Below are 57,671 nucleotides of genomic sequence, written 5' to 3'. Positions count from 1 at the left end.
AATATCTTTATGAAGACTCAGGGAATTTACGATGAATGGGATATAGATCAAGTCACAGGAATGCCCATGAAGGCGAATGTTTTGAAAAACTGCATCACTAGATCCTTCCAGTTGTTCTTTTATTGTTTCAATAATTCCAGACATCTGCAGACTACCTCCAAAATTGTGACTTGTTAATCTGGCTTAGTTTGCCAACGTGATGGAAGGTTTATACTTAAAACAAACCAAATAGGCACAAATCCGGTATAGTACCGGACTCATGCCCATCAAAATATCGAATAAAATGACCTATCTAATCCTACAGAGTCAATTAAATAAGGAGCTCATACCCCTAGCTTTCAAATCACGGAAAAGTTGCACCAATATTAGTTCCGCTAGGTGTTCCAGTTCCGATTAGATCGCTACCCCCAGTTAATTTGAGGAAACTGCCCAGACTAAAAGAACCATCTGCATTTCGCACCACTGAAGGTGTAAGACTTACAAAATCAGCGGCACTGGCCACCAAACCCTTGGCATTGGTACTTGCATTACTTTTCCACCACACATTAGTACTTAGAATATCGGTTCCACTTGTTTTGTCACTCGATCCTCCAGCAAAAGACAAGTTGTTCGTAAATTGGTGAGTACCGGCATCAAAAGCAAAGTTACTCTGTCCGTTACTCCAAGAAGTATTATTTGTTAACTGAATGGAACCTGGATTACTATTGTAAGTGAATCCGTGTTTTTTATTTTGAAACGCTATGCTATTCAGCACAATGTGGTTTACTGCAATTTTTTCACCACCTAGTTTGAATCCATTCCCATCACTGTTTGCCGTTGAATTTCCATCTGAGGTCTGTCCGTTCTTATAGGAGATACTATTCTTGATCGTCACCACTCCGATGGGGCCTGTTTCTGATTTACTGTAAAGATCCCAGCCGTCATCTGTATTCCATGCAGCTATACATTTATCGAATACGTTACCAGGACCTATGGTCAGCTTAGCAGCAAAACCATCAGCGTCTTCCCCGTTATCCGGATCATAATTATCATGAGAATACACTCCAATGATCTGATTATAGCTCGGCCATTGACTCATGCTGGTCAGTGATGAAGCATAACGGCTGATTTGCAGTCCCGAATCCCGATTATGGTGGGTTTCAACATTCTCAATAATGTTATAGTTCCCGCCAATAAAGATCCCATTGTCTCCTGAGCCTCTTATCTCTAATCCTTTTACCTTCCAGTAGTTACCGTATATCTGCAAACCACGTTGAGCTGGGTCAAATGGCTGAGCGTAAAAATCCAATATAGGCTTCTCAGTCCCATATGCAGTGATGTTCTTTCGTAAGTTAGAGCTTCCGCTATTATCTTGTCCAACAATTATTGTTGAAGAATACGTGTAAACCCCTCCACGCATATAGATGGTTTCCCCGGGGGCTACCTTCGTAATCGCTGAGGCCAGTGTGGTTGGACTACCAATTGTTCCTGCGTTGCTGTCCAGACCATTTGGAGCTACATAAATAGAGCCTGCAACTGGTGTTGCTGTTGGTGTGACGGTTGGAGCTACTGTCGCAGTGGGGGTTGCGCTTGCTGTTGGAGTAGCCGTAGGAGCTACCGTTGGTGCAATTGTTGGAGCTATAGTAGGCGTTGGTGTCGGAGTGCCCGTGGTGATATCGGAGACATTGATATTGTCGAACTTCGCTGCTGTCTTATAAGCTACAAGTCCTATACCTCCTGCTGTCAAAATGTTATCGTGTGCATTTAGCTGTAAAACATCATTAACATACATTTTAAGCGAATCTCCACTAAGCTCTAGCCTAACTGTATAGGCAGTCCCTGTAGTTATAGGAAAATCAGTTTTACTAGCCAGTGTTGAACTTGAACCATTCACTTTTTTTCGTATTTCAAGCGTCCCACCATTACTGTTAGACAGAGATGCAGCATAATAGTTATTTCCGTCAACATAGCGCCCGCACACATAAGTTCGATTAGTCCCATTGAAATCATCAATCTTCACATCAGCTTGAACGCTGTAATCTGTCCACGTGTTGCTACCGGAGAACGAACGTCCTTCGTTTTGACTGGATTGGTAATACACATGATTGCCACCTTCTTCAACTACAGACCAAGTTCCTGTTGTACTCATCCAATTGTCGGCACTTCCATTCTCAAAATCATTACTGAAGATATTTGCTGCCTGAGCGGTAGGGTTACTCCATGCCAAATTACCTAGAACCAGCGAAGTTGTAAGCGCAACCATAATTCCGAATGAAAATCTTCCTTTTAGTTTCACGTGAACATCTTCCTCCTTGTTTTCTGATGTAAATAAAAAGCGAAGGCATTCCTCCAATCTTGTGTCATCTATAACTCCAGCCTAATCTCAACTATAATTAATATTTCGAAGTTGTACAGCTACTTTATGCCCATATTATTACATTTATTTAAATTAATATAAAAAACACCCTCGATCTTACTCGAGAGTGCCTTTATCTTTACCCTTAGCTTTGAATTAACGGTTTCAAAACCTTCAGTGAAGCCTGCAATTGCTCCGAACATTGTTCATACATTTTTTTAGCTTTTTCGTTATCTGTTGATAAACTGAACATCTCTAAATCAGCTTCACACTTTTTCAGCAAAGCATATAATTGAGGCTTATCCTGCGGCTGTGGGACTTTAAAGTTATCTGCATACAAATCGACAGTCAGCTCACCATAAGAATCAACTTGTCCAAGAAAAACATTCTCAACCGTAAAACCCATTTTCTCAAGGGCTCCATCCAGCCAGCTTCGCGTCAGGTTTAGGGTGTCTAATGGTTTGTCGAGCACTTTACCATCCATAATGACAACTTGCGACTCTTTCTCCGGGGCAACCTTTATACCCAATTGCTTAGGGGTTACCGGCTGATATTCACTCTTGAGTAAAACATTTATGGCTCCATCAGATTCCATAATCGCAAATTCCACTTCCGATATATTGAAAACGTCTTTTTTGCGTAATTCCTCCAGCAGTTCATCTGTGGTTAAACGTTCTTTTTTCATATGATCTTCGAGTATTTTTCCGTCCTTAATTAGTACGGTGGACTTGAAATCAATAAAGTCTCTTGCTTTTTTACTCTTCATCTGAAGGTATTCGATCCCTAAAGAACAAGCCACCCATACAATCAGTGCAATGAGCCCTAAATGCCATAACTTATCCGTATCCAAAGAAATGTAAGCGGCTAAGCTGCCGACGGTTATCCCCGTAATATACTCGAAGAACGAGAGCTGCGATACTTGTCTCTTTCCCAGTAATTTTGTTAAAAAGAAAAGTACAACCACAGCAAAGAGCGTTCGAACTACAACCTCTAACCACTCCGGCATTACAATTACCCTCCTTTTGAATCAAAACTTGTTTACTAACACTCATTATTTGTCAATAAAGGCGCATTCAATCCGGAATTTCACTACTTATTTATGGAAAATCATCTATTACTAGAAGTATGAATTTTTTTCCTGCATAACGCTAGAAGCATTTGAGGACAATAGCATTCGTCATGCTAATAATCCAACACAGAGGAGAGAAACTCAATGACAGTAGCCTCACAAGTTAAAACATGTTTATCTTCTTTAAAAGGTGCTCAAGCCAGTCTTGAACAATTTGCACTAGAAACACAAAACGAGAGTGCAAAAACCTTGTTCACGAACGCAGCCGAGCAAACACAACAAATCGTAACTCAAGTAGAGAACCGGGTAACCGAATTGGAGTCCGAAGAGCCTCAATATAAAGGATTCTAATTAAAATTAAAGGGGTCTTAGGCTAGAAAAACTAGCTTTAAGACCCCTTTTCATCATGTACAACATTCGAACGAATGCCACGCTTGCCCTTATTAGCAGGAATTAGTATCTGAACAGAAGTGCCAATTCCAACACGGCTAAAAATGGTTACGCCGTACTCTGATCCATATTGCAGTTTAATCCGCTGATCCACATTACGGACCCCATAACCTGTATTCGTGTGGCCCTTTGGATCAAAAATTTGATCAATACGTTCCTGTCTCATGCCGATTCCATCGTCAATGATGCGGAATAGAATATCATTGCCCTCTTTACGCCCAACAATGCGTAAATGAATGTGATCACCACACCAGGCGTGCTTCAGCACGTTCTCGATAAAGGGTTGTAGAATCAGTTTTATAGTCTCATAAGGCCAGATTTCTGTATCAAAATCAAACATAACTTCCAGACGATCACCGTATTTAATTTTCTGAATTTCTAAATAAGCGTTTGCCTGCTCAATTTCAGTGGGGACCGGAATCATGGTACGCCCTTCATTAAGCGTCAGGCGATAAAACTTCGCTAATTCCAGCACCATCTGCTGCAGCTTCTCATTTTGACCAAACTTGGCTAATTGAATAATAGATGACAACGTATTATATAGAAAATGAGGATTGATTTGTGATTGCAGAATTTCAAGCTCTGCTTCCTTCTTCTGGAGCTGCGTCAAATATACCTCTTTAATCAACATATCGATATTTTCGCCCATATCATTTAATGCGGTTGCAATCTGAGAGAATTCATCCTTGCCTCGATAGGAAATACGCTTGTGAAGATCACCTTCCCGATAGGCATTCAGCACGTACACGAACTTATTAATCCGAATTGAAAAATATCGGGATATAAATATGCCGACAAAACTAAAAACTACACAACAGATGAGACACATCAAAATAATAAACAGTCGTACCTTCACTGCATCCTGTTCAAGAATCGTAATTGGAACTAGCGCGTTTAATTGCCAAGCTTGGTTAGAAACTGTAACTGTTTCACTAATCGTCAGGTAATCCTTATTAAGTTCGGCTTCGTTGGAATAGTGCTCTGGTAGTTCTCCCGATTGGTACATCGTTCTTCCGAACTCGTTTTTTAAAATTAGAATACTTCCTTTTCCTATCTTCGTATAATTCACACTATTGAACAGATCTGGAATGCCTACATTAATCCGCAGGAAGCCAATCTCCTTAGGTACAAGAGGATCATATGTATCTATTAATCTACGTAGCAACGAGATACGATTATTTTCTACATCGCGCTCAATCTGCCACCATTTCATAGTCTCCGCATATTTCTCGGTTGGAAAATCATAATACCAGGATTTCCCTTCAATCCGGTTCATATGGTAAAGATGATAGAAGCTACTATTATCCAGATAGCCCTCTAGTGAATTCGAATAGATCTCAGGAATGGATTCATTCTTTAAAAATAGCGACATCCCAATCCTCATACCCGTTGATTGAATAGCTACGTCCAGCTTTGGAAGTACCTTCATAGACATCCGGTCATAATTCTCCCAGCCTTCTTCATAGCTTCGCAGATTCCGATAGAAATCATAATCACTATATAATTGCGTGGATATCCGGGTAACTTCCCCCATTTTATAATCAATATTATCGCGAATTTGCAACAACGTACCTTTAATATTCGAACTTGTATGCTCGCGTAATGAATCATTGTACATAGAGTGAGAGACAAAACCTATCACAGATACTGGGATAATAATGAAAAAAATATACGTCAGCATTAATTTATACCCTATCGGCACATACTTATGTTTACTTCTTGGTTGTTTCATGCAACATCATCCCCCATCACTTCTCCCGCTTACGATATTCCATAGGTGTCATACCATAGGCTTCTTTGAATTGTCTGCTGAAGTAAGGAAGATAACGGTAACCTACCTGGCTCGCGATTTCATAGATTTTACACTTCGGATCTTTCAAAAGCTTGCCGGCTTGTTCCATTCGCAGCTGAATGAGTACTTCGCTGAACGTTTTCCCAGTCTCCTCCTTAAATAGATATCCCAAATAGTTGGGTGAGAAAGAGAACTGCTGTGCAATATCCTTTAACGTAAAATTCTCGCTCATCTTATCCTTCATCATTTGCATAATTTCTCTAATCAGTTTATTGTTCACTGACTCTGTTTTACTGCGTAGATACTCGGATATTTCAAACGTTTTGAGTACAAGCCAAGAGCGTATATCACTGATCGTATCGAATTGAAGCAAAATATCTAAACTATGTAACTCCATACCTAAGATTTCAAATAAATCCTCACTAACCTCTTTCAACTGCTGATCCAGCTTCCATATAATATACATGGCTAGATTATGAATCGTGAATTTAGATCTTAAACTACTCACGGATTTAAACAGCTTATCGATCTCGTCATAAATAAGGACTAACTCATATTCTTTCATCGCTTTAAAAAGTGTATCCATACGGGCATCCAACGTACGGGCATCAATCATTCCAGGTTCGCTGCTAACCGTTTCATACATAATTAGTTTGCCCTTGCCGAGAAACATCTTTCCGTCAACGGCTTCCATAGCTTGCCGATAGGAGGTGTGGACCTGGTCCATAGCAAATGTAGGCTTCCCTACCCCTACGGTCATAGTGACAGGAAATTTTGTGCGAATTGACTCATAAATTTCTTCAATAAACTTCTCCATCTCCTGTTCGTTAATCAACAACGCGATTCGATAAGAAGATACCTTATAGCAATGTGGCATACCGTGCTTCTGAGCAATAGTATTCACTTCATACAGAAAGTCCTTGGACATTAGATGTTTAGTTAGATTATCCTGTTCTTGCAACCAGTTGAAATAATCCAGCTCCAAAACCGCCACACGTATAGGCCATTCCAGCTTATCCAGACCGTAGGACTTCATAAGCTTTAACATTCCAGCTTGAGTGTCCCCCTCCCATTCCCCTTCAAATAAGCGGATCAACAAATCATTTTTGGCCATAGGAATCATATGCTGATAAGCTTCTTCAACGTCACGCCGTTTACTTTCATCATCTAAATCCTGCTTTACTTTCTGTAGTGCAGCAATAAGTTCCTTGTCATCCATTGGCTTAAGGACATAGCTATATGCTTTTAGTGAAAGCGCCTGTTTCACATAGCTGAAATCCTGGTAACCGCTTACAAAAATCACACGTATATCGTTTTTTTTCTCTATGGCAATCCGAGCCAGCTCTAGACCCGACATATTCGGCATATTCACATCACTAACAATAATATCAATAACATGCTGTTCTAAAATATCGCATGCCGTAAACGCGTTATTCGCTGCCTCCACGACCTGCATACCCAGTTCATTCCAAGGAATGAATTGTCTCATGCCTTCAAGATCAAGCATCTCATCGTCTACTAATAATACGTTGTACATCAACACAATCCCCCTTTGAAATGTTTTAATCCAACCAGCTGAATTCTACTAACCAATCTTTTTCAGTATACCATTCATTCTCTTCCCTAACAGCTGATAAAACAATGAGTACAAGAAATGGGACGTAAAAACGAAGGCTTGCTAAATAGCAAACCTTCGTATTACAAATTATTATTTACCTAAAGCTTTCTTATTTTCTGTCCATACTTTTGTTACATAATCAAGGAATTTCTCATAGCCAACCTTGATAGAATCTTCATGTGCTTTATCAAGAATTGCTAATGCTTCTGCATCAGTCTTCGCATACATCGATTTTGCTCTTGCTGTTAACCAGATATCTCTGACACTTTGTCTGATAATCCCTTCTTCACTGTCTGGAGCCGGATCCCAATTCAGGAACTCCGTAAAGTCACCTTGCGAAGCCCAAGTTACTTCCATCTGCCAACGGTTACTAAAGTCAATCTTGTCAGCTGGAAGGGTTTGCAACATCATTTTCTTTGTATTATCCAAGAAAACAGTATTACCTACCCATACCAAGTCACCGGCTTTTCCGTTAATTTCGGACAGAGCTTCTGGCTCATTCAGATATTTATCTTTATTAAATTTAGGAGTAAGTCCATCTGCTTCAAATCCATCCCAATACCCTTCTGGTCCTGGAGGACCCCAGTTAAGAACCATAGAACCTTCTGGTCCTGTCATCCAGTCAAGCATAGCGAATACAGCCTCTGGATTTTTAGCGTTTTTAGTGATTGTAGCAACGTTCCAACCTAACTGATTATACGTTCCTGGAGTAATCTTACTTTGATCCAAACCAGCTTTGTAAATCGGTTTAATAAACATATATCCAGCTTCCGGATCCGTCTTCTTCATCTCTTCATCAGCAGTGGCGAGCAATTTCATTGGATCAAAAGTCGCAATAACAGCAAACTTGCCATTCATCGCTTTCTCTCTAATTTGATCTTCTGTTTGAGTATTCGCATCCTGCGTCATTAGCTTCTCACGCATTAATTTAGCAGCAAATACAACTGACTCACGGAATCCTTCATCCTTGTATATCGAACCCATTTTATCGCCATCAGGTACGGCGTATATTCTAGTATACGACAGATTACTCTCTTTAAAAGAGGAGAATAACTGGTCAATTCCGTTACCATCTCTCGCTAAACCCGTCTCGAACGGAATAACGTCAGGGAACTTTGCCTTAACAGCATTTAAATAAGCATACAAATCATCTGTCGTTTCTAGCTTAGGAGAACCAAGCTCTTTGTAAATCTTTTTATTAATAGCATAACCGGCGTTTCCGTTTGGTTGAGTTGTATAATAATTCGGCAGCTGATAGATCTTCCCATCAGGGGAACGAAGCAATTCCAAATGTCCAGCTGTTAAGTATTTCTTAAAGTTTGGATATTTATCAATATATTCATCCAAAGGAACTAGCATATCCGCTTGGCGAAGACGTTCTACGTCAGCACCTTTCTCGGTCCACACAATATCCGGCAGCTCGTTACCAACGATCATCGTTTGCAGCTTTTGAGCGTTATTACCACCAGAGCTAATTCCTGTGACATTGATCTTCAGATTATCTAAAATCCATTTAGAAGCAGCATCTTTGCCCCATTTCGGCATTTGATACCAGCCGTAATTTCCGTAGAATGAGACTTCAAGCGGTTCTTTCCCTAATTCATACAAATCAGCCGCAGGAGCTTCAGTTGCTGTGTTGACCGCTGTTCCTCCTTCTTTCTCTGGTTCAGCAGTTGCCGCCGGAGCGCTTGAATTGTTGCCACCACAACCCGCAACCAAAGTCGTTAATAGCAAGGTAGACATCATACCGAGAAGCATCTTTCTCTTAGTCTTCAATGTATTTTCCCCTTTCAATTTGTAATCTATGTTCAAAGCAATACGCTCTAAACCCATTCTCATTCTATCATCCTACTCTTTCAATGATCCGACCAAGACCCCTTTAACGAAGAATCTTTGTAGGAATGGATACACACATACAATCGGAATGGTTGCAACCATGATCGTAGCCATCGTTAATGACTTCGAGGTTATTTTCTTTGCCGAGTTAATATGAGCAATGGAGCTTGCATCTACATTAGACAGCTGTTCTGAAGCAATATTAGAGAACAATATCTGTCTTAAGATGGTCTGAATCGGCATTAACTCCTCTTTCGTAATGTAAATACTCGCTACGAACCACTCATTCCAGTGATTTACTGCTGTGAACAAAGATAATGTTGCTATAACTGGTCCCGACAAAGGAAGTACGATGCGGACAAAAGTCCCCCAATATCCGCAACCGTCAATCTTTGCTGACTCCTCTAAACCTTGTGGAAGACCTTGAAAGAAGGTCCGGAATATGATCATATTCCATACGCTGACCAGTGCAGGAATTATAAACACCCAAAATGAGTTGAAGAGACCTAAACTTCTGATAAGCATGTAAGACGGAATGAGTCCTCCACCGAAATACATAGTAATGATACACATAATCATGTAGTATTTGCGACCCATCAGTTCACGCTTCGACATTCCATAAGCGAATATCGAAGTGGCCAGTATCGCTGTTACTGTACCGATTACTGTCCGCAATGTAGCAATGACGAATCCACCCATTAGACGAGAATCTTCAAAAACGATCTTATAATTCTCAAGCGTGAACTCACGGACCCAGAAAGTAACTCCACCTTTCGAAGTATCCATCCCCTCATTAAAGGAAATAACAAGTGAGTTCCAAAATGGATAAAAAGCGGAAAATGCCAGTAAGGTCAAAAATACATATATGAATCCTATAAATATTCGATCTCCTATATTAATACGTTTCATAGTTTGGTCCCCCTATATTGAGTAATTCATTACCACAAGCTGTTCCCTGCTCTTCTGGCAATGAAGTTGGCAAAGGTAAGTAATGTCACGCTGATCACGGCCTTGAACAATCCGATAGCAGTCGCATAGGAGTACCTGAAATTGTCTATACCGACACGTACAACATATACATCAACTGAATCTGACACTTCTCGCAGAGCTGGATTGGAAGCTAGGATCAAAATGTCTTCGAATCCTGCATTCACCAGATTACCGATTGCCAAAATCATAAAGATGATTACAACTGGCATAATTGAAGGCAACGTTATCAAATATATCTGTTTAAACCGACTTGCACCATCCATCGAAGCCGCTTCGTATAAATGCGGGTCAATACCAGCAATGGCAGCTAAGTACACGATTGAAGCAAATCCAATTTCTTTCCATACATTGGTTGTAACTAAAATGCCCCAGAAATATTCTGTCATGGAAAGGAAGTTGATCGGTTCATCAATGAATTTCAATTTCTCAAGCAGCATATTTATACTGCCGTTATCTACGGATAACATCGAGGTAACCATTGAGCCGATAACTACCCAAGATAAGAAGTGAGGCAAGTAAGTAACGGTCTGAATCACCCGTTTAAAGAACATCTTACGGACTTCGTTCAGCATTAACGCCAAAATAATCGGTGCAGGAAATCCAAAACAAAACTTCAGTAAGCTGATGATGATTGTATTTTTCATAACCACTTCAAATTCAGGAGCATTAAAGAAGTAAATAAAGTGCTTTAAGCCAACCCAGTCACTGCTAATAAAGCTATTCCCTAACTTGTAATCCTGGAATGCAATTAGAATCCCGTACATGGGGATATAGGCAAAAATAAAAACTAGAACAAGTGCTGGCAATACCATAAGCTGTAGATCTATTTGCTTAAAAAAGCGTCTGATCCCGCTAGTTCGTTGCTTGTTGAGATTCGGTCCGGATCTCTTGTCTGGTGCGACGCTTGCGTTCGCCATAGGTGAATCCTCCTTGTGATGATTTTGAAGATATGTACAGATAATTGATGTCCTTTCTCCCTCCGCTATAGTTGCAACATTTATAAAATAATCATAAGGTTTAAGCGCTTTCAAAAATATATGACAAAACAACTATTATTGATACTTTGACACTCTCTTGCATTAGCTCGTCTCATATTCCTTAAGCTTGAATAAAAAAAGACACATACAGAGATAACATCTGCATGTGTCTTTGACTTTCTCCTTAATTAGCAAGAGTCCTCAGTATTTCTTCATTTATCTTTTCAGTAATTACTTTTTGGACCTTCCCATTATCCAGATAAACAATAGAAGGAACTGAATCTATCCCTAGCTTGGCAGCAAGTCCGGGTGACTTATATACATCTACCTTTGTGACCCTGACATCCAAATGGGATTGCTCAAATCCCTCAATTAAAGGCAATAACTCCCGACAGGAAGGATCTGTGGCATTCCATAAATAAACAACAGATGCTTTGCCTTGATTCAGAATTTGATGCTCATACACCTCACATTCAGAGATATACTTCTCTGCACCATACCCTGCAATGGCACCATCGCCAACAGCGGTAGCAACTTGTTTTAGAAATTTATCGCACACATCTCCTGCTGCAAAGACCCCAGGTATATTCGTTTCCATTTTCTCATTAATAAGTACATATCCATTACGATTCAAATCTACTACCCCTGATAAAATTTCTGTGTTCGGGGTGTATCCAATAAATAAGAAACATGAATCGACCTTTACGATTTGCAGTTCATTAGATTTTAAATTTTTCAGAACGACGGAATTCAAACGTTCTTCACCTTCGAAAGAACTTACCACCGTATTCCACATGAATTCCATTTTAGGGTTTTCTAGTGCCTGCGTTTTGGCAATTTCATTACAATCCATTTTCCCATGATCATGCATGACAGATACGATCACTTTATCTGCAAACTTAGTCAGAAACATCCCTTCCTCAATAGCTGCATCACCACTGCCAACGACCATAACTGTTTTCCCCGTATTTGCCGCAGCGTCACAGGTTGCACAAAAGGAAATCCCTTTATCATATAAGAACATATCTTCATTAGCTGCACCTGTAATTCTTGGTTTTCCTCCACTGGCTATGATAATGACTTTACATTCATATCGAACCCGAAAGGTTTCCACTACTTTAATCTCTTCCGCTACCGAGACAGATTTGACATCTGTCATTTTGAAATCAACACCAAATTTTTTGGCTTGTTTATGAAATAATCCCATAAGATCTGTTCCGGTCGTTCCTTCAGGAAAACCAGGATAATTTTCTATTTCATTAGTATAAGTCGCAAGACCGCCTACCAGCGATTTTTCCAAAAGAAGTGTCTTCAATTTTGCTCGTCCACAATAGATCCCTGCTGTTAATCCAGCAGCCCCGCCACCAATAATGACGACATCATACTGTTCTGTCTTCTTTTCCATTTCAATTGACCCTCCTGTGTAGACTATGATTTCAATAAAATAGGCTGACTCTCGTCAGCACTATAAGCTCAGTCTATTTCACTTTTACATAAAGAATTTGGCTAATAATTTACTGCCTATAAATGCACCAACCAGCAGGAACAATCCAAAAATCCAGCCTGAAAGCGATAAAGAAGCTATAGCCGTAAATAATGCACCTATATTACATCCATTAGCCAGTCTAGCTCCGTACCCCATGAGCAACCCACCAAGTACAGCCGCCACTACCTGCTTTTTGGACTTAATTTTCTTAAGCTTGAATTCGGAAGCAAACAATGTCGCTGCTAATGCACCTAAGATAATCCCTACATTTCGAATAGACCCACCATCATTCAAAAATCCGGAAGATAATGTTTTTTGAGCTTTCTCCGTACTAAAGTAAGCCCAGTTATCTACATTTCCTCCTACCAGTCGATACGCCCAAGCTCCCCAGTCCGCGAAGGCGCTGGTTACTCCCCATCCTTTTGAGAAAACAGCCAGATGTGCTGTAGCGAACACAGCGAGAAGTACAGCTCCAGTTACATAAGTAAACGGTTCTTTGAGCAATTGCTTGTAAAAGCGGTTAGACGATATCTTCAACCAGAATTCGTTCACCGTTTCATTCACCGTCCTTTCCTACTTAGCGATCCTATTTTATCTTCTCAATAACAACTTCCCACTCGCCATCATCGACCTCTTCGATTTCCACATTATGTCCCTGTTTTCTCGCCCATTCTGGTACGTTTTTCATTGCGCAGCTATGATCAATAGCAACAACTAGAACGTCTCCAACATTTAGTTCAGTCATTTTCTTTTCTGTTCTCATTAACGGTACCGGACAAGCTTCTCCCAGGCAATCAAGTGTAAATTCAGCCATCTTAAAAACCACCTTTTATATTTTTTAAAATTCCTAATAGTGAAAATATTCACGTAATAACTTAAACTAATCTGCGCTTCCCATCTTTTTCTCTTGCCATTTAACTGCAGCGATGTACAACAGAAGAATGATCAGGAACTGAACAACTAGCGCTCCAAGCCAACCAAAGACGTCTGGTAAAAATACAGTGGGTGCATCCTTTATAACGTTAGCTCTCCACCAACCCATATCATGTGATCCCCAAAGTGAACCAATGACAAAAAACACAAGTGACAACATCTGCATCGTGAATCCTTCACCTACACGCATCAATGTACCCGAAGCGCACCCCCCTGCAATAACCATGCCAATTCCGAATAATACTGCGCCAATTATCAAAGCAAAACTGATTTGACCCACATTATCCATCCCAGGAATCGGTTTACCTTCCAGGAATGCTGGATACTTTATGGCTGTAAATCCGATCGTAGCGAGAGAAAATGCTATCAGTACAGCTCTTGTTACCGATGTGCTGCCTGTAATACATGGATCTCTAAGTGATGCAGTAAAACAGAAACGTGATCTTTGCAAAATAACGCCAAACGAAATACCGAAAAGCAGGTAGACAACCATTTTATCGTGGGAACGGTCTAGGAAAAAACCAAACCCAATAATGAGAACTGTGACCAGCAACGCGATGGGCAACTGACTCTTTTTAGGTTTTCTAGGAGCTCTGGTTCGGGTTGATTTCGTTTCGGGACTTACGGTTTGCCCCATAGTCTAACACCTCCATCGTTTTATGTAATTGACTATGTGAAAATAGTAACATACTTATTTGCGCTGTGGTTATCTGCTTTCTTTATGCTGTATAAGTGTTACTAATGGCACAGATGGAGCGTAATCAAGTATGCTATAGTTTGCACTAACAGCGGGCAACAGGGGGAATAAGTATGAATATGGAAACGCTTAAATTATTTTTAGATATTGCTTCGTTAAAAAGTATATCTAAAGCCGCTCAGAAATCTCATATCACCCAATCCGCACTTAGTCAGCAGTTGAAATCCTGGGAGAATACCTTAGGTTCTGAGCTTTTTGTGAGAAGTAATAAAGGGGCTAGCCTAACAGAAGCAGGGATTATAGCGGAGAAGTATGCGGAGCAAATCTGTAAATTGTATGATGATATGGTCACAGAGATCAATCATTTACAGCCAACACAACATGAGCTGTCTATTTATGCGATTCCAGAAGTCTGTAATTATGCCCTGCCATGTACCTTATATGAGGTAAAAAAGCATTTTCCCAATTGCCATATCACTCTAAACGAAGGGGCATCGTCACTAGTAGAAGAACGTTTGCTTCTTGAAGAAGGTGATGTTGGCTTTATTTCCGGGCCTTCCCCGAAATCTGAATTAAGCTCCAATATGGTGTTTTCTGATCAAGTTATGCTAGTGGCAAGCAGTACGACCGTTTGTCCTGATAAAATCACACTGAGTGAGCTCCCTAAATATCCGTTAATCTGGTCCTCACAGCTTCATTGTGTGCAAAGGGCTTTAAATAACATATCTGCGGGTGAGCTTAAATTAAACATACTGTTTAATCTGGACTCCCTTGAGGCGGTAAAGCTTGCTGCAATTAGAGGACATGGTGTTGCCTTTCTGCCTTATATGTCCATAAAAAAAGAGTTGTATAGTAAACAACTCAAGATTATTCATATTGATCAGTTCCAAGTAAATAACGATGTCTACATGGTAAAAAAACATAATCAGCGTTGTGACAATGATACGAAACAATTAATTCGTTATATAGAAAAGACATTGATTGATACATTGTGTTGAACTTATATCTCAATCGTAATCTCCCATACCCCATTAATAACTTCTTGGATGGTACATTTCAAATTTGAACCACGACAGTAATCCGTGATGGAAACTTTTGCGCAGCTATGATCAGTAACCAGCATCACCTGTTCGCCATTTTGAATGGCTTTTTGATGTTTTTTTAACATCATTACTGGTACTGGACAGATTTCTCCCAGACAATCAATTTCAATCATGAAGTTACCATACTGAATTGAATGGGTAGCACCCCCACGTTTGTTTCGATCTTTATCGAGCCAGCCTCACCAAGGATCCCCTTTGTTTTTAAAGCAAATAAAGATGCCATTGTAGCATGTCCACAAAGATTGATCTCATGGGCTGGCGTAAAATACTTAAGCCTTAAATCAGCTACATCTGATGAGACTACAAAAACTGTTTCGTTAAAACCGACCTTATGAGCTATCGCTTGCATGTCACTTTCGCTCAAATGAGCCGCATCTAATACTACACCAGCTGGATTTCCTTTGTTGGGATAAGGAGAAAAAGCATCATAATGAAGTACTTTTATGTTGTTCATTGGTTAGTCTCCTTTCAATTTATTTCAATAAAGCTTGATAACTTCACGAAGTGAGAAACTCAGCAGTAAAAATTTCTATTTCTCTTAAAACTTCTTGGCGGTTAGATATCGCATTACATATATAAAAACGGTCTTTATTGTGCTCATAAAACTGTTTAATTACATTAGGCTGCTGATTTAAGAATTCTTTATGAAGAGCTTCACAATCAATTTCAAGATGAGTATCATGAAGTTCCTTGAGTTCAAATACAAGGACATCTTTTTTGTGCTGGATTATTTCACAGACCACATCTTTTGCGTATATACCGTGAGTTAATAAGATTCTTAATGCCGATAGGTCATTGGCTTTTTCCTGTGAAATCTTAATTAATTCTGCTTGTATCTGTTGGACTTGTTTCGTGTTCCAATGATCAATTAATTTTTCGAAAATCCAATACACCCATTCTTGATCATCGCTGTGTTGATTTAGTACATCTTTAACATATGGAATCATCGGATCCCCTATTTCAAGTAAAAAATCAGCTATTTCCCCCGCACCTGGCCAATTTAAATCTTGTATCCATTCAAGCAAACCCGGCAATATGCTTTTCACACGTGGATATCCTAAACGTATGACTGTTTCAGCCGCTCCATCCCAATAGTCTTTTGATATAGGTTGTACTAATAAATGCAAAGCTTCATCCTTTATATATTGTAGCTTATTAATTGCATCTTCCTTTTCCTCTTCGCGTGTGTGCCATGATAATTTTTTGATTAGACTAGATGCTTCTTCCACTAGATTCACCCTTTGAACTTGAATTTTCCACCACGCCGTTCTAGCTACAACACTGCTTTCTTCCGCTTCATTATCCAAATTATTAATAAGACGATAACCGATGTCCCCAATAAGAAATACATCCAAATCGTTTTTTTAACCAATTCATCATTGGGATAATGGCCTTTATTATAAGCTTTTACAAAGATATCCTCTTGGGTCTTAATAGCAATGTAATCTTTTGGATCGGTATTGATAATTGAGTAGTAGGGCGTACCTTTAGGATAAATATTCGAGAAATTTCCCCTGTACGTGCCTTCCTCATCGGAATAATTAGTTACATGCCCTATCTTCTTATCGATTTCTTCGGAGGGGATGAGTTCATCGTCTGATATTTCGTAGATGTCACCTGAATAAACAACAAACGAACCGGCCCAATCCGCGGAGACCGCATGTAATGGCAATAAAGCAATTATGGCTAGAATTACAATAATGAATTTCTTCATCTCAACCTCCTAGCTTTGGGATTCGATTGATTTATAGATTGTTTTGAAATCTTTTCCATTATTTAATCCATCAATAAGCTCCACTAAACCTGACAAAGATTCCAAACCATCTATTAATTTCTGAATGGGCGATCACATCGAAGTTAAATCCGTCTGGATCAATATCGTTCAAAAGTATCGTTGTTGTGACCTCTGAAAAATCTGGTTCTACATAAAAGGTTGAGGATTTATCATATAGACAACAATCAGCATCAGAAGAAAAAATGAAAGAAATGCGGTGATGATTATGAGTTTCTTTCTTTTTTTGATCATAGGGATTAACTCCTTACGGTTTAGATACAAAGTGATTTCCGATAAATGTATTTATGATCCTCATCCATATCCGATGATTTCATATACCCCACACTGCGCCAAAACCTTTCATTTGCATCATTAGTCGGGGTTAACTCGATATACTTTGCACCGTCTGCATAAACATGTTTTTCGACCATTGAATAGGCAAATTCACCATACCCTAAATTCCGATACGTAGGTTCAATATAATACTCCATTAAAAAACACTTTCCACCCTCATCAAAATAAGTAACATACATTAAAAATCCAAGCACAGTACTGTCCTTATGTATAAGAAACAAATTTAAAGGATTTATATCTCTTGTTCTTAGCTCTTCAATGATCTCTCTATACTCGTCTGAATAAAAGTAATCCAGGTCAAAATCATCGCCCATAGATACGTGGAGAGATAATTCATTAATGTAACTATTAAAAAGTCCCCAAAATATATCTACATCCGATTGATCTTTTGCTGCAAAAACCTCTAAATGGATCGTATTCATTTCAACCTCCTTAATCATAGTTTTTAATGAAAATCTTAAACGAACTCTCAATTGCGTCAAAATCAGTCGAGCCAATAATTTGATCCATAACCTTGCCATCAGAGTTTATAAAAAACAACGCTGGAAAAGCTTGTTCACCAAATTGTTTATGGAGATCACCTGTTTCATCTAGGAGAACGGGATACTTAATGTTGTAATCCGCCACGTATTGTTTTACTTCAGAAAGATCATCTTGATAAAGCAAATTGATTCCGTATATGTTCACTCTATTTTTATATTTCTCATACAATGAGACAATCTTAGGAGCGTCGTCATTACAATATGGACACCATGAGGTGAAAAATACGAATACAGTCGGTTTCTCCGAAAAGTCCACTTGAATTTTGTTTCCATTCGCCAACTCTTTTAGTTCAATGTTCTCAGGACTCTTAATGGGTTTAGAAGAGTTGTTTACTACGACAAATATAATCGAGCTTAATGCAATCAAAAATATAAATGTACTTACAATAATAGATATCTTCTTCAAAAATCATCCGTCCTTTTATACTTCCTTAGTTACATTAAGCTTTTTCCATTTGCGAATCTTAGAACGAAAAGTCTTAAACGGTGCTACTGAATTAATATGAATCCATTTGACCATTGGCCATCTTGGATTGTTTCCTGTCCATTTCCGCACGCCTTGCGTAAAAAGTTCTTCATCACTTAAAGAATCAATCCAGTTCTGCCACTGATGTTCTGTCTCTTGAAATAAAGATCTTAACTCATCTAATGAGTAGGCAGCATATGTATGATAAAACGATTGATATAATCCGCCAAGTTGATTCCATTTATAATCTGGTGAAGGTGTAATAACGGTTAACCCTGCTTTTTCATCCTTATCCCATTTCATAACAAGATGCAACCAGCCCAATTGATAAGCAATGATTTCTGCTGGGGTACGATCAACCCCTTCCATACGATTGTCTCTTTGGGAGTTCTCAATGCCATCAAATTCATGATCAAGAGACTGATAGGAAATATGAATCGCATCTTTCAATTCTTCTTTTGATAGATAATCGTGTGTTGACATCATACCCCTCCTTTAAATCACTTTATTAAATTACTTTACAAATGTATTATGTACTCGCTCTGATTTCAATAAATATGCTCCATTTCCAAGTTCTCTGGCAAGAGGAATTTGATAAAGAATTTTACAAAGTGATTTTATCACCCACAACAATACACTTACTGTTACTGCCATGCCCAATCTCAGCTGTCTTTATGATAGGAATGGAGGCGGAATGGCTAATTTCCTTCACATACTCTTCTACTATCGGGAATTCATTAAAGTTCTCAAGTTCTGAAAACGACCCTAGAATCAATCCAGCACAAGCATCAAAATATTTCAATTGCTGGAGCTGAGCAAAAAAGGAGACTATTTTGTTAGCTCTGCCACTTAAACTCTCCAACAATAAAATTTTGTCCGAAGGATCCGGAAAATAGCTTGTCCCTGCCAGCTTCAAAAAGCAGCGAATATTCCCCCCGATTACTATCCCGCTCATCTGGTTACCACGAACCCAATGATACCGGAAATCGTAAAGATCGTTTTGACCCTCGAAGAATGTTCGATAAAAAGCCCTTTGCTGCTCCGCCCCATCAGAAGACACTAAATTCATCAACTGATAATGATAGGATTTCGAATTATTTTGCGTATATAAAGCGTTCAAAATAACTGACAAATCACTCATTCCGAAAAAGGGTTTGGGGGTCATTCGGATACTTTCATAGTCTATGTACTCTAAGATCTGATTGGCAGAATCCCCACCTGAAATATCGAATATCGCGCTAATTTCAGTATTTTTAAATAGTTGATTCAGCTCCACTGCTCTTTCCATGGGATTGCCGCTGAAATAACCCTCTTTTCTAAACAAAGTATTAGCCACCACTACATGGAGTCCAAATGAATGCAAAACTCTTTTTAATTCCTCTACTTTTGCTAGGTTTTCTACTCTCACACCATCTGAACAAGCAATCAGTCCTACTTTATTCCCGTGAGTAAATTTTAAGGTTGTGTTCATTTTAATAATCCTTTCGATTCTACTTTTTAGTTTAATCTCCTCAAATTTACGATCATATTTACACCATACCATATTTAGGGATTTGAATCATTTTCTTCTTGAAATTATGAAACCACAACATGGTAATATAAGTATAATAATGCAAGATCAAATACATTGGGGGTGTACTAATGCGTAAATCACCGTTGATATTAAGCATGATATTATTATCCCTGGCGTTAATTATGGGATGTAGTTCAGAAGTAGATGATGCTACTAAAGCCGCAGAGAAATATAAAAATATAGAATATACCGTCAAGGCTTCTGAGGATTTAATGTCTGATGAATCCATTCTTGCGCGAAATGAAGAGATGAAACCGTATTTTACAGAATACTTTTCCGAAAAGGCTATAGCGAACCGAATTACAACTATCCCATTTAAAATCGCTGATACACAAAAGCTTTCTTTAAAACCGGAAAACCTAAAATTCAACCTTTCCGAACAAAAAAAGGATATTGTCGAGTTAAAATATACGGTGGATCTTGTTTTATTGGATAAGGATGACAAAGAAAGTAAACGTGTACCTTTGGAAGGTATATTGACTCTCTTTGATGTGGACGGTAAATGGTTAGTTCAAGGGGATCGATTTGATACTGTAGCATTAATGAACTTGATTGATGGGTGAATTTGAATATCCTTCTTATCATAAAAAGCAGACTGCTCTAATGAGCAACCTGCTTTTTTGAATTACATTATTTTTTTGCTCATCCTATAATTGACCAACAGAACACCTTTTCGTTCTATACTTTGTTTCGCAATAAGCTGGTATCCCAGTCGTTCAAAAAAAGGTTTAGCAGTGATGCTTGCTTCGGCATCCATTTCATAAAGACCCTGTTCTTTTGCTTTCAATTCAAGCTTATTCGCCAATGCAGAGGCTACACCTTGCCCTTGGTAATCTTTGTGAACATATAATCGATCCAAATGTCCTTCTGCTGTCATATCAGAAAAGCCCACAATAATATTATTAATTTCGGCTACATAAGTGATATTTTGACGTAAAGAAGCTCTCCAAGTATTAAGCTTAAGTGCCTCTTCCTCTTTAGGTGCCCAAGCATCCAGCTGTTCCTGTGAGTAGTCTTGTTTGTTTACGGAATGAACTGTTTCGTAGAACAATGAGATAATTTGAATAAGATCCGATTCTCGGTAAGCTCTAATATTCATTTTGATCTCCTTGCTGGCGATTGTAGTAACAGAAGTCAATCTCAAAACTCCACTAGATCGATTTTCCGGCCAGATTCAGCACTTTCCAGCGCTCCGAACACCATTGCCATACTATACCGATTATCTCTACAATTCGTCTCTGCAGGACGTTGCTCTGCCAATGACAAGAACATCTCATCCAAACACCCTTGATGGAATGTTTTACTCATCTCAACGTTTTCACCATTTACACGCTTTACGTCACGAATGAACATATCACTCTGATCTCCTGCAGTAACTACCTCAGCATATGGCAGCTCATGACCATCCCAGATTGCGGTTCCTTTCTCCCCGTTAACCCGCCAAGAAGCTTCCCATGACGTGGATGCACCTTCTGCACACCAAGATCCCTGATAGGTAAATATTGAACCGTCGGACATCTCGAAAATGCACACTGCCGACGCATTCCCCTCATACCATGAGCCGGGAGGATTAAACTCCTGACAGTATACAGACACAGGGTTCGCGCCACTAATAAACCGGGCCTGGTCGAAGGTATGAATCGCCATATCCAGCAGCAACGGACTTTTCATAACATCACGGAACCCCCCGAAATGAGCCCCAAGGAAAAAGCTTGCACCGATAAATCCTGTTCTACCAATCGTTCCTGATTCTATGATTTTTCTTAAAGAGCGAATACGAGGATCATAACGGCGGTTCTGCATCACAGCATGAGCATTTCCAGTCCGTTCCGAGATCTCAACAATCTTATTACATTCCTCCATAGTCTCAGCTAACGGTTTCTCACTAAACACATTACACCCAAGTTCCAATGCAGTACTAGAAATATTGAAATGACTTCCGGGAACGGTAACGTCAAAGACGAGATTTGCTGCGGTCTCCTGAATCGCCTGCTTAATATCCGTAAACGTCAGACATGAAATCCCATGCTTCGCAGCCATCGCCTCAGCCGACTCCAACCTTATATCTACTAGAGCAACGATCTTAGTATCTGGACGCAATAAAGCGTATTCAATCCATGCATTAGCCATTCCTCCGCAACCTGCAACCGCTACACGGTACTGTGCTGTCATATTTCTCCCCCTGACTTATTAAAGCGGATTAGGCACAAAGCTGCCCCCGCGGCATTGTTTTAAATGATTCAAGGCATGTACTTGACCCGTCATTTCCAGTTCATCCCGATAGACAGGATCATGCCAACCTTCAATATCAATGGTGCCTTTATAACCAGCCTGACGCAAAATGGAGATAACATCCGTCCAGTTCGTATCACCAAAACCCGGAGTACGGTGCCATACATAAGGTTTCGGGCCGTGGATTCCATATTCTTTTACAATATCCCAAGCGATGGTGGCATCCTTGCCGTGTACATGGAAAATCTTATCTGTCCATTTGCGCAGCTGTGGAATCGGGTCAATTAACTGCACCATCTGATGGCAGGGCTCCCATTCGAGTCCCATATTGTCAGCAGGTACAGCGTTAAACATCTTTTCCCAGGCTATTGGATGATGAGCGATATTCCAGTCCCCTGAAGTCCAATTGCCATCCATGGAACAGTTCTCAAAAGCAATTCTTACTCCGCGATCTGCTGCTCTTTTTGTCAGCTCACCAAATACCTCGGCAAACTTCGGAATCGATTCATCAATGGATACTCCTGGTAGTCGTCCCGTGAATCCTGATACCATATCAGTACCAAATACATGAGCATGATCAATAAGCCGTTCCCAGCTCGCTAATGCATCGGAATTGTCACCCGTATTCGTCAAAGGATTGCCAAAGATGCCAACCGATGAAATCACAAAATCATGTTTTGCCGCAAGTTCTTGCACACGCTTACCAGTTTCCACAAGATCTGTTTCACCTGTAGTCTGCCAGAAGGTTAAGCTAAAAGATTCGAAGCCATGACCTACGATTTGCGGAATCACTCTAACAGCATCTCCGCCACCAACTAATGTACCTATACGCATTGTATCCTTCATCTTGTGTACCACTCCAATATTGGTTTATAGTAAGTTCTATAACCCGAGTATATACTGCATTTGAGCTTAAAACTCTTATTATATTGTGTTTATATAGTCGTATATTGTGGGAGTTGAATAAATATTGAGCTATCCTAATGATCTTAAAGAATACCCTCAGTTAGAAGGAAACACCTATCCGTTTCGATTGTTTTTTAATGAATGCAGACATGCGAAAATCGGCCAGAACATCCTTTTTCTACACTGGCATGAGCATTTCGAAATCATTATCATGCAAGCAGGCAGCGCCATTTTCCACATCGACAGCAAACCCTACGAACTGCATCCCGGAGAGGTTTTGTTTGTTCCTTCTGGAGGTTTGCACGTTGGGTATAGTCTGCGGGATGATCATGTCCGATTTATATCCGTCGTATTTCATAGTTCTTTATTTAAAGATTGGAAGCAAGATCCTCAACATGAACAATTCGTAGCTCCCTATTTGGAGAATCGATATCAGCTACCAGTTAAACCAGCAGCACTAGTTCCAACCTGTTCTACTTATTACTCTCTTCTGAACACTATCGTGGATGAAGTGCATCAGAAAGGTCCTGCATTTCAGCTGATCATCAAAAATCAACTTCATCTGCTTTTTGTTTTGCTCTCCCGTACCTTTTTACCTGAGCAGGTTTCTGGCAGAACAAATGAACGTCAATCCTCCAATCGTGAGCGTTTTAAGCCACTGCTGGAGTACATGGAGAACCATTTTGATGAGAAAATGACTATTGAAAGCGCCGCGAGATCCGTTAATCTAAATCCATACCATTTCTGCAAAACCTTTAAGAAGCTCACCGGCCGAACCTTCATCGATTATGTTAATCTTTGCCGCGTAAATGAAGCAGAACGACTGTTGCTGGAGACAGATTTTACTGTAACGGAGATTGCTGGACAAGTGGGCTGCGACAATCCTAATTATTTTACCAAGCTGTTTAAGCAATATAAAGGAACTACACCATCCGGTATTAGAAAATAATTCACACTGGAAAATAGGAGCATGTAAAATGAATTTAAAAGAAACGTTGATATGCATAAAAGAAAATGATTACCAAGCACCTCCCGATACCTTCCAGTTGGTACAAGAAATGATAAATAACATTGGTTCTTTAGATGCCCAACTACGGGATGAGCTAATTTATACAACCTTATCACATTGGATCCCAGGTAATTCTCTAACTACAAACGGACTGGAACAACTTATACCCGTTATCTTGGATAAAAACCATTTGCATTTTAAGCTTGGTGAAACCAATACAGACTCTGTCTTTACTAGATCCTTCTCTATGCTAGTCATCCCACTCCTCTTCATGAGGCATAAAGAATCACCATTTCTCTCAAGTGAGCAAATTCATCAGATAAAGGAGAAGGTATTTTGCAGTGTACAAAAAGAGCGGGATTACCGGGGGTATGAAGAAGAAAAAGGCTGGGCTCATGCCATAGCCCATGCAGCAGATACTTTAGATGAATTGGCTCAATGCTCCGAACTGGATGAAAATGACCTCATAACTATCCTCGATTTGGTTTACGAAAAGATGACCCTAACAGATCGAATATACTCCGATGGGGAAGATGAGCGAATGGTAAGATCCATAATGAGTGTTTTAGATAGAAAAATGCTTAGTCAGACTTATGTAGAGCAATGGATTCAAAGTTTTGGTGATGTGGAGAAAAATCCAGAATTTCTTCCTGCCTTTAAACAAAAAAATAATATAAAGAACTTTTTGAAAAGTTTATATTTTCGAGTTAAATATTACAAAGTACATGCCAATCTCTGTCCAACAATCGAGCATACATTATATAAAGTAGAAAAAGTATACTATTCCTAATTAAAAAAAGTGAGGGTTAGAGCACCCTCACTTTCCATCTACAGTTCAAATACGTGGAGCACTTGCTACCTGTTGACGGGTCTATTAGATTATTCAGTAATTGCTAGCTCCATCCTCCGCACACTCGCAAGCGCGGGAAAAGATTCCAGCACCATCCCTGTATTCCATAACTTAACCTGCTGTCCTACCTGTAAATCCTTAAAGCTGATGGTCTTTCCAGCTTCATTAAACATTTCAGATTTCGCATTGAATGTGAACCAGTAAGATGGATCTTCGTTACCAGGTTCAAGGATTAGAATCCGCTTCGCCTGTTTAGTATCGATATCAACGATTGTACCTACTACATGCGGATCACCTATTTCTGAAATATCATAGGTCAACATCTTTGGATCGATCCACTTTTCAATTTCAAGCTTAGCTGCTTCCGCATCATCTGACGGAATGGTTATAGTTACTTTATTACCAATCGTATCTACACCAGAGCCGTAGAGATTCAGCTTCTGGTATAGTTCTTGTTCATGCAACAATTCTTGAGCAGCTAATAACTCTTGCATCGTATATTTCACATCATGAAGTTCATAAGTACCTGCAGTGAAAGTCTGAGCAAGGCTTTGCTCAATCTCCGAGTTCAAACCTACAATATTAATATGAACCTTGTTATCTTGCAGATAAATATCTCCGTTAGGAATCTTCTGGGCTGATAAGAAAGTCTTAACCGCGCCTGGATCATCCATTGCGGGGTTCGTAGAAGCTAAAATTTGTGGTTCTGAACTAATTACAGGAGTTGGAACCGGCTCCTTATTCGCTTGTTGAGCCTCTGAACAGCCACTGATTAACAAAATAACAACGGGAATCCATATCCAACCAATAATTATCTTACGCATCCTATTAACACCTCCACTCTTCATCTTCTCAAACGAAGACCGGAAGTGATAGGTTGCAGATTCAGGAAGAATTCTCTAATCCAAAGTATAAGGAGCAAGACCGATTGGAAGTGCCGCAGGACGAGTGCAGGTGCTTTCCATTTCGTAGAATGAATGAGCATCAGAAGAATCATGGAAAGCCCACATTGCTTCTAATACGTGATAAGCCAGTTCTCCACTGGCACGATGCTCTCTACCCGTCCGAATGGCGTAAGCCATATCTGCTGGTCCAATCCCGCGGGTATTCTGATCATACCCTGACAACAACGGCTGTTCCGTCCACTCATTCTCACCCATAAGCCGGAGTTTCACGGGACCCCCAAAGTTATTCGGGTCTGGAACTTGAATCGTTCCTAGCGTTCCGTAGATTTCTATATGCGGCAGGTTGCTCCCGCCAAAGATATCAAAGCTTGTAATCAACGTTGCAATGGCACCATTTTCAAATCGTAAGGTTCCGGCTACGTGAGTTGGAATTTGAACAGGAATTTTATTCCCAAATTTCTTCTCGCTTGTAATCGTACGTTCTTCCAGCGCTTTCCCAGTCATTCCGCTAACCGTATGAATAGGACCCAACAGCTGCACCAAAGCCGTCAAATAGTAAGGACCCATATCGAACATTGGACCTCCACCAGCGGCATAATAAAATTCCGGATCTGGATGCCAATGCTCATGTCCACGGCCCAGCATAAACGAAGTAGCTGCAACAGGTTCGCCAATTACTCCTTCATCTATCAGCTTCAAAACCGTTTGAATTCCCGCTCCGAAGAATGTCTCCGGTGCACTGCCCACAAGTACTCCCTTTTCCCGCGCCGCAGTCAGAACTTTGCGTCCTTCTTCTCTCGTCACAGCTAGAGGTTTCTCAACGTATACATGTTTACCCGCTTCAATAGCTTTCAGGCATACTTCCGCATGAACAGCTGGGATCGTTAAGTTGATTACGATTTCTATCTCTGGATCATTCAGTAATTGTTCTGTGGTATAGACGTTTGGAATATTGTATTTATCCGCTTGTTCTTGTGCTCTCACCAAATCTAAATCTGCACATGCAACTAGATCAAGGATCTCGAACTTTTGACAGTTCTCCATATAGATACTACTGATTTTACCGCATCCAATAATACCAACTTTGACTTTATCCATTCGCTGATCGCTCCCAGAATTTATTGACTGTCTGCCATTCCACTATAGCTATTCCTAACCCCCGAAACATTGGATAATGCTTGCGCTTTACCTTCAGCTGCCCATATTAACCCTCTGCGCATCATTTCACGCACTTGCGGCTGATCTACAATGTCCGCATGATGCCCCAGTGAATTATAATAAACTCTGCCCAAGCCCCAACGTTTTGTCCAAGCTACTGGCATATCAACAGCCTTATTATACGAATGAGGCCCTTCAACTACTGGAAAACGAGTCGTAGCAAGCACTTCAACAGCTGGATCTACATGCAGATAATATTGCTCTGAGCAAACACTGAAATCTTCTAATCCTTCTACCAGAGGACTTGAGCTTTGACAAATCTCTACGGTATAGTTAACGCCGTCATTCCCAGGATGAGCTACCCATTGTCCACCCGTCATAAACTGCCAATCTACATTATTACGAAAAGAATCACACATCCCGCCATGGCAACCGGCAAGACCTGTTCCATGCTGTACAGCTGCTGAGACATGATTCACAAAATCCTGCTCGATTGTGCCCATTGTCCATACCGGCACGATCAAATCTAGTCCAAGAAGCTTATCTGCATCAGCAAAAGCCTCCAGTGTATTCGATACTTCAACTTCAAACTGTTCCTCTTGCAACATTTTAGCGAATATATCAGCGACCTGCTCAGGCTCATGACCATCCCAACCGCCCCATACAATCAATGCTTTTCTCATCTTCAGCACTCCTTCTAAGGTTAGATTACATCTCAGATAAATCGACCCACCGGCGTTCATCAATAGAGCGTTCTACAGCCTCTAACACCGCTTGGCATTTCACTCCATCATTGAAATTCGGTTCTGGCTGACGACCTTCTTCAATTGCGTTAGAAAGCTCCAGCATTTCGTGAATAAACGTATGTTCAAAACCAATCGTATGACCTGGTGGCCACCAAGCCTCTGCATACTCATGAGCAGGATCGGTCGCCAGCACACGACGAAAACCTTGTACATCCTCTGCATCCGAGGTCAAATAAACTTCTAATTCATTCATACGTTCGAAGTCGAATTTCACACTGCCAAGACTCCCATTGATCTCAAAAGAATTGGTAGAGCGATGACCCGCTGCGAATCTTGTAGCTTCAAAGCTGCCCAGAGCACCATTATCAAAACGGGCTAAAAATAAGGTGGCATCGTCAACGGTAACCTTACCCTTGGGTGCATCCTTATCTCCTTTAGCGCTTAAACCAGTCATTTCAGCGGCGAGCGGACGCTCTTTTATGAAGGTCTCGCTCATGCCGATTACTTCCTTCATATCACCTACTAAGAAATGAGCCAAATCTATGAGATGCGCCCCCAGATCTCCATGTGAACCTGAACCGGCGATATCCTTCTGCAGTCTCCATACTAAAGGGAAATCCGGATCTATTATCCAATCTTGTAGAAACCAAGCCCGAAAATGATAAATCTTTCCCAGCCGCCCACTCTCTATGAGCTTCTTAGCCAGTCGAACTGCCGGAGAAAAGCGATAATTAAAACCAACCATATGTGTAACTCCCGCGTCTTCAGCAGCTTGCAGCATTTCACGGGAATCCGCCAAGGTCAGCGCAAGTGGTTTTTCACAAAAAATATGTTTACCTGCTTTGGCTGCTGCCAAAGCTATCTCCTTATGCGCGTTGCTGGGAGCATTAATATCTATAAGATCAATATCCTCTCGAGCGATCAGATCCTTCCAGTCCGTAACACAATCCGCCCAGCCTAACTGCGATGCAGCTTCTCCAAGCGCTTCACTATTACGTCCACAGATTACAGACATTTCCGGTTTAAGCGCTTTCGGGAAAAACATAGGCAAACTGCGATAAGCATTACTGTGGGCTTTACCCATAAATTTATAACCGATCATTCCAATGCGAAGCTGTTTCATCTTATTCCTCCTAAGTGTTGATAGATTTAGATGAAGCTCGTATAACTAGTTCTGTCGGTAATTTGATCTGTACGGCTGGTACGGGTACTTCTGCCAGATTGTTTCCCAGCAATTCAATGATTTGGGCTGCGGCAAGTTCACCTAGTTCATAAAAGGGAACCCGCACACTGCTTAATGCAGGTGTGGTAAGCTCCGCAGCTTCCGAATCATCATAACCCACAATAGCTGGCAGGCGATCCCTTGGTATTCCTAGCTCCTGCAGCCCTTGCTGCAAACCTATGGCCATCCGATCATTAGCGGCCATAATCGCATCAATCTCATTCAGCAAAGGTAACATTTCTTTGGCAGCTATAATTCCGCTTTTCCGGCTAAAGTTACCTTCGAACAAAAGTGAAGAATCTACAGAAAGATTCACCTCTGCCAAAGCGCGGGTATACCCCGTTAAACGATCTCGGCTGTTGGAATAAGATTCTGGCCCATTTAGAAAAGCAATCCTCGTAAAACCTTGTTCCAGTAAGTGTTTAGCTGCTTGCCAGCTTCCTTCGACATGATCGGCATCCACCTCGTGAAAAGCTTCCCCAGCAAAATGCTGATTAATCAGACAAAAAGGATGGTCTTCTTCCTTCAAACGGCGGAGTGAGGCTAGCTCACCTGGCTCTTCTTTAGCGCCAAGCACAATGCAAGCATCGATCTTCCGCATCTTAAACAACTCGTTATAATCCATTGGCTCTTCGGCATTCCGAAACAGCATTAACAGATCATAACCCTCTTCTCGCGCCTTGCTCCCTATTCCACTTAATATTTCCGAAAAATAATAAGTGGAGAACAAGCGGGCTTTCGGCAAATAAGGCATCACTACACCCAAGTTCCCGCTCCGTCTACGAGCAAAGCTCTGAGCAAGTGAACTAGGGGTATAGCCTAGCTTCAGTGCAGCTGCCAACACACGTTCCTTCGTTTCTTCCTTAATCGGACCAACATTGTTTAACACGCGAGACACTGTGGCTTCTGAGACACCTGCAAGCTCGGCAACCTCTTTACGGCTGGCGATATAAATTCCTCCTTCTCATAGGTTATGAACAGTGACATTAAGCCTCGTTCAATTCGCTATTCGAAAACGCATTCATTTAATGTACGCGCGTACATTTTCTCATGAACAAGGCTCTTCGTCAACCCTAAGATTGGATAAATTTAAAAGACGTTCATATACACTAAGGAGAAGAACGTCTTTCTATTTCTTTTCAACTATCCGCGAGGTACTAGCATTAGGACACCAAGTAAAATGATAATCAGAAATAAGTAACTCTCAAATTTTTTAGCAGGAATACGTTTATTCACATATACCCCAAGCACCGTAGCTAAGAGAATTGCTGGAATAGAATATCCATAAAGAATAAGAGCATCCACCGTCCACAATCCCCCGATAGCATGACCCGTTACAACGAGTAAACCAGAAATAAGAAAATGAGCTTGCAACGTACCCCGAAAACGATCCGGATTCCATTGTCTTAAAGTACCATAGATCACGACAGGGACACCATTAAAGTTATAAGCACCGCCAAGGACACCCGAAGCGAATCCGAAAGGATACACCCAGCCTTTTGCCTTAAGCAAGGGATGATCGATCGTCTTAAATATTCTCTTCTTAATCACCGAATAAACTCCATAAACAATCAAAAATATACCAAGTCCAGTCATAATTACACTTGCAGGTGCTAAATAAAGCATGACTAGTCCTACAGGAATTCCTATCACTGTTGAGAGTGCTAGTCGAATCAAAATAGGTCGTTCTATATGCCGCCACCCACTCACAACTGTAAGTGAGGCAACCGTGAGGCCTGCCAATCCAATCAAAGAAACTGAGGTATGTATAGGAATCGGGAGCAGTGCAAGCAGTGGCATGCTCACAATCGCTTCACCAAAACCAAACACGGTTCTCATTAAGGCACCTATAAATACTGCTACTACGACTAGTGTAATTATTGTAACGCTCAATCGTATAATCCTCCTCCTAATCTCATCCATCCGTAATTGTGCATAAAGTCCTCACATTTCCAGAACATCTGAATACATTCCTTATTTCCACTCTTCTAATTATAACATATTAATTATACTAAAACAGATATTAATAGAGGATCAACATGCAATTTAACGTCTCTTAAATCCTCTATAATGCCGCCAAAACTATAAGATAATGGAGATATACATATGTTTAACGAAAATCCTTTAAAATCGATTACAGTGGGCCTGTGTGTAGTTCCTGTTTTCTGAAAAACTAGCTGAAGTACTAAACAAAAAAACTGATCCCCCTTAACTTTGATGAGGTATCAGTTTCTTATTTTTTGACGTATTTATTTAGGTGTTATCTTTCAGCCACACCTGCACATGCTTTAGAAATTTTTTGGTGACGGGAGAAGCATATTTCATAGAGTGGACAGCAATTCCTAACGATCTGAAACTACGTTCCTCCAATTCTAGCATAGCCACATTATAATTTTGCCGGGTCAAGACAAGCTCTGGCAAAATACTAATGCCAAGGCCTTTCTCCACCATCGACATAATGGCATAGTCATCACCTGCTGAGAATTTAACATTAGGTTTAATACCCGCCTTATCCAGCACACGTCTAACATCATAATCCGAGCCTGCTTTCGGGATAATGAAATCCTCCTTAGCAATTTGCGATAAGGAAAGAAAGGGTTCTGCACTAAGCGGATTCTCTTTAGATACAATCCCTAACATCCGGTCTTTTTTTAAAGGAATTACGTCAAACTTCTCACGTGTAGGCAGTGAAATAAAACCGCAGTCGATCACTCCAGCCTCTATCCATTGCTCAACCTCCAAATAACCGCCTTCCATCAGCTTGATTTCTATATATGGGTATTCACTGCGAAATTGCTTAATCATCCCTGGCAGCCAATGCACAGACACACTGGTGAACGTACCGATGGTGATCGTGCCAATCTCTAGCCCGTGGATGTCCGCTACCTCCTGCTTCAATTTCTCGTTCCATTTCAAGATTTCACGGATAGGCTGCAGAACTTGTTCCCCGTTTACCGTCAATTTCACACCGGATCTATTTCTAATTAATAACGCGAACCCAAACTCCATTTCCAAGCTGCTAATGGTGTGACTAATTCCGGATTGCGTAAAACCCAGCATTTCTGCTGCTTTTGTTAAGCTGCCTAGCTCTACAACTTTCAGAAAAATCTCATATTTATTAATGCTCAACCTCTGTTCCCACCCTTATAAATTACATAAGTTTTACTCATGTATCCTATGATAAACATTCAGTTACCTTATGTATAGAGCCGTATTATACTATATTGAGTTGAAAATGAAGAAGGATGGATGAAGAGATGAAACCGCTCAAAGCTGAGCTGCTGCTGTTAGTTGTAACATTATTTTGGGGCTCCTCTTACATATTTATGAAAATGGGGTTAGGTACGTTAGGCGAATTCAATCTGATTGCACTCCGCTTCGGACTTGCTTTTATATTAGCCGCTATGATATTCCACAAACGATTAAGACGAGTAGACATGAGAACATTAAAATATGGTGCTCTCCTCGGATTCCTCCTGCTAGGCGTATTCACATGTATAACCTTCGGACTTCAAACAACCACCACCTCAAACGCAGGATTTTTAGTTGCATTGACGGTTATTTTTGTACCGATCTTGGATCGAGTTATTTTCAAAAAAAGAGTTGCACCTCCGCAAGTGTTCGGCTCCATCCTCGCCATAGCCGGGATTGGACTTCTTACCTTAAATGCAACTTTAACTATTCAACCGGGTGACTTTCTGTGTATCCTTTCGGCAGTGTTCTATGCGGTACAGATCTTATTTACAGGCAAGGCGGTAAAAGAATGTGATTCCCTGAATATTGGAATCTTGCAGTTAGGATTTGCCGGAGGGTTGGCCTTAGTGTTGTCCGCAATCTTCGAGACACCTTCGCTCCCCTCTACTTTGCCAGGTTGGGCAGCAATTCTAGCGCTTGGTATCCTATGCAGTGCCTGTGGTTTCATCCTGCAACCTATTGCTCAAAAATATACTTCACCAACCCGCACCGGACTAATCTTCTCCCTTGAGCCGGTCTTCGCTGCGATGTTTGGTTATTGGTTCGCTGCTGAGAAGTTATCGATGCAAGGCTATGCTGGCGCAGCGCTTGTTCTGCTGGGAATCGTGGCTTCTGAGCTGCTTGGTAAAGCAAGTCTCCCCGCATCGTGGGCTCAGAAGAAACCAGAGCATTTATAACAATAAAGGCGTCGTTCAACTATACAAGCTGAACGACGCCTTTTCTATATTATCTATGTTTTTGGGTTCAATTAATGCCCCATCATCATCGCCGCATCTGCCTTCTGTCCCTCTCCAGAGGAAGGATCTCCAGTGGAAAGCTTAGGCTTGCGCAAAATAATACTCATCAATACACCTACCACACCTATGCAGCCAGACAGGAAGAACACATCATCAAAACCACTAACTGCGGCTGTCAAAGGATTACTTCCCACTTTCAGTGCTCCCATGTGAACAGCGATCTGACTAGTCAGGTAACCTGTCATTCCAGCTATAGCAAATGAAACAACGACTTGTTGAGCAGCAGCAGTAAGTGAAGTTACACTTCCCACCCATTCACGTGGAGCAGCATTCAAAACATGAGTATTCAAAGGCATCATCGTTAGACCCATCCCAAAGCCTAAGAAACCGAGGTATGTCATAATTAACGATAAATTTGTTGTAACACTAATTCCGGATAACAGGAACAAGGTGACCGTAATGATACTAAGCCCAACAAACGCCAGTGGACGAGCCCCGATCTTATCAAACAACCTGCCGCCAATCGGCATTCCGATTGCTGAAGCTAAAGCCTGCGGAAGTAGAATCAGGCCGGTCTCCAGCGGGGTATAGCTTCGAATCTGCTGCAGGTAAAGGGGCACAAATAACATGGACCCAAACAAAGCAGCTTGCATAACCCAAGTTAAAATAATACCCCGAGTGAAATCCGACGAACGGAAAACTCGCAGTTGTAAAAGCGGATTTTTGTGAAGCAGCTCCACAATGACAAGAAGGATCAATGCAACCCCTCCAACAGATAAGCCAACAATAGCGGGAGTAGACGACCAGCTTGTTCCACCGCCTTCATTCACCCCATAAGCCAACATAGAGAAGGCAATTGGGGCAAGGATAATGCCTAGGATATCGAGTTTGCCTTTGCTCTTTTGTTCAGACTTCGGCAAATATTTAACACCAAGAATAATACCAACAATTCCAATAGGTACATTAATCAGAAAGATCCAGTGCCAGCTTACGTACTCCACCAGCCAACCGGATAAGACTGGACCGAGTGCCGGTGCTAAGAGCATTGGAATACCAAGCATCCCCATAATAGAACCTCGACGTTCTACTGGAGCTAATTTAAAAACCATCGCCATCCCAATGGGAGCAACCATCCCCCCGCCAAGACCTTGAATGACTCGAAAAATAATGAGCTGAGATGAACTTTGTGCAACCGAACATAACATAGAGCCAAGAATAAACATCGTAAGAGTTGCCAGAAAAACTTGTTTCGATCCAAAACGATCGGTCATCCAGCCCGCGAGTGGGATTACAGCCGCTAAAGCTAAAGTATAACCCGTAATCGCCCACTGAATCGTTTTGAGATCGGAAGCAAAATAATCAACCAGCTTGGGAACGGCCACATTCACAACAGTACCATCCAGAATAACCATAATCATACCGACAATAATAGCAAGAAGCGGGGGGATGATTGCTTTTAACGAAAAGGGTTGCTCTTCTGCAGAACTCATTCCAGTCATTGTTTTTGTCATCCAGTACTCCACTCATTTCTCTAATTTAATTAAATGCTTTATTGATTATTTCAAATTTTAATTTACATTCGATGAATCTGGAAGTCAACAAATAAAACCATTTTTTACATTAAAAACACATCGGGTTTACGATACCCTTCAGAAATTATCTGGGAAAGTATATTAGAACAGCAAAAAGACTATGCATAATCCCCTAAAATCTTCTCGCTTGGGAAATGTGCATAGTCATCATGGAATCATTTTCCGATTAGAGCGTCTCTCTTAATTCTATAATTTTGCCCGATGTGTTCAAAATAATTTCAAGTGGAATCTCTGTCTCTGCAAAATCCAATACACAGCGGATAGAAAATTGATCCTCGTTATAGCTACTTTTTGTAGATTTAATCCCATGATAATTCCCGGCTTTTATCGTAATTTGCTTCCAGTCTTCCAGTAATCCATTTGAGCTTGGCTTATTTACGACCACATCATAATGATATCGCTCCGATAATTCATTATATTTACCGCCGACCAGTAACCCCGCTATAACACTCGCTGTCACTTCAGGGGTATACACTTCAACTTGATTGGACTCCCCATCATATGAGGTTACTAAACCAATTGTCTTAAAAAAGGAGATTGGAACATAGATATGATCCTGTCTGAATTCGAAATCATCTTTAAAAACCAACTCTTGTGCATTATTGATGCTAACTAAATGTTCGTTAAGCTTCCATCTAATTATTTCATTTATCCTTGTTAGTGTTATAGTTTCTGAACTTTTTTGATATGTTGTTGTATATTTCAGTGCATTGGAAGCCTCTCTGAGCGGAATCATGACCGTGGAACCCTTATTGTAGGCTGAATGGGGATCAGTTTCCAGTAGTTTACCATTCAAAATCACGCTAACCTGGCCGGAGTCTGCCCATACTGTTGGAGCGGCAAATCCACCAAATCCATTAGTTAAAAACAGAACACCTAACACAACAACCGCTGCCATTTTGATCATCGCTCGAAACCTCCCTTTAGTTATTACAAGTATTATGTGCGTTTCCAGCATGTGCTAATCCAAAGGATAATCAAGCCAAGAAAAAAAAGAAGCCGTTCAACATTATGTTGAGCCACTTCTTTAGAAATGATTATTCCACCTTGAAGTCAAAATACTGCTTAGGAAAAGGTTCTTTTATCAGCGTAAAATGCCACCATTCCTTACTATAAGGTTTAAAGCCTTGCTTCACCATAACCTCTTTGAGAATTGCGCGATTTGCTTTCTGAGTCTTGGTGATTAACGATGTATCATAAAAAGAGATCTCTCCGAAAAAATCAAACGGGCTGCCCATATCTACATCTACACCGGTCTCTTTATTGACGATCGTTAAATCGATGGTACTGCCACGGGAATGTCCTGATTTTTTCGCTATAAATCCGAGTTTGAATAAATTACGTTTATCCAGTAGCGGGTAATATTGCTGCTTCATCTTAGTATCCGCGGAATTCTGTGACCATCTTACAAAATGATTCACCGCGGTCTGCGGACGATAAGCATCATAGATTTTTAGGATATATCCTTTTTTGGCTAAATCCTCACTTACTGCCTTCAAGGCTGTAGCTGCAGTCTGTGAAAAGATCGCTAAAGGCGCTTTATAACCATCAATCCGCTTCCCTACAAAATTATTGTCCCCGTAATAACGAATCTCAAATTGAGCAGTAGGAATCACTTCATCCAAATAGACAAATCCTTGCGGCAGACTGTTTTTCTTCTCCAGCTGCATTTGCTGCAGTACATTGTCTGTAGATGATCCAACGTAAGCTGCATCTGCGCTGCCCATAAAAATAGTGTTTATCCATAACAACAGCACAAATGCGAAAACTATGATTTTTGTTCCTCTAAATCCGCTTCTCAATAGATCCCGCCTTTTCATTTCGAATTAACCGTTTGATTCAGAAATTTCTCCACTTCAGGTGTGAGTTTATTATTCGTGGAATCAAGTAACTGCAGTAGTTTTTCTAAAATCATTAGGATTCTGGTGTCGCTTTTGTTTCCTTTTAATGCATTCTCATACGCCTTCTTTACTTCAGGTTTGATTACTTGCTCATCATAGTCATAAGCTGGTGTGTTGCTTGATCCATATAATAAGCGTGAAGTTGCATTGAGCAGCTCTTTTTGAAGAACGGTTGACCGATTGGAAGCTGGGTATTTCGTCACAAAATCCTCCAGTGCAAGCGCCCTGTTCGTTAACTCTGTCCAACTAATCACAATAGCTGCATCAAAAACACTTGGTTGATTCGATTCAGTGGCCATGATGTCTATATAAGCAGCGATGTCCTTCGTGACATACGGCTTAAAGCTTTTGAACCCCTCATAATGCATCACTGGATAGTACATGCCCTCACTAGTCTCCAGCTTATACCCCTTATCCCGTCCTTCAATTAACATATTGCGTACATTGGGATCTTTGATCGCATTAAGGAGTGTGCTGTAGGTTAGATTTTTGCTTTTGGAAAAAGCATTATTTATCTCTTTCTGAACATTCTCCGGAAAAACCTTCTCAGAGTACACAGGTAAATATGCCTTCTGTGCATTTTCGAGCTGGAGTGTCATCTGAGTTGCTGTCCAGGTATCCACTTCTTTGATATGGTTAATCAAATAATTCCGTGCGTTAGCAAGAGATGCCGGTTTCTGTACATATTGTTGGAATTGGTTATAGACTTTTGCAGATTCTTTCACAGTTGCGGCAGCTACAGTATCAGTTGTATGTATACTCCCAAACCCTCCCATAGAGCCTAGGGCAAAGGCAATACTTAACAAGCCTGTTTTTTTCCATCCCATTAAAAGACCTCCCTTAAGTATTCATACTTAATAATTAGACATACGAGAGGATCCTGAATCTAACTCAGTACAGTATTATCCTGGACGGCTCCAATGTCCTTCCTACGATAAATGCCCATCAAAAGTCCAATAGCCGCATATTCAAACCACACATGACTCCCATAGCTCAGGAAAGGGAACGGGATAGAAGTCAACATCATTCCGCCGCTCAAAACAGCAAGACCATAGGTTAGTCTTATGGCTAGTAAAAATGCCAAACCCAACACTAAAGCTTGTCCATAGGGCTCACGAATCGCTCGTATCGTAGATAGAAGCTTGATAAAGAACCAGGAGATAACTGCAAGCAAAAGCAGCGCCCCCGCCCAACCAAAACAATGAATAAGATAGACAGGCAACATATCTGAGTAAACATACGGCAGCTTTTGTTCTACTGCTCCGAATCCGTGCCCCCACCAACCCGCTGAGCTAATAACTTCACGCATTACTTGATATATATAGCCATAACCTTCTGGATCTAAAGATGGATTTATTGCACTAATAATTCTGACCATCAGGTAGTCGCTATTGAAGATGAACATTAGTCCAACTATTACAAAGAACCCTAATAATACTACACTCTTTATCCAATCGCGAGTAATCCATACATATAATAGTAGTGAAGAGATTAGATACACTACAAGCTCTGGAAGAGAGTTTAAAGAGATAAGAAGCCATGCAGGTGCTAACAGAAGGCTTATGTCGAACAACCCACTTCGCCAAGTTTTCTTTTTAGCCAATTCCTTACGATTCACTAAAATCCCTGCTAACGCGACTATCAAAACATAAGGACGATAGGATGTCATATCAGGTAAGATCAAAAAAATCCTAGGACCATAATTTACTCCATTTATTGTTATCCCCCAGAATATACTCGACAGAATTCCTGCTATTGATGTTCCGTATAATACCCACGAGAAACTTCTCAGCTTTCTGAAATCAATGAAATACAATCCAAACATCAATACAATTCCAATAAGTATATTTATCGCTTGGCGTCTAAACGCATTATCCAAAAAAGCACCTTTAACAATATCACTGTAGCCTACATCCACAGAACTCATTCCGATCAGACTGATCGCGGATAATATAGCTACAACGCCAAACAATCCCCAAGGTACATGTGGTTTATGTATTAGATGAAGTTCCTTTCCTAACGTTTGCGGATTCCCCATTTGTGCGATCGCCCAAGCTATGGCTTCTTCCCGTGATACACCGTCTGATTCTTTTTCACAAATTAAATCTTCTAGATGACTAGCTAATTCTTGACGTATCTCTGGGTGAGTTTTTTTCGCTTTAATCTCTGCACACACTTCATCCAAAAATTGCTGTTGCCTCTCTTTCATCATACACCACCCTCTCCCAGAACGGAGTCAACTGCACCTTTAAACATAACCCATTCTGCTTTTTTCTCCTTGAGTTTCTCTTTACCTTCATCCAGAATTCTATAGTACTTACGCTTCCTTCCCTCTACCTCCATCCAGTAAGCCTCTACCCAGCGCTCACTTTCCATCGCATGCAGAATTGGATACAAGGTTCCTTCTTTTAATGAAAAAACACCCTGTGATCTCAGCTCCAGCTCTTTGATTAACTCATAACCATATAATGGCTTCTCCTGTAAAAGAGTCAGAATTAATGTACCCGTACTGCCCTTCAGCATCTCTTTACTTACTTTCAACGGCTAACACCTCCTAAATTCTAACTTTACAATTGGCGTGGGACCGGATTCCGCTCATTCTACGGGATTTATACCGTTGATCTGCTTCCTCGGTCCGGATCCGGCTCATTCTACGGGATTTATACCGTTGATTTGCTTCGTCGAGCCGGATTCGGTTCATTCTACGGGATATATACCGTTGATTTGCTTCGTCGAGCCGGATTCAGCTCATTCTACGGGATTTATACCGTTGATCTGCTTCATCGGTCCGGATACGGCTTATTCTACGGGATTTATACCGTTGATTTACTTCGTCGAGCCGGATCCGGCTCATTCTACGGGATTTATACCGTTGATTTGCTTCGTCGAGCCGGATTCGGTTCATTCTACGGGATATATACCGTTGATTTGCTTCGTCGAGCCGGATTCAGCTCATTCTACGGGATTTATACCGTTGATCTGCTTCATCGGTCCGGATACGGCTTATTCTACGGGATTTATACCGTTGATTTACTTCGTCGAGCCGGATTCGGCTCATTCTACGGGATATATACCGTTGATTTGCTTTCTCGAGCCGGATTCGGCTCATTCTACGGGATTTATACCGTTGATTTGCTACCTCGGACCGGAATCGGCTCATTCTACGGGATATATACCGTTGATTTTCTTCGTCGGACCGGATACGGCTTATTCTACGGGATTTATACCGTTGATTTACTTCATCGAGCCGGATTCGGCTCATTCTACGGGATATATACCGTTGATTTGCTTCGTCGAGCCGGATTCGGTTCATTCTACGGGATTTATACCGTTGATTTGCTTCGTCGGACCGGATTCGGCTCATTCTACGGGATTTATACCGTTGATTTGCTTCGTCGAGCCGGATTCGGCTCATTCTACGGGATTTATACCGTTGATTTGCTTCCTCGGACCGGATTCAGCTCATTCTACGGGATTTATACCGTTGGTTTGCTTCATCGAGCCGGATTCGGCTCATTCTACGGGATATATACCGTTGATTTGCTTTTTCTTCCCATGACTAATATCTGTATATCATGAATATTAGTTATCCTTTTATGCCTAGGACAACTATACATCGTAAATCTATGCATGTAAAGTTTCTATTAAGAATCCCTTATTCTCTCCTCATTCATGTATAATAATGGTAATACAAGCAGGATGTTGAGGAATCAACGATGAGAAAAACAACAATAACAATCTTGAGTTTTACCGTTCTATTCATATTTGTTTTCGTTGGATATATGCTCCGTAACAATTCGATGAACTATTATGAGACGTGGAAGATAAATTGGGGCATATCGATCTCTAAACCTACAGAGTCAAAGGTGATATTTGAAAGTCCACCTAGTTTCCATGGGGATGGCGAAAGCTATTACGTATTAGATTATGACGAAAAGCAATTCAAAGAAATCAAAGATGCAGCATTTTGGCATCCCCTCAATGTTGAATCCATTGACCCCTTAAAAGAGAGAATATCAAGTTTCAAAGACTCTGTGATTGCCATTTATCCAAATGAAAAAGAAAAATACGAAAAATTATTTTGGGCTAACCCTATAAAACTCGAAGAAAGAGGATTCTATTACTATAAGAAAAAAGATGATGGTAGCTACTGTATCGTGATCCTTAACGTGGAGTTACAACGAGTATATATGATGGAATGGACACAATGAAAATTTAATAAGTGAGAATTAAATGACGATCGCTCCCCGGTATTCTGCCAGGGAGCGATCGTCGTTTTTTCGGGATGTCTCTTAATTATTATAATCCTCATATTTGTAGTCCTCATTCTACCGCCACTGCATTTATATTCTAGGGAAATGAATACATAAAAAAACAACTCCAAGTATCCGTCCAATATATATTGACTCAATATATAAAGGTCTGATATATTGTGATAACGATATACAAATATTTAGAAACTTAAAGGAGGCCCTATTTTGAACAGTCAGGATGTTATTTTAGGCATGCTTATGAAAAAATCGTTGACTGGATACGAAATAAAGCAGTTATTGGAGGAAATATTCTCTAATTTCTATAGTTCTAGTTATGGAACGATTTACCCTACACTTGCTCGCATGGAAAAGGAGGGTCTGATTACTAAGGAAAACATACCTCAGGAAGGTAAGCCTAATAAAAATCTTTTAAACATCACGGATAAAGGAAGAGATAGTTTTAATGCCTATTTACTAGCCCCACTAGAGGCTGACAGTATTAAGAAATCTGATTTTATGATGAGGCTTTATTTTGGTGAATTTGTCGGGTATGAGAAGGTGATTATTTGGTTGAAGCAAGCTCAAGAGGAATCACAACATAAGTTAGATCAATTACTCGCTCAGTATTCGCTTTATAAAGATGAAATGCATCCAGCACAGATCATCTGCATTCAAATTGGCATAGAAGAATATAAGGCTAAACTAACAACCATTGCTGAGGGATTGTTAAACATGGAGAAGTTAGTACTTACGAAGTGAGTTTTAATACGAACCAGGTTAAGATGTACCGCTCATAAAACTTTTAGGAGGAATTGTAGATGAAAACAATTTTTATAACGGGTGCTTCGTCTGGTATCGGTAGAACTACAGCAAAACATTTTGCTGAAAGAGGATGGAATGTGGTAGCCACGATGCGTTCACCTGAACAAGAAAGTGAATTCACTACACTCGATAATGTGTTGGTGTTACGGCTCGATGTTGAGAAAGCAGACACGATTCAACCTGCGTTAGAGGAGGCGATCAAACGATTCGGTAAAATTGACGTTCTTCTCAATAATGCTGGTTATGGAACAATGGGACTTATAGAAGTAGCTACAGATGAGCAGATCAGAAGACAGTTTGAAGTCAACGTTTTTGGTCTTATCAGTATGACTAAAGCCATGCTGCCACATTTTAGAGCTAACCAAGATGGTTTGCTGATCAATATCTCTTCTATGGGTGGGAAAGTAACCTTTCCTACAATGTCTCTGTATCATTCAACGAAATTTGCCGTAGAAGGTTTTTCTGAATCCGTATCTTATGAATTAGCATCACAAAACATCAAAGTAAAGTTAATTGAACCTGGTGCCATTCAGACAGACTTTGGTGGTAGATCGATGGAGTTCTTTTTTAATGAAGCATTAACGGAATATAAACCTTTTACTACTGCATTTTTGGGTAAATTGGGTGAGATGGAAAAACAACCTGCGTATGCTTCGCCTCCAGAACTTGTTGCGGAAACAATATATCAAGCCGCCACAGATGGGACAAGTCAATTCCGATATGTTGTTGGTGAAGATGCAAAAATGCTCATTCAAATGAAAGAAAATACGGCCGAAGAAGAATATCTGACTAATATATCCCAGCATTTTTCTTAAAAAGAAAGCTTTAAGTGGAGTCGCTTTTCGGTATTCTACCGAGGAGTGGTCCTCTTTCTTATTGCGAACAAAAAAATCCCCTTCGATCAACAGTGTTAAGTCCATGAGATCATGAACTTTTTTTCACTGTCAATCCTAAGGGGATTTTACAAACTAACCTATTCGCACACCTTTTCTTGCGTCAAATTTATTTATTAATGCATCGGGGTATTCATTTTATGATTAACAACTACTCTTTTTATGAAGAAAGCAAGAATTAGTCCTACAATCGCCATACTCATTCCGAAAATAAAAGCATTTTGTACACCGTTCGTGAACGCAGGTAACATATTAGCTGGATCTGCTGGGTTCTCCACAGTTTTCATGTAGCTTTTTGAACCCGCGGTCATAATGCTGACTGCTAATGCAGTACCAATGGCACCAGCAACCTGCTGCAGTGTATTCATAATAGCTGTACCATCTGGATAAAGTTCTAGTGGCAACTGGTTAATACCATTCGTCTGTGCCGGCATAAATACCATTGAAATACCAATCATAAGCGTACTGTGAAGTACGATTACGAACACAACCGTAGAAGCTACAGTAATACTGGAGAAGAACCACAAGGCTACTGCTGCAATAATCAGACCTGGAATCACGAGCCATTTCGGACCGTATTTATCAAACATACGACCCATAATTGGGGACATCAATCCGTTTATAATTCCACCTGGAAGCAGCAACAGACCCGCTTTGAAAGCTGTATAACCTTGTCCTTGTTGAAGGTACATCGGAAGAATCAACATGGAGGACAGAATAACCATCATACAAATAAATACCATAGCTACACCAATAGCGAACATTGGATATTTAAAAGCACGCAGATTAATCATTGGCTCCTTCATCTTCATTTGACGAAGCCCAAACAATAACAGTGCTACTACACCTACGATGATTGCAATGATCACTTTCGGACTTCCCCAGCCCGCTTCTTCACCGGCGCTGCTGAAACCAAACACAATACCGCCAAACCCGAGTGAAGATAACACAATGGAGAGGATATCAATCTTCGGTTTCGTCACCTTTGTTACATTCTGCATGAACAGAATCCCGAATATCAATGCAATCACTAAGAATGGCAATGACAACCAGAAGATCCAGTGCCAGCTGAGGCTTTCAATTAGCAGTCCAGCAATGGTAGGCCCAATCGCCGGAGCAACCATGATAACCAGACCGATCATCCCCATTGCTGCCCCACGTTTTTCAGGAGCAATGATGATAAGGATTGTATTAAACATCAGTGGTAACAGAAGCGCTGTTCCCATAGCTTGAACCACTCTTGCTGTAAGTAAGAACTCAAAGTTAGGTGATACTGCCGCTAGGAATGTTCCTAGGATTGAAAAACATAAAGCCGCTATAAACAGCTGTCTCGTCGAAAACCATTGAAGCAGCATCCCCGAAATTGGTACTAATATACCCAGTGTAAGCAGATAAGCTGTTGTCAACCATTGTGCTGTTGCTGGGGTAATTTGTAGGACATTCATAAGATCGCTTAAGGCAACATTTAATGCCGTTTCACTGAACATTCCGATAAAACCTGCTAATAATAAAGAGACAAGAATTGGAATAGTCTTAAACTTCTTGACCTCTTTTTGTTGATTCCCTTGCATAGTTGCTTCCACCCTTAATCCTCCTGATAATCTTATCTATTTGTCTGTATCTAACCAAGTATTACTGGGATAAACTTTGCCGCCGCGAGAAGCGGTTGTTCCTCCCGAAAAGTCAGCGTCTGGAGAAGCGCCCCTTCAAATAAAGAGATTACCACTGAAGCCTTATCGGCCGCGGGCTTGTTCTCTACGCCCTCATCCAAAAGACGTTTCTTGATCACATCCTGCAAGTCCATAAACACAGATTTACATGCAGTCCGCAGCTCCTCACTAATACAGGATGTCTCCGCCGCCAACCAAAAACTAAACGGAACAATCCCTTCGTATGAGGATTCCACAGCATCTTTAGCCATTCCTAGAATGAAATCCTCCATTGCCTCAGACGCACTCTTGCTGTTCTCCATATGATGTCTAAGCTTCTGAGCGACAACTTCACTAGTCCGGTTAATACATGTCAAAGCCAGTTCTTCTTTACCGTGAGGAAAGTAGTAATAAAGAGACCCCTTCGGTGAATCGCTGTCTTTAATAATCTGATTCAGTCCTGTTGCATGATATCCCTGAGAAAAAAACAATTTCGAAGCTGTGTCCAAAATCGCCTCACGCGTATTCGGCTTGTTCGACAAGCTGACACTTCCTTTGCATTATAACAATTGGTCTACATAATAAAACCATATTTCAAAGAGATATGTCAACACATAAATTACTTAAATTCAAAGTAATTTTGGTGGAAGATCGTGGGGGTTGGGTTGGGTTGGTTGGGTTAGCTCCATCCTCCCTATCGGACTCAGATGCAGCTATTTGCGCTAAAACATGCTTTTGGGCTCATTTTCGGACCTCACCGTCGCTATTCCCCTCAAACCGGACTGTTTTCATCCCATTTTGTGCACATAGCTGCAATGGAGTCCGATAATTACTCAAAAGGTTACTTTTCCAGCATATAAGGACTCTGGGGTCCGATAGCTCCTAACTTCGTACATCCTTCTACTTCACATTTACTTCTCATCGAGCTATTAGCTTCATTAGGTCGCACACTTGCCTCACACTATTTCCGCGTATGCATTTGTCCGTGTACTCCCTTGCTTCACACTTACTCACACACTTTTGTTTTCCCTGTACTACACTTGCTCTCAAGCTAACATTCCTATCGGACTCAGATGCAGCTATTTGCGCTAAATCATGTCTTTTCACAATTTTCCGGACCTCACCGTCGCTATTCCCCTCAAACCGGACTGCTTTCATCCCTTTTTGTGCTCATAGCTGCATTGGGGTCCGTTAATCTTTCAAAAGGTTACTTTTCCAGCAAATAAGGACTCTGGGGTCCGATGGAGTGAAGGAGATGAAGTGAAGCAGATGCGGTGAACGAGAGAAGTCCCAATGTGCTGTGGAGAGGAGGTGAGGACGTAATGTGCTGGGTGGGTGGATGATATTAATGTCCATCTGTATTTTGGCAATAAATTACTACCTGCCTCCATCCAGCCCATCTGCTCCTTCTGCCCCCACTCGCCCCATTTGCTCCATTTGCCCCCTTCTAGCCCGTCTGCTTCATCTGCCCGTCTGCTTCATCCGCCCATCTGCTCCACCTACCTCCATCCGCTTCCAGCCATCTCCATACCTTCTCCAACCCTCCCTAAATCAACTTCCGACACCCCATGTCCGCTTGAAATTCTCTACTTCCCATTCCCACAATCCCAGCGTATACTATAATTATTCCAATGAGAAAGGTGTGAATAAAATGCAAAACGTGCCCAAAGGAATTCCCCGGCCATTAGTAAAAACTAATCAGGCGTTTATCGTCATTTCTGTAATATTAACATGGCTAACAGGACAACACTGGATACTAGCGCTGCCCTTGTTTGCCGGATTGCTCGGTCTTTTGTTCGGTTATAATCCCATCATTAAGCTAGCTGCCAGGTTTCTGACAAAAGAGCGTTCCCACTATGTACTCGAAGACTGGTCACAACAACAGTTTAATCAAAGCATAGCTGTCTTCTGCCTCGCAGGGGGTCTCATCAGCTTCATCGTTGGCTGGACGATCGCAGCTTACATTTTCACAGCGCTCGTTGCGGTGGCCGCCACTGTGGCAATCCTAGGTTTTTGTATCGGATGTTTTATCCATTATCAATGGAGAATGTACAATTATAGACGTAAACAAAGCAGCACAAATTAAATTTGTTAATTTTAATCTCTCTCTTCTCCAACAACATCCCAGCGATGGCGAAATTTTAGTAACCGTGGATGCAGTGATGAAGGTGCAGCTGGCAACAATAACCGAATCTTTACAATCCACTCTTCAAAAGAAGAATAAGACGCAAACTGATTCGCCACCTCAGGCGTTAAATACAGAAAAATCGGCGAAGGATAGATCTCCAAAAGATGCCGCAACGCTGAATCAAGCGGAGTATACTTCTTTCGCTTCCCTTCCAAACTCTCTACCGTGATAAAGCTACGCCCTTGCTCCCTTTTCCATTCATGCAGCCGGTCCTCTCGCTTATAATAAGCGCTCACCGGCTCTTTGGTCATCCGTCGCACCGTTTCCTCATGAAGTGGATATAACACCAGTTTGGTGAAACGCCGGTCTGCTGCAGTTTTTGCTGCCACTTCAAGCTCTTGATCTGTTATATGTTCAAAAGAGTCGTAAAACACTAAAGTCCCTTTACGTTGCTCAACTGGTGGCTCATAGCCATAGGGTACATGCTGAATGTCTCTTTTCAATGAAATCCCTCCTGCTTGTTCTATTTATTAATCATATCATGTGACAACAGCAGGGCTATCATTCTTATCCTACAGCTGAAGATGAATGGTTAATGAAATCCTGAACTATTGATATCAAGGCTGGGTAAATCAAGGGATACGTCAGTTCTTTTGGTATCTCAGTAAATCCTCTGATTTCTGCCATCTCATAAGGAGGAAGTTCTGCGAACTGTTCCACATTTGCAAAATATAACTTACCATAATTTTCTGGAGCGTCAATACTAGTGACCCTATAAATAGCTATTGGAAAAAGTAAGAATTGTTCCGCACCCGTTTCTTCATATAATTCTCTGGCAGCAGCCTGCTCCGGGATTTCGCCAACCTCTATATGCCCTCCGGCAAACTCCCACGTCGAACGGTTCTGATGTCTCGCTAAGATCCATTCTTCACCATGTTTAACCATAATAACAACGTACTTCAGCTCAACTTCTTTTTCCTTATCCAACTCAAAAAAGTTTACCTGCAAATTATATCCCTCGCCTTCCCACCAGCCTCAAACATTTTTTGCCGCATCCCAAGCCAATTTAAATTCTGCTACATTCCGATACCGCTGCTCCCTCACCGCACTGACAGCCCGCAAAGCAACCTCGTAGAGGGCTTGGCTGGTTTCCCATTTTGCAAACGATCGATCGGATGCTCCTCCTAACAAAACAAATGCTGTGGCGCCCATATTAAATACATTCGTAACTTCATCAATCGGTGCATCCAAGATAAACTCTTCCGGTGACTTAAATCTGGATGAACCCCAGAAGTTCTCTCCTAGATCATTTACAGTAGGCTTACGTCTATAATAATCAATATCACAAATTTTAGTTTCATCGTTTACAAAATCATATAGAATACTTCCATCATAAAAATCGACAGCCACATAACCCTGTAACTCCACATATTCATGAAACGAAAAGATTACATCTAATGAAGACAGACGTTTTTCAACGGATAATTGCTTATAACGAAAAAAAGGCGACTCCGGATGACTCAGCTTCGCTTCTCCCGCAAACAGCCAATGCGAATGTAAACATTCACCTGCAAACCAATCAAAGACTGCTACATACCCCGACTCAACTTCAAAATGCGACAGTAGCGTGATCAGCGCATCATATCTAAGTTCGTTATATAACGGAATAGCTTCAATTAAACGGTTAACAGCATCCTGAGGATTCCCGGCATAAGTCAAAGGTTTCGCCCCAGCAAATTTCACAAAATACTTCTTCCCATCCTGCTCCACGCCAAAAGAAAGATTTCCGGAGTCTTGCTGATCGAACACTTTAAACACTTTTCCCAGCTTAGTTAACCAAGCAAAATCACAGGCTTCCTGTAATTGAAAAGTTACCGCATCGATTTCATATGTATAATTTTTTTCGCGCAAATTAACCTCCTGCATTCACTATCCAGTTTAAATTAATAAGCTTCATTCATTATCTTGTTCGATATTTAATCACTAGAATAATAACCAGCAATACAACACATAAAGACATCGTATTCGTAATCAAAAAAGCTAATCCAACCCCCGTAACCGCCAAACTGATCGCATAAGCTTCCATTAAACTAATCCCGAGCAGCATAAGTAAATACGATTTGAGATTTAAATCGGCTACGGATTTTGATTTGAGGATTTGAACAATCTGCGGGATCCATCCCAAAGAAAGAATCACTCCACCTATTAATTGCATGATTGCAAACATAAGAGCACCTCCACGGTTTTATACAGTTGTATTCCGGGCGGCTCGATCTGGTTCCATTTCATGTAAAAAAACAAATAACACTAAGCAAAGTTTAATTTCCCTGCATCTTGCAGTTTACTATACGCATAAGAGGCCGCACCTATAGTTCCTGCTCGACTCCCAAGCTCTGCTTGAACAATTTTACACTTACTGCTTGATAGCTTCAACGCATGCTGATGCACAGTCTCTCTTACAGGTTGGAGCAATTTATCTCCCGCCGCTGCCATTCCCCCACCTACAATAATAAGATCCGGGTTGAGGATATTCACAACATTCGCTAATCCAAATCCAAGTATAGTTCCAGTCTCCTGCATTACTTCCATAGAGAGAGCGTCTCCAAGTTCGTAAGCCTCAGATATCATTAACGCGGTAATTTGCTCAACTTGATCCTTAGTCCAAGTCTGAATAATACTTGTTCGACCTTCTTTCAGCTTCTCTTTAAAAGTATTCACCATGCCAATCGCGGACACATATCGCCCCAAACAACCGGAGCTTCCACATTTGCAGGGACGCCCGTTCCTGTACATATTCATATGCCCAATTTCACCAGCGCTATAAGACGTACCGTAGATCACTTTTCCGTCGTTCACAATACCCGACCCTAATCCCGTTCCCAAGGTAATCAGAACCAGATTGTTATACCCTCTTCCTGCACCTTGTTGCCATTCACCATAAAGATTAGCCCTAACATCATTATCAATAAAAGTAGGAAAGTCATAGAATTTTTTCATCTCATCTACAACATGTACAAGCTCCCAATCCGGAAAATTCGGTGAGAAAAAAGAAATTCCCGTTACTGGATCAAGTAATCCTGGCACTCCGATTCCCATTCCTTCTACCAGATCTAATGGAATATTCGCTTCATCCGTGATTAAACGTACTGCTTCTCTAATCCGTCCCAACACATGGGCTGGGCCCTTAGCAGCCTCTGTTGGTATAGATCTTTCTTTTACAGCTATAAAATCAGTATCGTAAATCCCTGCTTTAATATTGGTTCCGCCAAGATCAATCCCTATCATAGACCGTTTCATAAAAACCTCCAGAATTAGATATTCTATCGCTTTCGATTAAGTTCTAGTACTAACTGCCGCTTCCGTTTCAGCTAACATCAAGCGGTTCACACCCATCTTAATCTGATTCTCGGTGAGATTAGAATAACCAAGTAGAAAGACAGGACCTTGAGGTTTACTGCCCACAAAATAAGAAGACGCAGGATAGACCCGAACTCCATATCGTAACGCCAATTCAGCTATGCGATGCTCTTCGGCATTGGATTCCAGTTCAATTAATAAATGAAGACCCGCCTCTTCCCCATAATAGCGTACACGACTGCCAAATTCAGCATCCAAACTTTTTACTAGACAAGCCCTGCGGGCAGCATAAAGTTTCCCCATCTGCGTAACATGCCTTGCATAATGTCCATTCTGAATAAATTCCGCCAACGCTTCCTGATCCAGAGCAGAAGACATACGATCTGTTATCCATTTGACCGCCAAAAAAGGTTGAATCAAAGTCGGAGGCAATACAACATAACCTATGCGCAGAGAAGGAAATAACACTTTACTAAAACTGCCTACATAAATTACTCTACCGTCAACATCTAGTCCAGCAAGTGATGATAGCTTCGGACCCTCGTACCTGTATTCACTATCATAATCATCTTCAATAATAAAAGCTTGATTGGCTTTGGCCCATTCCAGTAACTGCACTCTTCGTTTCATCGACAGGGTCACCCCGAAAGGAAACTGATGCGAGGGAGTGACATAAGCTAGTTTTGGTTTTTTATGAGGACCTTCTTTGATGGTATCACAGCTTACTTGAAGCTCATCTACAGAAATACCCTCTAGGTCAACCCTTATGGGTGTAACCACCGCTCCAGCGAACGAAAAAATCTCCCGCACAACGTTATGTGATGGATCTTCAACAATAACATGATCACCTTTTGAAACAAAAATTCTCGATAATATATCCAATGCCTGCGTAGCCCCAGATGTAATCACAATTTGCTCCGGAACCACGGGCATCGAACGTGTGGACCGTAATAAACGTGCAATCTCTTGGCGTAGTCCCAAAGAGCCCTCGACCGGGCCGTAACCCAAAGTATCAGGAGATGCACGACGACAGGCATTCATTAATGCTTTTTGCCACTGATCCATTGGAAAAGCGTCCCATGCAGGTACACCGTGCCGAAAATTACATAATACTGTGTTCAAGTCGTTTTCTATAATAGAAGAAGGATTGAGTGTAAGGAAATCAGGACCTTTCGTTATAAAATTGTAAGGGTTCTCAGAATCCTGGGGGTCTTTCTCCTCCACCGGCAGCCCCGCTATATAGGTTCCTGCCCCTTTTCTCATCTCCAGATAACCCTCTGCTTGTAGTAGCTCGTAGGATTGAAGAATTACACTTCTGGATACTTCCAGTTGATTAGCCAAAGTCCTTGATGGAGGCAGTGAATCCCCCCCACTTAAAGCTCCTGAATGGATAGCATTACGAACCTGCTCATAAATTTGACGGCTTAATGGAATGGGTCTTTGTTTATCGAGAGTAATCAGCAATTCATGCTTCATAAGATTTCCTACCCTTCTAATCCGGGTTTTCTTAATGGTTCATAGTAAGGATTTTTACAATTAGTGCTGCAGAAACAGCACCTAAGATCACAAGTAACAGCGGTATTTTCCTAATTAATACCAGTATAACAGCGACTATACCCGAAGCGATACCTACAAGATTGTCATCTGCGTCCACCTGAAATATCCCAGGAACCGTTAAAGCACTAAGAACCGCGATAGGCAAATATTCCAACAAAGCTTGGACTTTGGAAGAGCCATTCGTATGCTTTGTCAGCAGCAAAGGTACAAAACGAAATGAAAATGTAAGGATTGCCATCCCGATAATGATCAGAATAGTCATACGGATACCTCCTTTTCTACTTCAGCTTGCTTTCGAAATAAGGAGCCTACTGCCATACCCATTAACATAGCTGCAAGTATCGAGGAGTTTCCAAGTACGGGATGTAGAAGCCATGAAGAACCCGCCGCTGCTAAACATATGGCCAAATTCCGAATGCTTCCCTTTAGTTGTGGCACTATTAGTGCTATCAGTAAGGCATATAATGAGGTGTTCAAAGCAGGTAAGTATATAGCCGGAATGTAGGATGCCAGCGATATTCCCGCAGCTGTTGCCAGCAAATTTGCTATATACGGAGGAATTTGTAGACCCAGCAAATATGGAAGTGTTATATTTTCTTTTGAATGATTGCGGGGGATCATACTAACAGCGTACACTTCTTCTGTTAAACTGAACCCAATCCAGACTTTGGCCAGTGGATTGATTGTACGGTCAAGCTGACCCCCAAAAGATAGGCTTATAAACAAATATCTTAAATTAATGATCAACGTAAGCAGCAGGATCATTGGAGCGGCGGCCCCAGCGGCAAGCATTTTCACGCCAATAAATTGGCTGGCTCCCGCAAATACGAGCGCTGACAATAAGAACACTTCCAGACTCCCCAGGCCTAACCCCTTACCGACCAATCCAAACGTAAAACAAGCAGGAATAAATCCTGCAACAATAGCTACAGAATCCTTAAGACCCGTTCTAAACATCACTTTCTGATCACTCATAAGTTTCTCTCTCCCTTATCGTTGTCCCTAGAGAGAGCATACTTGGATACAATTCTGGTGGGAATAACCGCATGGGTGCGTATGTACCATACCAATTTCTTGACATAGAAAAAAGACCGCCCGCTAAGAGAGCGATCTTTAATGAAGGTTAAACCTCCTGAGGACTTTCCACAATCCCGCTGATTTCTTGATGAATTTGGGATTTAATCTGATCTATATGTCCAAAATCTGTAGCTGCGGCATAGATTGTCTTTAACTCATCCAAAAATACTTTGGCAGCTGTCAGATGTTGAATGGATTGTTTCATGGTGCTGGAATATCGCTCTTTAATCCCTGCGATGGTTTCGGCAAAAGCTTCATCTGTACCTGGCTGTATGCATCGTGAATACATATCAACAATCTCGTCGGTGGCACGGTCAGGGAAATACTCGTGCGGAGCTGTGCTGTCAAAAATAGCAAACCCAAGCTCGCGTACGATAATCATATCAAGGCTGTTCGGATCGAAACCACAGTGGTAAATCTCAACATTGACACCACGTTTTATTCCTTCAGCCGCCAATTTTTTTAAAAGTGTAGATTTACCGGAACCCGCACGACCTTTTACAAGATATCTTTTTAGCCCTGCGGTTAAATTAGGTACAAAATCCACTGCACCCTTAGGCGTAGCTGCACCTAAAAAACGGTGATCCACTCGGCTTACTTTTTCGAAGTTCTGATCACCATACAGAAGTTGAATATACTCCTGAGTCAGCTCATCAGCGGCTTGGAAATTCATTGTCGCAATATAAATCGCTTCCCATTCGTCATGAATGCGGAGTGCTTCAGCAAAGCCTGAATAAGCGAGTTCATGCTCTTCCGTGTACTGATCAACTAAGCTGTCGATCTCAACACAACGCTGGCTTAACTGGAGCGTATCGACGGCCTGCTCCAAATTCACATGTACGATGGCCTCTTCAGGCAATTCTGACTTAATGACCCGTGGAGCCGTACCATCTATAATTCCTACTTTTAATTCAGGAATAACCACTCCGTCGAGTGAATCATTATCTGACGCTGTGTGAATTAACCAGATCTCATAACCTTGTTGAGCCAGAAGATCTCCGATTTCTCGAATAATTCTAGTTTTCCCCGTACCGGGGCCTCCTTTTAAAACAAACAAACGTGTTAAACCTTGCAATGACGACTCATAGAGGTTAGAGAAGCCGTGAGCTGTGTTGCCGCCAGCAAAGAAATTCAGGATTGTTCCGTCCATAATCGCACACCTTTCCGGGCTGATGTCATGTTTCATTGTTCATCTTATTAACGTTCTGCGGGAAGGGTGACGCTTTAGAAATCGAAGTTAAGCAGGAATCTAACATTTATGTGACAACACACTCTTGGATTCTTCTTAATTGTATTTGCTCAGTATCTCTTTCGCTTCCCTCTGCGTCATATTTCCTTGCTTGACTTGTTGCTCACAGTAAGGTTTAACCTTAGCAAGAAGCTCTTCCTTCGTGTCAAACGGGCCAAATGAGATAACCTCACCGTTGTCCGACGAAATGGTTTCACTGTAGACAGAAGTACTTATTTCAGTCGCATTAGAGGACAACATCATATCGTCCTGACCATTCACGGTCTTTGAAATTTTTGTCCCGTTCTTAATATCCGCAAGGTTTTTTTCATACCTAGCGATAACATCATCCACACGCTTCTGTGTCCATGTGAACCACCCATCTCCCGAGGTCCATGCTTTTCCTCCAATTATTTTGGGGAGTTCTATTTTTTCATCTTCGAGCCAAGCTTTGTATTCATCATAAGTCCACCATTCTACATCTGAAACGGGATATTTTGCTTCATACTCCACTTGGTTCATCCATGTCTTTCCTCCATTCGTTGAGTACTGAATATTATCATTGTCCCCACGAGTCAACACAGATGAATCTTGATTCGTGTTCAAGCCAGCAGACTTCGCTGAACTGGTTGCAAAAACAGCCGTAGCCCCAACAACTAAGACAATGGCTAGAACAGTCGCAGTGGTGGTCGTTTTTTTCATCTTCATAATCATCATAATCCTTTCTTCAATCGCATTTTTTGAAAAATGATTGCTTAAAGGGTTTAGCTTATTCTTTCGTTCTTCCATTGTTATAAGAGACATCGCATAAGCTCTTTTCGTTGTTTCGCCAAATGATCGCACAACCGTTTCATCACAGGAATGTTCAATATCACGATTAGCCAGCATATACATGACCCACACTAACGGGTTAAACCAATGAACACAGAGAACAGCTGTTAATATCAGCTTCGTTATCTGATCGAATCGTCGAATATGTACTAGTTCATGCATAAGAATGTATTGTATCTGCTCAACATTACTCCAGTCTGTATTTTTCGGCAGTAGGATTACTGGATGCTTAATTCCATAGGTTAGGGGTGAACGGATTAAATCCAATTGCCGGATCTGTACCGTGCGAGTCAACTTATGTTCATCTAGCCACTTCAAAGCAACTGGATGATCAACAGGCAAAGAAGCAGAAAATTCTCTTCGACATTTCACATAAGTGATGATGAAGTACAATGCGGAAATAACCATACCCATTATCCAAATGACTAAGATAGACGAGATAGCAAAAGACAAATGGTTATTAATCGACTGAACCTCAGACGTCGAAGTCGAACCTACTAGATTCATGGGTAAGGTTAGAGGGGAGGACGGATTAACGAAAGTCACATTGTTCGAATTATTCAAAGGTAAACTATCAACCCATGTGTAAATACTAAATGGTGACGGCAAAGAAAAGGGAATCAGTAGTCTGTATACAACCACCCCCCATAACACCATAAAGGTTTTCTTAGGCAGCTTATTGATGACCAGCGATCGAATGACAATAATAGCCACGATCATCACCGCAGCAGTAAAACTCATATTCATAAGGTGCTCATAGGCCATCACCTCATTCAACGTTATCGACGATTTGTTTGAGCTTCTCAATCTGTTGAGCAGATAATTTCTTACGCCCCAGTAAGGATGCAAATAACTTGTCGACAGAACCATTGAACACCTTGTCAATCAGCTCATCTGTCTCCATTTCTTGTACCTGCACCTTAGCAATTAACGCATGACACATAAAATTAGGTTCATAGCGCTCAATTGCACCTTTACCAATACACTTTTTGATAACAGTATAAGTTGTATTCATATTCCAACCAATCTCAGCCTTCAAAATATCAGAAATTTGTTTGGCAGACCTATCTCCTTCTTTCCATAACACTTCCATTACTTTAAGTTCCGAATCAAAAAGTTTAATAGTCATTTAAATCATCTCCTTACACTATTGCAATAGTTTGGGTCTTGGTTACAGACTACTCCAATAGTTTGACGAAGTCAACACTGCTGCTATAGTTATTTTCAACAGGAAAATTCGTGGTTGTACTGAAACTTCCGAGGAAATGGCAAACTAAAGAAAGGGCTACCACTAGGCAGCCCTCTTTAATCTTTTGAATACCATCCGACATCACTTCACAAAACGATCCAAAAACCTCTTAATGACGGGAACATCTGGAGGAGACAGCTCGCTTGGCAATTCTTCATAACAAAAAAAACGCAATTCTTGCACTTCAATTCCATCTACTTTTAGCGCCCCATCAAAGTCTGTGCATAGATACGCAGCCACAACATTATATACTTCATCCCCGTGCGGGTATTTATAATAAAGATCTTTTCCAGAGAACATGTCGAACAATTCAAGACCTTTGGCTGTTAAGCCCGTTTCCTCAAAAAGCTCCCTCTTAGCGACCTCTTCTAAAGTCTCCCCAAGCTCCATCGAGCCACCTGGCAAACCCCAGCATCCGTTGTCCGTTCTACGTTGTAATAATAATTGATGATTGCTGCACAATAAAACACAGGCACCTGCCATTATAAGGGGTCTGGTACCTACCAGCTTTCTTAACTCCATAATATAATCGCTCAAAAAACTACATCCTTTCTTCTAATAGGCTCAAATATCCTAAGCTAATTAAAGTTTATTTCTTTTTCTGCACATGAAAACCATTGTCTTGCGCGTAATTTTCAATGCTCCAAATACCTATTCCCCGCTCTCGCGCCTTATCCTGAATCGCTCGAAATTGATCTACGTATTTTGTATTAGGTGCAAATACATAGGCTACACGTGCATAACCCTGCTCTAGCAGAATCTCATTGAACATTTTCCCATCTATATAGAGGTAACAAAGTAGGCGGCCATATTTGTCCCGCTCCGATACATCAAGTTCAATTTGTACATCTTTATCCGTAAGCATCTTTTTGGCGAAATCAGAAGCTTCTAGCGAAAAGGGCTGTGGTTCGGGGATGTTCGGATTCACTGACTCTGGAGTATCAACCAGCAATAAACGAATGGTTTCCTTTTTGCCGCCTATAGTCAGCTTCATGGTGTCACCATCGACTACTCTTGTTACCTTTGCATCTATTAAACGTTTGTTGTCCTCTGTTGTATTGTCTGGCGTAGAACCCAATCCAGAACTGGAATCAGCCGTAATCGTTGGAACTGGCTCTAAAGTAATCTGCTCGGCTAAGTTGCAGGCAGTTGTTGTTCCAAGTAAGAGTGTGATAGCTAAAAAGCTTTTTACTAGATAAATCTTATTCATTGTTAACCTCTTTCTTATACACGTATGTAATTTCATGGGGTCTATTAAAAATAAATTAAAAAACTTAAAAACACAAGACTGTACTACTAATCATAGAAAACAGCGACAGCCATGTACCAGAAAAAAGATTCTTGGCTATCGCTGTTTCGCTTTTACTCTACTTCCACCACGTTTAATTTGGAAATCTTTATTTTGATTATGATCGATAAGAAAGCAAGCAGGGAAAACATAATTCCGATCCAGATGAGTTGATGTATTCCTGCGTGAGAAATAAACCAGCCACCGATAGCAGTCCCTATAGTAATTCCAAGGTTGGAAAATGAGATAAACAAGCTGTTACCGAATTCGGGAGCTTCTTTCGCTTCGGTCGTTAACCATGCTTGACTGACAATCAGTCCGCCGGAATGCACTGCCCCCCAAATGATTATGATAACAACCATCGGAAGGAAATAAGAACCTAGATAATATACGAATAAGTAAGTTACCGCATATAACAATGGAAACATGATAACGGTCTTTGTAATGCCTTTATGCAAAAGGCTTCCAAATAAAAAATTCCCAAAAATCATGATTATCCCAAAGGCCATCAACATGATACTAATCCATGACCCGTTCATATGTGTTACCTGCCCAAGATATTCAGCAAAGTAACTGTACACAGAAAACATAGCTGCAAAGATAAAAATAACT

The 57,671-nt window shown here is 41.0% G+C and carries 62 protein-coding genes and 1 pseudogene (2 of these 63 running past the window's edge); 11 read left to right on the top strand and 52 right to left on the bottom strand.

Going from position 1 to position 57,671, the window contains the following annotated elements:
* The 3 genes from NST25_RS13860 to NST25_RS13850 form a co-directional block, all read right to left on the bottom strand.
* Nucleotides 1-144 carry the 5' portion of a spore germination protein gene (locus tag NST25_RS13860; RefSeq protein ID WP_340012544.1) on the bottom strand. It extends 1,299 nt beyond the left edge of the window, so only the first 144 of its 1,443 coding nucleotides appear in the window; the start codon lies at nucleotides 142-144; its stop codon lies beyond the left edge, outside the window.
* A 199-nt stretch (nucleotides 145-343) separates the two neighbouring features.
* On the bottom strand, nucleotides 344-1,621 hold the full coding sequence (locus NST25_RS13855; protein ID WP_340012735.1) for a right-handed parallel beta-helix repeat-containing protein: 1,278 nt from the start codon (nucleotides 1,619-1,621) through the stop codon (nucleotides 344-346).
* An 859-nt stretch (nucleotides 1,622-2,480) separates the two neighbouring features.
* The gene (locus NST25_RS13850; protein WP_076129318.1) at nucleotides 2,481-3,341 is read right to left on the bottom strand and encodes a DUF421 domain-containing protein; all 861 of its coding nucleotides are present in this window, start codon (nucleotides 3,339-3,341) and stop codon (nucleotides 2,481-2,483) included.
* 207 nt (nucleotides 3,342-3,548) lie between these two features.
* Between NST25_RS13850 and NST25_RS13845 the strand changes: the two genes are divergently transcribed.
* Nucleotides 3,549-3,755 carry a DUF1657 domain-containing protein gene (locus NST25_RS13845; RefSeq protein WP_036678243.1) on the top strand — a complete coding sequence of 69 codons (207 nt, stop codon included), beginning with the start codon at nucleotides 3,549-3,551 and terminating at the stop codon, nucleotides 3,753-3,755.
* A gap of 37 nt (nucleotides 3,756-3,792) precedes the next feature.
* Here the strand turns inward: NST25_RS13845 and NST25_RS13840 are convergent, their stop codons facing one another.
* From NST25_RS13840 to NST25_RS13800, 9 genes are all read right to left on the bottom strand, one after another.
* Entirely contained in the window at nucleotides 3,793-5,586 is a 1,794-nt protein-coding gene (locus NST25_RS13840; RefSeq protein ID WP_076185958.1) for a sensor histidine kinase, read from the bottom strand.
* A gap of 16 nt (nucleotides 5,587-5,602) precedes the next feature.
* A complete protein-coding gene (locus NST25_RS13835; RefSeq protein WP_076185961.1) occupies nucleotides 5,603-7,183 on the bottom strand; it encodes a response regulator in 1,581 nt (526 codons plus the stop codon).
* 171 nt (nucleotides 7,184-7,354) lie between these two features.
* The gene (locus tag NST25_RS13830) at nucleotides 7,355-9,040 is read right to left on the bottom strand and encodes an extracellular solute-binding protein (protein WP_175617374.1); all 1,686 of its coding nucleotides are present in this window, start codon (nucleotides 9,038-9,040) and stop codon (nucleotides 7,355-7,357) included.
* 72 nt (nucleotides 9,041-9,112) lie between these two features.
* Nucleotides 9,113-10,009 (bottom strand): carbohydrate ABC transporter permease, encoded by an 897-nt coding sequence (locus NST25_RS13825; RefSeq protein ID WP_036678249.1) that lies wholly within the window; start codon nucleotides 10,007-10,009, stop codon nucleotides 9,113-9,115.
* A 29-nt stretch (nucleotides 10,010-10,038) separates the two neighbouring features.
* Nucleotides 10,039-11,007, bottom strand: coding sequence for an ABC transporter permease subunit (locus NST25_RS13820; RefSeq protein ID WP_076129315.1), 969 nt, complete (start codon nucleotides 11,005-11,007; stop codon nucleotides 10,039-10,041).
* Between the two features lie 244 nt (nucleotides 11,008-11,251).
* Entirely contained in the window at nucleotides 11,252-12,472 is a 1,221-nt protein-coding gene (locus tag NST25_RS13815) for an FAD-dependent oxidoreductase (RefSeq protein WP_340394215.1), read from the bottom strand.
* A gap of 84 nt (nucleotides 12,473-12,556) precedes the next feature.
* A complete protein-coding gene (locus tag NST25_RS13810) occupies nucleotides 12,557-13,117 on the bottom strand; it encodes a YeeE/YedE thiosulfate transporter family protein (RefSeq protein WP_232061338.1) in 561 nt (186 codons plus the stop codon).
* Nucleotides 13,118-13,139: 22 nt separating this feature from the next.
* On the bottom strand, nucleotides 13,140-13,367 hold the full coding sequence (locus tag NST25_RS13805; RefSeq protein WP_340394213.1) for a sulfurtransferase TusA family protein: 228 nt from the start codon (nucleotides 13,365-13,367) through the stop codon (nucleotides 13,140-13,142).
* 66 nt (nucleotides 13,368-13,433) lie between these two features.
* Nucleotides 13,434-14,123 carry a YeeE/YedE thiosulfate transporter family protein gene (locus NST25_RS13800; RefSeq protein ID WP_076280723.1) on the bottom strand — a complete coding sequence of 230 codons (690 nt, stop codon included), beginning with the start codon at nucleotides 14,121-14,123 and terminating at the stop codon, nucleotides 13,434-13,436.
* Between the two features lie 173 nt (nucleotides 14,124-14,296).
* Between NST25_RS13800 and NST25_RS13795 the strand changes: the two genes are divergently transcribed.
* Complete coding sequence (locus NST25_RS13795) at nucleotides 14,297-15,181, top strand: LysR family transcriptional regulator (RefSeq protein ID WP_340394211.1); 885 nt, start codon at nucleotides 14,297-14,299, stop codon at nucleotides 15,179-15,181.
* A gap of 2 nt (nucleotides 15,182-15,183) precedes the next feature.
* On the opposite strand, the gene NST25_RS13790 is transcribed toward NST25_RS13795, so the two are convergent.
* From NST25_RS13790 to NST25_RS13755, 8 genes and pseudogenes are all read right to left on the bottom strand, one after another.
* On the bottom strand, nucleotides 15,184-15,399 hold the full coding sequence (locus tag NST25_RS13790; RefSeq protein ID WP_076129310.1) for a sulfurtransferase TusA family protein: 216 nt from the start codon (nucleotides 15,397-15,399) through the stop codon (nucleotides 15,184-15,186).
* 14 nt (nucleotides 15,400-15,413) lie between these two features.
* Nucleotides 15,414-15,740 (bottom strand): annotated as a pseudogene (locus NST25_RS13785) (PhzF family phenazine biosynthesis isomerase); the annotation flags it as partial.
* 43 nt (nucleotides 15,741-15,783) lie between these two features.
* A complete protein-coding gene (locus tag NST25_RS13780) occupies nucleotides 15,784-16,515 on the bottom strand; it encodes a DUF5071 domain-containing protein (protein ID WP_076194311.1) in 732 nt (243 codons plus the stop codon).
* 44 nt (nucleotides 16,516-16,559) lie between these two features.
* On the bottom strand, nucleotides 16,560-17,000 hold the full coding sequence (locus NST25_RS13775; RefSeq protein WP_340394210.1) for a hypothetical protein: 441 nt from the start codon (nucleotides 16,998-17,000) through the stop codon (nucleotides 16,560-16,562).
* Between the two features lie 332 nt (nucleotides 17,001-17,332).
* Nucleotides 17,333-17,836 carry a GNAT family N-acetyltransferase gene (locus NST25_RS13770; protein WP_339173991.1) on the bottom strand — a complete coding sequence of 168 codons (504 nt, stop codon included), beginning with the start codon at nucleotides 17,834-17,836 and terminating at the stop codon, nucleotides 17,333-17,335.
* Nucleotides 17,837-17,846: 10 nt separating this feature from the next.
* A complete protein-coding gene (locus NST25_RS13765; RefSeq protein ID WP_076194316.1) occupies nucleotides 17,847-18,362 on the bottom strand; it encodes a TlpA disulfide reductase family protein in 516 nt (171 codons plus the stop codon).
* A gap of 15 nt (nucleotides 18,363-18,377) precedes the next feature.
* Nucleotides 18,378-18,905, bottom strand: a complete 528-nt coding sequence (locus NST25_RS13760; RefSeq protein WP_076194318.1) for a ClbS/DfsB family four-helix bundle protein — start codon at nucleotides 18,903-18,905, stop codon at nucleotides 18,378-18,380.
* Nucleotides 18,906-19,026: 121 nt separating this feature from the next.
* The gene (locus tag NST25_RS13755; protein ID WP_076217938.1) at nucleotides 19,027-19,893 is read right to left on the bottom strand and encodes a S66 peptidase family protein; all 867 of its coding nucleotides are present in this window, start codon (nucleotides 19,891-19,893) and stop codon (nucleotides 19,027-19,029) included.
* A 170-nt stretch (nucleotides 19,894-20,063) separates the two neighbouring features.
* On the opposite strand from NST25_RS13755, the gene NST25_RS13750 reads away from it, so the two are divergent.
* Nucleotides 20,064-20,558 (top strand): hypothetical protein, encoded by a 495-nt coding sequence (locus NST25_RS13750; protein ID WP_280752851.1) that lies wholly within the window; start codon nucleotides 20,064-20,066, stop codon nucleotides 20,556-20,558.
* Nucleotides 20,559-20,620: 62 nt separating this feature from the next.
* On the opposite strand, the gene NST25_RS13745 is transcribed toward NST25_RS13750, so the two are convergent.
* The 3 genes from NST25_RS13745 to NST25_RS13735 are packed head-to-tail and all read right to left on the bottom strand — an operon-like array spanning nucleotide 20,621 to nucleotide 23,073.
* Entirely contained in the window at nucleotides 20,621-21,094 is a 474-nt protein-coding gene (locus tag NST25_RS13745; RefSeq protein WP_248548186.1) for a GNAT family N-acetyltransferase, read from the bottom strand.
* A 41-nt stretch (nucleotides 21,095-21,135) separates the two neighbouring features.
* Entirely contained in the window at nucleotides 21,136-22,167 is a 1,032-nt protein-coding gene (locus NST25_RS13740; RefSeq protein WP_340394209.1) for a Gfo/Idh/MocA family oxidoreductase, read from the bottom strand.
* 18 nt (nucleotides 22,168-22,185) lie between these two features.
* Entirely contained in the window at nucleotides 22,186-23,073 is an 888-nt protein-coding gene (locus NST25_RS13735; protein ID WP_076217922.1) for a sugar phosphate isomerase/epimerase family protein, read from the bottom strand.
* Nucleotides 23,074-23,197: 124 nt separating this feature from the next.
* Between NST25_RS13735 and NST25_RS13730 the strand changes: the two genes are divergently transcribed.
* Nucleotides 23,198-24,082 carry an AraC family transcriptional regulator gene (locus NST25_RS13730; RefSeq protein WP_340394208.1) on the top strand — a complete coding sequence of 295 codons (885 nt, stop codon included), beginning with the start codon at nucleotides 23,198-23,200 and terminating at the stop codon, nucleotides 24,080-24,082.
* A gap of 28 nt (nucleotides 24,083-24,110) precedes the next feature.
* Nucleotides 24,111-24,932, top strand: a complete 822-nt coding sequence (locus NST25_RS13725; protein ID WP_339190885.1) for a DUF2785 domain-containing protein — start codon at nucleotides 24,111-24,113, stop codon at nucleotides 24,930-24,932.
* An 89-nt stretch (nucleotides 24,933-25,021) separates the two neighbouring features.
* Here NST25_RS13725 and NST25_RS13720 read toward each other — a convergent pair whose 3' ends face one another.
* From NST25_RS13720 to NST25_RS13690, 7 genes are all read right to left on the bottom strand, one after another.
* Nucleotides 25,022-25,816, bottom strand: coding sequence for a hypothetical protein (locus tag NST25_RS13720; protein WP_339190882.1), 795 nt, complete (start codon nucleotides 25,814-25,816; stop codon nucleotides 25,022-25,024).
* Between the two features lie 75 nt (nucleotides 25,817-25,891).
* On the bottom strand, nucleotides 25,892-26,995 hold the full coding sequence (locus tag NST25_RS13715) for a Gfo/Idh/MocA family oxidoreductase (RefSeq protein ID WP_076185988.1): 1,104 nt from the start codon (nucleotides 26,993-26,995) through the stop codon (nucleotides 25,892-25,894).
* A gap of 20 nt (nucleotides 26,996-27,015) precedes the next feature.
* Nucleotides 27,016-27,738, bottom strand: a complete 723-nt coding sequence (locus NST25_RS13710) for a ThuA domain-containing protein (protein WP_076185990.1) — start codon at nucleotides 27,736-27,738, stop codon at nucleotides 27,016-27,018.
* 25 nt (nucleotides 27,739-27,763) lie between these two features.
* Nucleotides 27,764-28,924, bottom strand: a complete 1,161-nt coding sequence (locus NST25_RS13705) for a Gfo/Idh/MocA family oxidoreductase (protein WP_076185992.1) — start codon at nucleotides 28,922-28,924, stop codon at nucleotides 27,764-27,766.
* A gap of 10 nt (nucleotides 28,925-28,934) precedes the next feature.
* The gene (locus tag NST25_RS13700; protein WP_339191195.1) at nucleotides 28,935-29,978 is read right to left on the bottom strand and encodes a LacI family DNA-binding transcriptional regulator; all 1,044 of its coding nucleotides are present in this window, start codon (nucleotides 29,976-29,978) and stop codon (nucleotides 28,935-28,937) included.
* Nucleotides 29,979-30,166: 188 nt separating this feature from the next.
* Nucleotides 30,167-30,916: a sulfite exporter TauE/SafE family protein gene (locus NST25_RS13695; protein ID WP_339190881.1), complete on the bottom strand. Its 750-nt coding sequence runs from the start codon at nucleotides 30,914-30,916 to the stop codon at nucleotides 30,167-30,169.
* Between the two features lie 360 nt (nucleotides 30,917-31,276).
* Nucleotides 31,277-32,152: a LysR family transcriptional regulator gene (locus NST25_RS13690; protein ID WP_076185996.1), complete on the bottom strand. Its 876-nt coding sequence runs from the start codon at nucleotides 32,150-32,152 to the stop codon at nucleotides 31,277-31,279.
* Nucleotides 32,153-32,280: 128 nt separating this feature from the next.
* Here NST25_RS13690 and NST25_RS13685 point away from each other — a divergent pair, with 128 nt between their 5' ends.
* Complete coding sequence (locus NST25_RS13685; protein ID WP_076129293.1) at nucleotides 32,281-33,174, top strand: DMT family transporter; 894 nt, start codon at nucleotides 32,281-32,283, stop codon at nucleotides 33,172-33,174.
* 71 nt (nucleotides 33,175-33,245) lie between these two features.
* On the opposite strand, the gene NST25_RS13680 is transcribed toward NST25_RS13685, so the two are convergent.
* The 6 genes from NST25_RS13680 to NST25_RS13655 all read right to left on the bottom strand — a co-directional run bounded on the left by NST25_RS13680 (nucleotide 33,246) and on the right by NST25_RS13655 (nucleotide 39,268).
* Nucleotides 33,246-34,745: a DHA2 family efflux MFS transporter permease subunit gene (locus NST25_RS13680; protein ID WP_340394207.1), complete on the bottom strand. Its 1,500-nt coding sequence runs from the start codon at nucleotides 34,743-34,745 to the stop codon at nucleotides 33,246-33,248.
* 247 nt (nucleotides 34,746-34,992) lie between these two features.
* Complete coding sequence (locus NST25_RS13675; protein WP_340394206.1) at nucleotides 34,993-35,733, bottom strand: stalk domain-containing protein; 741 nt, start codon at nucleotides 35,731-35,733, stop codon at nucleotides 34,993-34,995.
* Nucleotides 35,734-35,863: 130 nt separating this feature from the next.
* On the bottom strand, nucleotides 35,864-36,628 hold the full coding sequence (locus NST25_RS13670) for a M15 family metallopeptidase (protein WP_340394205.1): 765 nt from the start codon (nucleotides 36,626-36,628) through the stop codon (nucleotides 35,864-35,866).
* Nucleotides 36,629-36,642: 14 nt separating this feature from the next.
* A complete protein-coding gene (locus NST25_RS13665; RefSeq protein ID WP_076306756.1) occupies nucleotides 36,643-37,554 on the bottom strand; it encodes a hypothetical protein in 912 nt (303 codons plus the stop codon).
* 59 nt (nucleotides 37,555-37,613) lie between these two features.
* The gene (locus NST25_RS13660; RefSeq protein ID WP_340394204.1) at nucleotides 37,614-38,939 is read right to left on the bottom strand and encodes an FtsW/RodA/SpoVE family cell cycle protein; all 1,326 of its coding nucleotides are present in this window, start codon (nucleotides 38,937-38,939) and stop codon (nucleotides 37,614-37,616) included.
* Nucleotides 38,936-39,268 carry a PadR family transcriptional regulator gene (locus NST25_RS13655; protein WP_076186012.1) on the bottom strand — a complete coding sequence of 111 codons (333 nt, stop codon included), beginning with the start codon at nucleotides 39,266-39,268 and terminating at the stop codon, nucleotides 38,936-38,938. Before NST25_RS13655 ends, NST25_RS13660 begins: the two co-directional genes overlap by 4 nt.
* Before the next feature lie 132 nt (nucleotides 39,269-39,400).
* On the opposite strand from NST25_RS13655, the gene NST25_RS13650 reads away from it, so the two are divergent.
* The 4 genes from NST25_RS13650 to NST25_RS13635 all read left to right on the top strand — a co-directional run bounded on the left by NST25_RS13650 (nucleotide 39,401) and on the right by NST25_RS13635 (nucleotide 42,617).
* The gene (locus tag NST25_RS13650; RefSeq protein ID WP_340394203.1) at nucleotides 39,401-40,306 is read left to right on the top strand and encodes a hypothetical protein; all 906 of its coding nucleotides are present in this window, start codon (nucleotides 39,401-39,403) and stop codon (nucleotides 40,304-40,306) included.
* A 137-nt stretch (nucleotides 40,307-40,443) separates the two neighbouring features.
* Nucleotides 40,444-40,938: a hypothetical protein gene (locus NST25_RS13645; RefSeq protein WP_340394202.1), complete on the top strand. Its 495-nt coding sequence runs from the start codon at nucleotides 40,444-40,446 to the stop codon at nucleotides 40,936-40,938.
* Nucleotides 40,939-41,205: 267 nt separating this feature from the next.
* Nucleotides 41,206-41,739, top strand: a complete 534-nt coding sequence (locus tag NST25_RS13640) for a PadR family transcriptional regulator (RefSeq protein WP_081388325.1) — start codon at nucleotides 41,206-41,208, stop codon at nucleotides 41,737-41,739.
* A 59-nt stretch (nucleotides 41,740-41,798) separates the two neighbouring features.
* A complete protein-coding gene (locus tag NST25_RS13635; protein ID WP_076186022.1) occupies nucleotides 41,799-42,617 on the top strand; it encodes an SDR family oxidoreductase in 819 nt (272 codons plus the stop codon).
* Nucleotides 42,618-42,811: 194 nt separating this feature from the next.
* Here NST25_RS13635 and NST25_RS13630 read toward each other — a convergent pair whose 3' ends face one another.
* Both NST25_RS13630 and NST25_RS13625 read right to left on the bottom strand, forming a co-directional pair.
* The gene (locus NST25_RS13630; protein ID WP_076130929.1) at nucleotides 42,812-44,266 is read right to left on the bottom strand and encodes a DHA2 family efflux MFS transporter permease subunit; all 1,455 of its coding nucleotides are present in this window, start codon (nucleotides 44,264-44,266) and stop codon (nucleotides 42,812-42,814) included.
* Between the two features lie 50 nt (nucleotides 44,267-44,316).
* On the bottom strand, nucleotides 44,317-44,886 hold the full coding sequence (locus NST25_RS13625) for a TetR/AcrR family transcriptional regulator (protein ID WP_076186025.1): 570 nt from the start codon (nucleotides 44,884-44,886) through the stop codon (nucleotides 44,317-44,319).
* 1,109 nt (nucleotides 44,887-45,995) lie between these two features.
* Between NST25_RS13625 and NST25_RS13620 the strand changes: the two genes are divergently transcribed.
* Nucleotides 45,996-46,430 (top strand): DUF4395 domain-containing protein, encoded by a 435-nt coding sequence (locus NST25_RS13620; RefSeq protein WP_076126204.1) that lies wholly within the window; start codon nucleotides 45,996-45,998, stop codon nucleotides 46,428-46,430.
* A gap of 11 nt (nucleotides 46,431-46,441) precedes the next feature.
* On the opposite strand, the gene NST25_RS13615 is transcribed toward NST25_RS13620, so the two are convergent.
* From NST25_RS13615 to NST25_RS13550, 14 genes are all read right to left on the bottom strand, one after another.
* Entirely contained in the window at nucleotides 46,442-46,975 is a 534-nt protein-coding gene (locus NST25_RS13615; RefSeq protein ID WP_248548180.1) for a hypothetical protein, read from the bottom strand.
* 64 nt (nucleotides 46,976-47,039) lie between these two features.
* A complete protein-coding gene (locus NST25_RS13610) occupies nucleotides 47,040-47,480 on the bottom strand; it encodes an NUDIX domain-containing protein (protein ID WP_340394201.1) in 441 nt (146 codons plus the stop codon).
* 27 nt (nucleotides 47,481-47,507) lie between these two features.
* Nucleotides 47,508-48,398, bottom strand: a complete 891-nt coding sequence (locus NST25_RS13605) for a serine/threonine protein kinase (protein WP_339190855.1) — start codon at nucleotides 48,396-48,398, stop codon at nucleotides 47,508-47,510.
* A gap of 34 nt (nucleotides 48,399-48,432) precedes the next feature.
* Nucleotides 48,433-48,699 (bottom strand): PQ-loop domain-containing transporter, encoded by a 267-nt coding sequence (locus tag NST25_RS13600; protein WP_076275723.1) that lies wholly within the window; start codon nucleotides 48,697-48,699, stop codon nucleotides 48,433-48,435.
* Nucleotides 48,700-48,779: 80 nt separating this feature from the next.
* A complete protein-coding gene (locus NST25_RS13595; protein WP_339190852.1) occupies nucleotides 48,780-49,769 on the bottom strand; it encodes an ROK family protein in 990 nt (329 codons plus the stop codon).
* 36 nt (nucleotides 49,770-49,805) lie between these two features.
* Nucleotides 49,806-51,305, bottom strand: a complete 1,500-nt coding sequence (locus tag NST25_RS13590) for a PLP-dependent aminotransferase family protein (RefSeq protein ID WP_076305479.1) — start codon at nucleotides 51,303-51,305, stop codon at nucleotides 49,806-49,808.
* 31 nt (nucleotides 51,306-51,336) lie between these two features.
* On the bottom strand, nucleotides 51,337-51,648 hold the full coding sequence (locus NST25_RS13585) for an AzlD domain-containing protein (RefSeq protein WP_036686713.1): 312 nt from the start codon (nucleotides 51,646-51,648) through the stop codon (nucleotides 51,337-51,339).
* Complete coding sequence (locus NST25_RS13580) at nucleotides 51,645-52,361, bottom strand: AzlC family ABC transporter permease (protein ID WP_076279009.1); 717 nt, start codon at nucleotides 52,359-52,361, stop codon at nucleotides 51,645-51,647. Before NST25_RS13580 ends, NST25_RS13585 begins: the two co-directional genes overlap by 4 nt.
* Nucleotides 52,362-52,509: 148 nt before the next feature.
* The gene (locus NST25_RS13575) at nucleotides 52,510-53,613 is read right to left on the bottom strand and encodes a PRK06851 family protein (RefSeq protein WP_340394199.1); all 1,104 of its coding nucleotides are present in this window, start codon (nucleotides 53,611-53,613) and stop codon (nucleotides 52,510-52,512) included.
* Nucleotides 53,614-53,748: 135 nt separating this feature from the next.
* Nucleotides 53,749-55,269 carry a M56 family metallopeptidase gene (locus NST25_RS13570; RefSeq protein WP_340394198.1) on the bottom strand — a complete coding sequence of 507 codons (1,521 nt, stop codon included), beginning with the start codon at nucleotides 55,267-55,269 and terminating at the stop codon, nucleotides 53,749-53,751.
* Nucleotides 55,270-55,291: 22 nt separating this feature from the next.
* Nucleotides 55,292-55,651, bottom strand: a complete 360-nt coding sequence (locus NST25_RS13565; RefSeq protein ID WP_076126183.1) for a BlaI/MecI/CopY family transcriptional regulator — start codon at nucleotides 55,649-55,651, stop codon at nucleotides 55,292-55,294.
* Between the two features lie 201 nt (nucleotides 55,652-55,852).
* Nucleotides 55,853-56,293: an NUDIX hydrolase gene (locus NST25_RS13560; protein ID WP_248548331.1), complete on the bottom strand. Its 441-nt coding sequence runs from the start codon at nucleotides 56,291-56,293 to the stop codon at nucleotides 55,853-55,855.
* 67 nt (nucleotides 56,294-56,360) lie between these two features.
* Nucleotides 56,361-56,981: a thermonuclease family protein gene (locus NST25_RS13555; protein WP_076126181.1), complete on the bottom strand. Its 621-nt coding sequence runs from the start codon at nucleotides 56,979-56,981 to the stop codon at nucleotides 56,361-56,363.
* Nucleotides 56,982-57,133: 152 nt separating this feature from the next.
* On the bottom strand, nucleotides 57,134-57,671 hold the end of the coding sequence (locus NST25_RS13550) for an MFS transporter (RefSeq protein ID WP_076305482.1). Its footprint extends 632 nt past the window's final position; only the last 538 of its 1,170 coding nucleotides appear in the window; its start codon lies off the right edge, out of view; the stop codon is at nucleotides 57,134-57,136.

It is taken from the genome of Paenibacillus sp. FSL E2-0190, from assembly GCF_037992965.1.
Classification (GTDB): Bacteria; Bacillota; Bacilli; order Paenibacillales; family Paenibacillaceae; genus Paenibacillus_AQ; species Paenibacillus_AQ odorifer.
Note: the sequence above shows the minus strand (reverse complement) of the source record. Positions and strands in the feature narration are given on the sequence as shown.

What these genes read in the sequence shown, in the direction of transcription:
- NST25_RS13675 (WP_340394206.1), bottom strand. Translation starts at nt 35,733, where the DNA reads ATGATCAAAATGGCAGCGGTTGTTGTGTTAGGTGTTCTGTTTTTAACT.
- NST25_RS13620 (WP_076126204.1), top strand. Translation starts at nt 45,996, where the DNA reads ATGCAAAACGTGCCCAAAGGAATTCCCCGGCCATTAGTAAAAACTAAT.
- NST25_RS13795 (WP_340394211.1), top strand. Translation starts at nt 14,297, where the DNA reads ATGAATATGGAAACGCTTAAATTATTTTTAGATATTGCTTCGTTAAAA.
- NST25_RS13630 (WP_076130929.1), bottom strand. Translation starts at nt 44,266, where the DNA reads ATGCAAGGGAATCAACAAAAAGAGGTCAAGAAGTTTAAGACTATTCCA.
- NST25_RS13580 (WP_076279009.1), bottom strand. Translation starts at nt 52,361, where the DNA reads ATGAGTGATCAGAAAGTGATGTTTAGAACGGGTCTTAAGGATTCTGTA.
- NST25_RS13685 (WP_076129293.1), top strand. Translation starts at nt 32,281, where the DNA reads ATGAAACCGCTCAAAGCTGAGCTGCTGCTGTTAGTTGTAACATTATTT.
- NST25_RS13745 (WP_248548186.1), bottom strand. Translation starts at nt 21,094, where the DNA reads ATGAATATTAGAGCTTACCGAGAATCGGATCTTATTCAAATTATCTCA.
- NST25_RS13635 (WP_076186022.1), top strand. Translation starts at nt 41,799, where the DNA reads ATGAAAACAATTTTTATAACGGGTGCTTCGTCTGGTATCGGTAGAACT.
- NST25_RS13735 (WP_076217922.1), bottom strand. Translation starts at nt 23,073, where the DNA reads ATGAAGGATACAATGCGTATAGGTACATTAGTTGGTGGCGGAGATGCT.
- NST25_RS13570 (WP_340394198.1), bottom strand. Translation starts at nt 55,269, where the DNA reads ATGAATATGAGTTTTACTGCTGCGGTGATGATCGTGGCTATTATTGTC.
- NST25_RS13585 (WP_036686713.1), bottom strand. Translation starts at nt 51,648, where the DNA reads ATGACTATTCTGATCATTATCGGGATGGCAATCCTTACATTTTCATTT.
- NST25_RS13590 (WP_076305479.1), bottom strand. Translation starts at nt 51,305, where the DNA reads ATGAAGCATGAATTGCTGATTACTCTCGATAAACAAAGACCCATTCCA.
- NST25_RS13720 (WP_339190882.1), bottom strand. Translation starts at nt 25,816, where the DNA reads ATGCGTAAGATAATTATTGGTTGGATATGGATTCCCGTTGTTATTTTG.
- NST25_RS13845 (WP_036678243.1), top strand. Translation starts at nt 3,549, where the DNA reads ATGACAGTAGCCTCACAAGTTAAAACATGTTTATCTTCTTTAAAAGGT.
- NST25_RS13790 (WP_076129310.1), bottom strand. Translation starts at nt 15,399, where the DNA reads ATGATTGAAATTGATTGTCTGGGAGAAATCTGTCCAGTACCAGTAATG.
- NST25_RS13840 (WP_076185958.1), bottom strand. Translation starts at nt 5,586, where the DNA reads ATGAAACAACCAAGAAGTAAACATAAGTATGTGCCGATAGGGTATAAA.
- NST25_RS13710 (WP_076185990.1), bottom strand. Translation starts at nt 27,738, where the DNA reads ATGAGAAAAGCATTGATTGTATGGGGCGGTTGGGATGGTCATGAGCCT.
- NST25_RS13645 (WP_340394202.1), top strand. Translation starts at nt 40,444, where the DNA reads ATGAGAAAAACAACAATAACAATCTTGAGTTTTACCGTTCTATTCATA.
- NST25_RS13605 (WP_339190855.1), bottom strand. Translation starts at nt 48,398, where the DNA reads ATGCAGGAGGTTAATTTGCGCGAAAAAAATTATACATATGAAATCGAT.
- NST25_RS13560 (WP_248548331.1), bottom strand. Translation starts at nt 56,293, where the DNA reads ATGGAGTTAAGAAAGCTGGTAGGTACCAGACCCCTTATAATGGCAGGT.
- NST25_RS13760 (WP_076194318.1), bottom strand. Translation starts at nt 18,905, where the DNA reads ATGTCAACACACGATTATCTATCAAAAGAAGAATTGAAAGATGCGATT.
- NST25_RS13800 (WP_076280723.1), bottom strand. Translation starts at nt 14,123, where the DNA reads ATGGGGCAAACCGTAAGTCCCGAAACGAAATCAACCCGAACCAGAGCT.
- NST25_RS13575 (WP_340394199.1), bottom strand. Translation starts at nt 53,613, where the DNA reads ATGGACGGAACAATCCTGAATTTCTTTGCTGGCGGCAACACAGCTCAC.
- NST25_RS13820 (WP_076129315.1), bottom strand. Translation starts at nt 11,007, where the DNA reads ATGGCGAACGCAAGCGTCGCACCAGACAAGAGATCCGGACCGAATCTC.
- NST25_RS13740 (WP_340394209.1), bottom strand. Translation starts at nt 22,167, where the DNA reads ATGACAGCACAGTACCGTGTAGCGGTTGCAGGTTGCGGAGGAATGGCT.
- NST25_RS13805 (WP_340394213.1), bottom strand. Translation starts at nt 13,367, where the DNA reads ATGGCTGAATTTACACTTGATTGCCTGGGAGAAGCTTGTCCGGTACCG.
- NST25_RS13555 (WP_076126181.1), bottom strand. Translation starts at nt 56,981, where the DNA reads ATGAATAAGATTTATCTAGTAAAAAGCTTTTTAGCTATCACACTCTTA.
- NST25_RS13750 (WP_280752851.1), top strand. Translation starts at nt 20,064, where the DNA reads ATGCGTAAATCACCGTTGATATTAAGCATGATATTATTATCCCTGGCG.
- NST25_RS13565 (WP_076126183.1), bottom strand. Translation starts at nt 55,651, where the DNA reads ATGACTATTAAACTTTTTGATTCGGAACTTAAAGTAATGGAAGTGTTA.
- NST25_RS13755 (WP_076217938.1), bottom strand. Translation starts at nt 19,893, where the DNA reads ATGAACACAACCTTAAAATTTACTCACGGGAATAAAGTAGGACTGATT.
- NST25_RS13835 (WP_076185961.1), bottom strand. Translation starts at nt 7,183, where the DNA reads ATGTACAACGTATTATTAGTAGACGATGAGATGCTTGATCTTGAAGGC.
- NST25_RS13725 (WP_339190885.1), top strand. Translation starts at nt 24,111, where the DNA reads ATGAATTTAAAAGAAACGTTGATATGCATAAAAGAAAATGATTACCAA.
- NST25_RS13825 (WP_036678249.1), bottom strand. Translation starts at nt 10,009, where the DNA reads ATGAAACGTATTAATATAGGAGATCGAATATTTATAGGATTCATATAT.
- NST25_RS13600 (WP_076275723.1), bottom strand. Translation starts at nt 48,699, where the DNA reads ATGTTTGCAATCATGCAATTAATAGGTGGAGTGATTCTTTCTTTGGGA.
- NST25_RS13705 (WP_076185992.1), bottom strand. Translation starts at nt 28,924, where the DNA reads ATGAAACAGCTTCGCATTGGAATGATCGGTTATAAATTTATGGGTAAA.
- NST25_RS13715 (WP_076185988.1), bottom strand. Translation starts at nt 26,995, where the DNA reads ATGGATAAAGTCAAAGTTGGTATTATTGGATGCGGTAAAATCAGTAGT.
- NST25_RS13680 (WP_340394207.1), bottom strand. Translation starts at nt 34,745, where the DNA reads ATGACAAAAACAATGACTGGAATGAGTTCTGCAGAAGAGCAACCCTTT.
- NST25_RS13815 (WP_340394215.1), bottom strand. Translation starts at nt 12,472, where the DNA reads ATGGAAAAGAAGACAGAACAGTATGATGTCGTCATTATTGGTGGCGGG.
- NST25_RS13595 (WP_339190852.1), bottom strand. Translation starts at nt 49,769, where the DNA reads ATGAAACGGTCTATGATAGGGATTGATCTTGGCGGAACCAATATTAAA.
- NST25_RS13775 (WP_340394210.1), bottom strand. Translation starts at nt 17,000, where the DNA reads ATGAAGAAATTCATTATTGTAATTCTAGCCATAATTGCTTTATTGCCA.
- NST25_RS13770 (WP_339173991.1), bottom strand. Translation starts at nt 17,836, where the DNA reads ATGAATACGATCCATTTAGAGGTTTTTGCAGCAAAAGATCAATCGGAT.
- NST25_RS13850 (WP_076129318.1), bottom strand. Translation starts at nt 3,341, where the DNA reads ATGCCGGAGTGGTTAGAGGTTGTAGTTCGAACGCTCTTTGCTGTGGTT.
- NST25_RS13665 (WP_076306756.1), bottom strand. Translation starts at nt 37,554, where the DNA reads ATGGGATGGAAAAAAACAGGCTTGTTAAGTATTGCCTTTGCCCTAGGC.
- NST25_RS13660 (WP_340394204.1), bottom strand. Translation starts at nt 38,939, where the DNA reads ATGATGAAAGAGAGGCAACAGCAATTTTTGGATGAAGTGTGTGCAGAG.